The sequence below is a fragment of the uncultured Psychroserpens sp. genome, from assembly GCF_947500255.1.
Lineage (GTDB): Bacteria > Bacteroidota > Bacteroidia > Flavobacteriales > Flavobacteriaceae > Psychroserpens.
The window spans coordinates 230,686-288,356 of record NZ_CANMRL010000004.1 but is presented as its reverse complement, the minus strand read 5'-3'; the positions used below and the strand labels follow the sequence as shown (position 1 = coordinate 288,356).

The 57,671-nt window shown below is 33.9% G+C and carries 58 protein-coding genes and 1 tRNA gene (2 of these 59 only partly in view); 25 read left to right on the top strand and 34 right to left on the bottom strand.

Annotation, left to right across the window (positions count from 1 at the left end):
* Positions 1-635, bottom strand: partial view of a T9SS type A sorting domain-containing protein gene (locus Q0783_RS13465; RefSeq protein ID WP_298895947.1) — the start only. It extends 1,213 nt beyond the left edge of the window; 635 of the gene's 1,848 nt are visible here — the first part of the coding sequence; its start codon is at positions 633-635; its stop codon lies beyond the left edge, outside the window.
* Between the two features lie 144 nt (positions 636-779).
* Entirely contained in the window at positions 780-2,405 is a 1,626-nt protein-coding gene (gene pruA, locus Q0783_RS13460) for an L-glutamate gamma-semialdehyde dehydrogenase (RefSeq protein ID WP_298895945.1), read from the bottom strand.
* Positions 2,406-2,544: 139 nt separating this feature from the next.
* On the opposite strand from pruA, the gene Q0783_RS13455 reads away from it, so the two are divergent.
* Positions 2,545-3,549: a DUF6695 family protein gene (locus Q0783_RS13455; protein ID WP_298895943.1), complete on the top strand. Its 1,005-nt coding sequence runs from the start codon at positions 2,545-2,547 to the stop codon at positions 3,547-3,549.
* Here the strand turns inward: Q0783_RS13455 and apaG are convergent.
* Positions 3,546-3,932 carry a Co2+/Mg2+ efflux protein ApaG gene (gene apaG, locus Q0783_RS13450; protein ID WP_230936663.1) on the bottom strand — a complete coding sequence of 129 codons (387 nt, stop codon included), beginning with the start codon at positions 3,930-3,932 and terminating at the stop codon, positions 3,546-3,548. The two genes, Q0783_RS13455 and apaG, sit on opposite strands and share 4 nt — an antisense overlap.
* 113 nt (positions 3,933-4,045) lie before the next feature.
* A complete protein-coding gene (locus Q0783_RS13445; RefSeq protein WP_298895941.1) occupies positions 4,046-5,407 on the bottom strand; it encodes an aminotransferase class V-fold PLP-dependent enzyme in 1,362 nt (453 codons plus the stop codon).
* A 92-nt stretch (positions 5,408-5,499) separates the two neighbouring features.
* Between Q0783_RS13445 and Q0783_RS13440 the strand changes: the two genes are divergently transcribed.
* Positions 5,500-6,027, top strand: coding sequence for a cysteine dioxygenase family protein (locus Q0783_RS13440; RefSeq protein ID WP_298895940.1), 528 nt, complete (start codon positions 5,500-5,502; stop codon positions 6,025-6,027).
* Here Q0783_RS13440 and Q0783_RS13435 read toward each other — a convergent pair.
* On the bottom strand, positions 6,024-7,280 hold the full coding sequence (locus Q0783_RS13435) for a type IX secretion system plug protein domain-containing protein (RefSeq protein WP_298895938.1): 1,257 nt from the start codon (positions 7,278-7,280) through the stop codon (positions 6,024-6,026). The genes Q0783_RS13440 and Q0783_RS13435 overlap by 4 nt on opposite strands.
* Positions 7,281-7,446: 166 nt before the next feature.
* Here Q0783_RS13435 and Q0783_RS13430 point away from each other — a divergent pair, with 166 nt between their 5' ends.
* Genes Q0783_RS13430 through nqrF form a run of 6 tightly spaced genes read left to right on the top strand, consistent with a single transcriptional unit; the run spans position 7,447 to position 13,519 of the window.
* Entirely contained in the window at positions 7,447-8,796 is a 1,350-nt protein-coding gene (locus Q0783_RS13430) for a Na(+)-translocating NADH-quinone reductase subunit A (RefSeq protein ID WP_298895936.1), read from the top strand.
* Positions 8,796-10,046 (top strand): NADH:ubiquinone reductase (Na(+)-transporting) subunit B, encoded by a 1,251-nt coding sequence (locus Q0783_RS13425; protein WP_298895934.1) that lies wholly within the window; start codon positions 8,796-8,798, stop codon positions 10,044-10,046. The genes Q0783_RS13430 and Q0783_RS13425 overlap by 1 nt, the downstream gene beginning before the upstream one ends.
* A gap of 2 nt (positions 10,047-10,048) precedes the next feature.
* Positions 10,049-10,798 carry a Na(+)-translocating NADH-quinone reductase subunit C gene (locus Q0783_RS13420; RefSeq protein WP_298895932.1) on the top strand — a complete coding sequence of 250 codons (750 nt, stop codon included), beginning with the start codon at positions 10,049-10,051 and terminating at the stop codon, positions 10,796-10,798.
* A gap of 4 nt (positions 10,799-10,802) precedes the next feature.
* Complete coding sequence (locus Q0783_RS13415) at positions 10,803-11,447, top strand: NADH:ubiquinone reductase (Na(+)-transporting) subunit D (RefSeq protein WP_230936656.1); 645 nt, start codon at positions 10,803-10,805, stop codon at positions 11,445-11,447.
* A gap of 43 nt (positions 11,448-11,490) precedes the next feature.
* Positions 11,491-12,207: an NADH:ubiquinone reductase (Na(+)-transporting) subunit E gene (gene nqrE, locus Q0783_RS13410; RefSeq protein WP_230936655.1), complete on the top strand. Its 717-nt coding sequence runs from the start codon at positions 11,491-11,493 to the stop codon at positions 12,205-12,207.
* 1 nt (position 12,208) lies between these two features.
* Positions 12,209-13,519 (top strand): NADH:ubiquinone reductase (Na(+)-transporting) subunit F, encoded by a 1,311-nt coding sequence (gene nqrF / locus Q0783_RS13405; protein ID WP_298895930.1) that lies wholly within the window; start codon positions 12,209-12,211, stop codon positions 13,517-13,519.
* Positions 13,520-13,609: 90 nt separating this feature from the next.
* Here the strand turns inward: nqrF and Q0783_RS13400 are convergent, their stop codons facing one another.
* The 5 genes from Q0783_RS13400 to Q0783_RS13380 form a co-directional block, all read right to left on the bottom strand.
* Positions 13,610-13,738, bottom strand: a complete 129-nt coding sequence (locus Q0783_RS13400; protein ID WP_298895928.1) for a hypothetical protein — start codon at positions 13,736-13,738, stop codon at positions 13,610-13,612.
* A gap of 3 nt (positions 13,739-13,741) precedes the next feature.
* A complete protein-coding gene (locus Q0783_RS13395) occupies positions 13,742-14,140 on the bottom strand; it encodes a cupin domain-containing protein (protein ID WP_298895926.1) in 399 nt (132 codons plus the stop codon).
* Positions 14,141-14,143: 3 nt separating this feature from the next.
* Positions 14,144-17,299: a S41 family peptidase gene (locus Q0783_RS13390; RefSeq protein ID WP_298895924.1), complete on the bottom strand. Its 3,156-nt coding sequence runs from the start codon at positions 17,297-17,299 to the stop codon at positions 14,144-14,146.
* A 117-nt stretch (positions 17,300-17,416) separates the two neighbouring features.
* A complete protein-coding gene (locus Q0783_RS13385) occupies positions 17,417-19,711 on the bottom strand; it encodes an FdhF/YdeP family oxidoreductase (protein ID WP_298895922.1) in 2,295 nt (764 codons plus the stop codon).
* 90 nt (positions 19,712-19,801) lie between these two features.
* Entirely contained in the window at positions 19,802-21,286 is a 1,485-nt protein-coding gene (locus Q0783_RS13380; RefSeq protein WP_298895920.1) for a M28 family peptidase, read from the bottom strand.
* Between the two features lie 187 nt (positions 21,287-21,473).
* Here Q0783_RS13380 and Q0783_RS13375 point away from each other — a divergent pair, with 187 nt between their 5' ends.
* The 3 genes from Q0783_RS13375 to Q0783_RS13365 are packed head-to-tail and all read left to right on the top strand — an operon-like array spanning position 21,474 to position 23,776.
* Positions 21,474-22,343: a DUF4846 domain-containing protein gene (locus tag Q0783_RS13375; protein WP_298895918.1), complete on the top strand. Its 870-nt coding sequence runs from the start codon at positions 21,474-21,476 to the stop codon at positions 22,341-22,343.
* 20 nt (positions 22,344-22,363) lie between these two features.
* Positions 22,364-22,741, top strand: a complete 378-nt coding sequence (locus Q0783_RS13370) for a Na(+)-translocating NADH-quinone reductase subunit F (protein WP_298760856.1) — start codon at positions 22,364-22,366, stop codon at positions 22,739-22,741.
* Positions 22,742-23,776 (top strand): FAD:protein FMN transferase, encoded by a 1,035-nt coding sequence (locus Q0783_RS13365; protein ID WP_298895916.1) that lies wholly within the window; start codon positions 22,742-22,744, stop codon positions 23,774-23,776.
* Here the strand turns inward: Q0783_RS13365 and Q0783_RS13360 are convergent.
* From Q0783_RS13360 to map, 3 genes are read right to left on the bottom strand one after another with little or no spacing between them, the layout of a single operon-like run.
* On the bottom strand, positions 23,773-24,540 hold the full coding sequence (locus tag Q0783_RS13360) for a class I SAM-dependent methyltransferase (protein WP_298895914.1): 768 nt from the start codon (positions 24,538-24,540) through the stop codon (positions 23,773-23,775). The genes Q0783_RS13365 and Q0783_RS13360 overlap by 4 nt on opposite strands.
* Positions 24,540-24,857, bottom strand: a complete 318-nt coding sequence (locus tag Q0783_RS13355) for a cupin domain-containing protein (RefSeq protein WP_298895913.1) — start codon at positions 24,855-24,857, stop codon at positions 24,540-24,542. The genes Q0783_RS13360 and Q0783_RS13355 overlap by 1 nt, the downstream gene beginning before the upstream one ends.
* On the bottom strand, positions 24,857-25,675 hold the full coding sequence (map, locus tag Q0783_RS13350) for a type I methionyl aminopeptidase (RefSeq protein ID WP_230936645.1): 819 nt from the start codon (positions 25,673-25,675) through the stop codon (positions 24,857-24,859). The genes Q0783_RS13355 and map overlap by 1 nt, the downstream gene beginning before the upstream one ends.
* A 127-nt stretch (positions 25,676-25,802) precedes the next feature.
* On the opposite strand from map, the gene Q0783_RS13345 reads away from it, so the two are divergent.
* On the top strand, positions 25,803-27,092 hold the full coding sequence (locus tag Q0783_RS13345; RefSeq protein ID WP_298895910.1) for an acetyl-CoA hydrolase/transferase C-terminal domain-containing protein: 1,290 nt from the start codon (positions 25,803-25,805) through the stop codon (positions 27,090-27,092).
* On the opposite strand, the gene Q0783_RS13340 is transcribed toward Q0783_RS13345, so the two are convergent.
* A complete protein-coding gene (locus tag Q0783_RS13340) occupies positions 27,081-27,494 on the bottom strand; it encodes a BT0820 family HAD-type phosphatase (RefSeq protein ID WP_298760842.1) in 414 nt (137 codons plus the stop codon). The two genes, Q0783_RS13345 and Q0783_RS13340, sit on opposite strands and share 12 nt — an antisense overlap.
* Before the next feature lie 46 nt (positions 27,495-27,540).
* A complete protein-coding gene (gene gpmI / locus Q0783_RS13335) occupies positions 27,541-29,058 on the bottom strand; it encodes a 2,3-bisphosphoglycerate-independent phosphoglycerate mutase (protein WP_298895908.1) in 1,518 nt (505 codons plus the stop codon).
* 266 nt (positions 29,059-29,324) lie between these two features.
* On the opposite strand from gpmI, the gene Q0783_RS13330 reads away from it, so the two are divergent.
* Positions 29,325-29,711, top strand: coding sequence for an ankyrin repeat domain-containing protein (locus Q0783_RS13330; RefSeq protein WP_230936641.1), 387 nt, complete (start codon positions 29,325-29,327; stop codon positions 29,709-29,711).
* Positions 29,712-29,778: 67 nt separating this feature from the next.
* On the opposite strand, the gene Q0783_RS13325 is transcribed toward Q0783_RS13330, so the two are convergent.
* Both Q0783_RS13325 and Q0783_RS13320 read right to left on the bottom strand, forming a co-directional pair.
* The gene (locus Q0783_RS13325; RefSeq protein WP_298895903.1) at positions 29,779-30,549 is read right to left on the bottom strand and encodes a M48 family metalloprotease; all 771 of its coding nucleotides are present in this window, start codon (positions 30,547-30,549) and stop codon (positions 29,779-29,781) included.
* 26 nt (positions 30,550-30,575) lie between these two features.
* A complete protein-coding gene (locus Q0783_RS13320) occupies positions 30,576-31,310 on the bottom strand; it encodes a M15 family metallopeptidase (RefSeq protein ID WP_298895901.1) in 735 nt (244 codons plus the stop codon).
* A gap of 163 nt (positions 31,311-31,473) precedes the next feature.
* Here Q0783_RS13320 and Q0783_RS13315 point away from each other — a divergent pair, with 163 nt between their 5' ends.
* Both Q0783_RS13315 and Q0783_RS13310 read left to right on the top strand, forming a co-directional pair.
* Positions 31,474-31,899, top strand: coding sequence for a GNAT family N-acetyltransferase (locus Q0783_RS13315; RefSeq protein WP_298895897.1), 426 nt, complete (start codon positions 31,474-31,476; stop codon positions 31,897-31,899).
* Between the two features lie 48 nt (positions 31,900-31,947).
* Positions 31,948-32,023 (top strand) — tRNA-Gly (locus Q0783_RS13310).
* 27 nt (positions 32,024-32,050) lie between these two features.
* Here the strand turns inward: Q0783_RS13310 and pepE are convergent.
* Positions 32,051-32,758: a dipeptidase PepE gene (pepE, locus tag Q0783_RS13305; RefSeq protein WP_298895895.1), complete on the bottom strand. Its 708-nt coding sequence runs from the start codon at positions 32,756-32,758 to the stop codon at positions 32,051-32,053.
* Positions 32,759-32,872: 114 nt separating this feature from the next.
* Here pepE and Q0783_RS13300 point away from each other — a divergent pair, with 114 nt between their 5' ends.
* The 7 genes from Q0783_RS13300 (at position 32,873) to Q0783_RS13270 (ending at position 40,156) form a co-directional block, all read left to right on the top strand.
* Complete coding sequence (locus tag Q0783_RS13300) at positions 32,873-33,685, top strand: hypothetical protein (protein WP_298895893.1); 813 nt, start codon at positions 32,873-32,875, stop codon at positions 33,683-33,685.
* Positions 33,672-34,439, top strand: a complete 768-nt coding sequence (locus tag Q0783_RS13295; RefSeq protein ID WP_298895891.1) for a carboxypeptidase-like regulatory domain-containing protein — start codon at positions 33,672-33,674, stop codon at positions 34,437-34,439. Before Q0783_RS13300 ends, Q0783_RS13295 begins: the two co-directional genes overlap by 14 nt.
* Positions 34,440-34,518: 79 nt before the next feature.
* The gene (locus Q0783_RS13290; RefSeq protein WP_366915445.1) at positions 34,519-35,226 is read left to right on the top strand and encodes a hypothetical protein; all 708 of its coding nucleotides are present in this window, start codon (positions 34,519-34,521) and stop codon (positions 35,224-35,226) included.
* An 86-nt stretch (positions 35,227-35,312) separates the two neighbouring features.
* Positions 35,313-35,813, top strand: a complete 501-nt coding sequence (locus Q0783_RS13285) for a DUF6702 family protein (RefSeq protein WP_298895889.1) — start codon at positions 35,313-35,315, stop codon at positions 35,811-35,813.
* A 23-nt stretch (positions 35,814-35,836) separates the two neighbouring features.
* The gene (locus Q0783_RS13280) at positions 35,837-38,134 is read left to right on the top strand and encodes a M1 family metallopeptidase (protein WP_298895887.1); all 2,298 of its coding nucleotides are present in this window, start codon (positions 35,837-35,839) and stop codon (positions 38,132-38,134) included.
* A gap of 110 nt (positions 38,135-38,244) precedes the next feature.
* Positions 38,245-38,532, top strand: coding sequence for a twin-arginine translocase TatA/TatE family subunit (locus Q0783_RS13275; RefSeq protein WP_298895885.1), 288 nt, complete (start codon positions 38,245-38,247; stop codon positions 38,530-38,532).
* Positions 38,533-38,647: 115 nt separating this feature from the next.
* On the top strand, positions 38,648-40,156 hold the full coding sequence (locus Q0783_RS13270) for a S8/S53 family peptidase (RefSeq protein WP_298895882.1): 1,509 nt from the start codon (positions 38,648-38,650) through the stop codon (positions 40,154-40,156).
* Positions 40,157-40,211: 55 nt separating this feature from the next.
* On the opposite strand, the gene Q0783_RS13265 is transcribed toward Q0783_RS13270, so the two are convergent.
* On the bottom strand, positions 40,212-40,583 hold the full coding sequence (locus tag Q0783_RS13265) for a nuclear transport factor 2 family protein (RefSeq protein ID WP_298895880.1): 372 nt from the start codon (positions 40,581-40,583) through the stop codon (positions 40,212-40,214).
* A gap of 3 nt (positions 40,584-40,586) precedes the next feature.
* On the bottom strand, positions 40,587-41,363 hold the full coding sequence (locus Q0783_RS13260) for a nucleotidyltransferase domain-containing protein (RefSeq protein WP_298895878.1): 777 nt from the start codon (positions 41,361-41,363) through the stop codon (positions 40,587-40,589).
* Positions 41,364-41,570: 207 nt separating this feature from the next.
* On the opposite strand from Q0783_RS13260, the gene Q0783_RS13255 reads away from it, so the two are divergent.
* Positions 41,571-43,856 (top strand): ATP-binding protein, encoded by a 2,286-nt coding sequence (locus Q0783_RS13255; protein WP_298895876.1) that lies wholly within the window; start codon positions 41,571-41,573, stop codon positions 43,854-43,856.
* A 2-nt stretch (positions 43,857-43,858) separates the two neighbouring features.
* On the opposite strand, the gene Q0783_RS13250 is transcribed toward Q0783_RS13255, so the two are convergent.
* From Q0783_RS13250 to kynU, 12 genes are all read right to left on the bottom strand, one after another.
* On the bottom strand, positions 43,859-44,500 hold the full coding sequence (locus tag Q0783_RS13250; RefSeq protein WP_298895874.1) for an O-methyltransferase: 642 nt from the start codon (positions 44,498-44,500) through the stop codon (positions 43,859-43,861).
* Complete coding sequence (locus Q0783_RS13245; RefSeq protein ID WP_298895872.1) at positions 44,500-45,582, bottom strand: amidohydrolase family protein; 1,083 nt, start codon at positions 45,580-45,582, stop codon at positions 44,500-44,502. The genes Q0783_RS13250 and Q0783_RS13245 overlap by 1 nt, the downstream gene beginning before the upstream one ends.
* On the bottom strand, positions 45,583-45,948 hold the full coding sequence (locus Q0783_RS13240; protein ID WP_298895870.1) for a PaaI family thioesterase: 366 nt from the start codon (positions 45,946-45,948) through the stop codon (positions 45,583-45,585).
* A gap of 48 nt (positions 45,949-45,996) precedes the next feature.
* Complete coding sequence (locus Q0783_RS13235; RefSeq protein ID WP_230936625.1) at positions 45,997-46,530, bottom strand: 3-hydroxyanthranilate 3,4-dioxygenase; 534 nt, start codon at positions 46,528-46,530, stop codon at positions 45,997-45,999.
* A 164-nt stretch (positions 46,531-46,694) separates the two neighbouring features.
* Positions 46,695-47,477 (bottom strand): SDR family oxidoreductase, encoded by a 783-nt coding sequence (locus tag Q0783_RS13230; protein ID WP_298895868.1) that lies wholly within the window; start codon positions 47,475-47,477, stop codon positions 46,695-46,697.
* Positions 47,478-47,975, bottom strand: a complete 498-nt coding sequence (locus Q0783_RS13225) for a PsbP-related protein (RefSeq protein ID WP_298895867.1) — start codon at positions 47,973-47,975, stop codon at positions 47,478-47,480.
* 52 nt (positions 47,976-48,027) lie between these two features.
* Positions 48,028-48,864 (bottom strand): hypothetical protein, encoded by an 837-nt coding sequence (locus Q0783_RS13220; protein ID WP_298895864.1) that lies wholly within the window; start codon positions 48,862-48,864, stop codon positions 48,028-48,030.
* A gap of 33 nt (positions 48,865-48,897) precedes the next feature.
* Positions 48,898-50,337, bottom strand: a complete 1,440-nt coding sequence (locus Q0783_RS13215) for an aldehyde dehydrogenase (RefSeq protein WP_298895863.1) — start codon at positions 50,335-50,337, stop codon at positions 48,898-48,900.
* Positions 50,338-50,390: 53 nt separating this feature from the next.
* Entirely contained in the window at positions 50,391-51,119 is a 729-nt protein-coding gene (locus Q0783_RS13210) for a DUF6090 family protein (protein ID WP_298895861.1), read from the bottom strand.
* Positions 51,120-51,122: 3 nt separating this feature from the next.
* A complete protein-coding gene (locus tag Q0783_RS13205; RefSeq protein ID WP_298895859.1) occupies positions 51,123-51,527 on the bottom strand; it encodes a RidA family protein in 405 nt (134 codons plus the stop codon).
* A gap of 9 nt (positions 51,528-51,536) precedes the next feature.
* Positions 51,537-52,937, bottom strand: a complete 1,401-nt coding sequence (locus Q0783_RS13200; RefSeq protein ID WP_298895857.1) for an NAD(P)/FAD-dependent oxidoreductase — start codon at positions 52,935-52,937, stop codon at positions 51,537-51,539.
* 1 nt (position 52,938) lies between these two features.
* Complete coding sequence (gene kynU / locus Q0783_RS13195; protein WP_298895856.1) at positions 52,939-54,207, bottom strand: kynureninase; 1,269 nt, start codon at positions 54,205-54,207, stop codon at positions 52,939-52,941.
* A 125-nt stretch (positions 54,208-54,332) separates the two neighbouring features.
* On the opposite strand from kynU, the gene Q0783_RS13190 reads away from it, so the two are divergent.
* A complete protein-coding gene (locus Q0783_RS13190) occupies positions 54,333-54,752 on the top strand; it encodes a (4Fe-4S)-binding protein (RefSeq protein WP_298895855.1) in 420 nt (139 codons plus the stop codon).
* Positions 54,753-54,911: 159 nt separating this feature from the next.
* On the opposite strand, the gene Q0783_RS13185 is transcribed toward Q0783_RS13190, so the two are convergent.
* Complete coding sequence (locus Q0783_RS13185) at positions 54,912-55,604, bottom strand: hypothetical protein (RefSeq protein ID WP_298895853.1); 693 nt, start codon at positions 55,602-55,604, stop codon at positions 54,912-54,914.
* A gap of 74 nt (positions 55,605-55,678) precedes the next feature.
* Between Q0783_RS13185 and Q0783_RS13180 the strand changes: the two genes are divergently transcribed.
* Positions 55,679-56,473, top strand: coding sequence for a methyltransferase domain-containing protein (locus Q0783_RS13180; RefSeq protein WP_298895851.1), 795 nt, complete (start codon positions 55,679-55,681; stop codon positions 56,471-56,473).
* On the opposite strand, the gene Q0783_RS13175 is transcribed toward Q0783_RS13180, so the two are convergent.
* On the bottom strand, positions 56,470-57,671 hold the 3' portion of the coding sequence (locus Q0783_RS13175; RefSeq protein ID WP_298895848.1) for a T9SS type A sorting domain-containing protein. Its footprint extends 379 nt past the window's final position; the window shows 1,202 of its 1,581 coding nt (coding positions 380-1,581); the start codon falls outside the window, past its right edge — the gene reads right to left on this strand; its stop codon occupies positions 56,470-56,472. The two genes, Q0783_RS13180 and Q0783_RS13175, sit on opposite strands and share 4 nt — an antisense overlap.

Here is a 57,671-nt window from a genome sequence, read left to right as displayed (position 1 = left end):
TGATCTTGAGCGTCCTCTTCCATGAAGTTCAATGCATAACGAGAGATTAATCCACCCATGCTTGGACCAATGATAACTAATTCTTCATCGCCTACTTTACCTCCTTGAGCTTCTGGTCCATTAAGCGTATTTATTAAATCTACTAATAACATTGCGTTACGTTCAATGAAATCTGCTCCACCATTAACTAGTGTACTTCCAGGGTAATCGAGCTCGTCAATGACCATATCGGCATTATTGTCTGTAGCATTATCAATATTTAAAAGTGAATTATCATCCAGTCTAAAGTAAGACGGGAAATTTAAAATAATAACATCATACCCTTGGGCTCTAACTAAATCGGCTAAATTTTCAGGGCCTGAAGACCCAGTAAAATCTAATAAGCTGTAAAGACCAGCAATTGTTCTGGTATCACCTGGATCGAATCCATCTACCAAAATAATTGGTTTATCCAAAACACCAGTATCGGTATCTAGAAATACTTCGTATTCTCCTAAACCAGCAAAATTAGCAACTTCACTATTGATTGCGGTATATGCACTTAAATCTGCAGTAAGTGTCGATTCAAACTCAACTGTTTGAGCTTGAATACAGAAAGGGAATAACAATAAAATTAGAACGTAATTTTTTATCATAATTGATTAATTAATAGTTGCGACTAACAAGATACAAAGTTTCGTTTAGTTAATTATGTGTTATCAAGTGATTTAAGACCAAAAGCAAAAAAAAATCCTCAAACTGTAATATTTGAGGATTGTAATATAAAATTGTGTAAGATTTTATCCTAAAAATGGATAGCGATAATCTGTTGGTGTCACAAAAGTCTCCTTTATCATTCTTGGCGATACCCAGCGCAATAAATTAAGTGCACTACCAGCTTTGTCATTTGTACCAGAAGCTCTAGCACCTCCAAAAGGTTGCTGTCCTACAACAGCTCCAGTTGGTTTGTCGTTGATATAAAAATTTCCAGCACAGTTTTGTAATGCTTTAGTTGCTTCTTGAATGGCGTATCTATCTGTTGCTAGTATAGCTCCAGTTAATGCATATTCGCTAGTGTCATCAACCAGTTTTAAAGTTTCAGAATACTTGTCTTCGTCATATACGTAAATAGTGATTACAGGACCAAATAATTCTGTACACATGGTTGTGTATTTTGGGTTGCTAGTCACGATAACGGTTGGTTCTATAAAATAACCTTTGCTTTTATCGTAATTTCCACCAACGATGATTTCAGCATCCGAATCATTTTTAGCGCCATCAATGTATGATGCTAACTTATCAAAAGAACCTTCATGAATAACAGCAGTGATGAAATTATTCAAATCTTCAGGGGATCCCATTTTAAATGACTTAACATCAGCAATAACACGTTCTTTTACTGTATTCCATAGGTTGGAAGGAATATACGCTCGCGAAGCTGCACTACATTTTTGTCCTTGGAATTCAAAAGCACCTCTAGTGATAGCTGTTGCTACTTGAATTGGATTTGCTGTTTTGTGAGCGATAATAAAGTCTTTTCCACCAGTTTCTCCTACGATTCTAGGATAGGTTTTATAATTATGAATATTGTTCCCAATTTTCTTCCAAAGTTCTTTGAAAATGAACGTAGAACCTGTAAAATGTAATCCAGAAAAATCAGGGCTGTCCATAACGGTATCAGTTATCATCACAGGGTCTCCAAATACCACATTAATAACACCATCAGGAACACCAGCTTCTCTAAAAACATCCATAATGATTTTGGCTGAAAATATTTGACTGTCACTAGGCTTCCAAACTACAACATTTCCCATCATAGCCATACATGCTGGAAGGTTTCCTGCAATAGCTGTAAAGTTAAAAGGTGTTACTGCATAGGTAAATCCTTCTAGTGGCCGATATTCTAATCTGTTCCAAGCGCCACTAGTGCTTTCTGGTTGTTCATGATAAATATCTGTCATGAACTGTACATTAAATCGTAAGAAATCAATTAATTCACAAGCTGCATCTATCTCAGCTTGGTGAACTGTTTTAGATTGCGCAATCATAGTTGCTGCATTAATTTTTGCTCTGTAAGGTCCAGCGATTAATTCGGCTGCTTTTAAGAAAATTCCAGCGCGTTGTTCCCAAGGCAATTGAGACCAAGTTTTTCGGGCTTCTAATGCCGTTGCAATAGCTTCCTCTATATGAGATTTTTCTGCTAAATGATATGTTCCAACAACGTGTTGATGATCATGAGGTGCCGACATGGTTTTTGTGTTTCCTGTTGTCACATCTTTTCCGTTGATATACAATGGTACATCAATTTTAGTGTTCCACATGTCTTTGTAAGCAGCTAAAACTGCTTCACGCTCAGGAGATCCTGGAGCATAAGATTTTACGGGCTCATTTATAGCTACTGGTACGTTGAAAAATCCTTTTCCCATCTTAAAATTAGGTTTAAAAATTGCTTATTATTTTGAAGGTGCAAAGTTACGATTTTTTGACGACTAATGACTAAATGACTATTAAAACAAGCTTAAAATACTGCATAAATTTTTGTAAGTTGCCACCAATTCTATTCATATGAACGACGGAATCATTCTCACACTTGCCTATCCAGAAACTATTGTCTCTCATGCCAAAGAATGGTACTCTCCATTTTTACGGTTTTTATTTGTTGGTAGTAGAAATCATGTGAGAGCTGGTCATGCAGCATTAGTACTTATAGATAAATCTACAGGAGTATTAGAATATCATGATTTTGGCCGCTACATCACAACATCTCCGTACGGACGAGTAAGGGGGAAAGAAACAGATTTTGAGCTAAATTTTCCCATGCAGGCAACTATAGAAAAGGGTGAAATACAAAACCTAAATGAGATTTTAAAATTTTTGGCAACACAGCCAAAACTCACTCATGGTGAAGGAAACATGTATGCTTCGATTTGTAAGACAATAGATTATAAAAAGGCAAGAGCGTATATAACTAATGAGCAAAACAAGGGGTTTATAAGGTATGCTGCCTTTATAAAACAGGCCTGTAATTGTGCGCGTTTTGTAACAGATGTTCTAATTGCCAGTGTTACTAATAAGAAGATCAAATCTTTGCTTATTAAATCAAAAGGATTTACGCCAAGTACAATTGGCAATGTGGTTATTGCCGATACCGAAGATTTTATATATAAGGTGTCTGAAGTTGGAGATATTTCAGAGTTTGATTCTACTGTTAGAAAAGAAAATCGTCGTTTATTTTTAGATGTACTTAAAGGACATCGTCCAAGTGTAATAGGAACTTTAGAACCCAAACATAATGATATAAAAAGCGATCATGCACAATGGTTAAGTGGAATAGGTACAGGTGCTTGGTTTGAGTTACATCATATTGGGAGTCATGAGGAATTTCGTTTTAGACGTATTTCCCCTTATGGAAATATTGATTGTGATGGCATTTATAAAGTGTCTTCAGAAGGTTTTAACTTTGAAAAAACATATCAATTTAGCCATTATTCAAATTGCCAATTCTTACATATCTATCAAGGAGATGATATATTTAGGTTTGAATACTTAAAAAATTATAGCGAATTTTAGTTGAGTGCAAAAGGAGCACTTAATTTAAATGAAGGAATAATCACTTTAAACTTATTGGTGTTTGTGAAATTAACCATGTTATAGTGACCTTGCATTGCCCCAAAAGGAGACGTTAATAAACAACCTGAATTGTAGGTGTGAGATTCTCCTGGTTTTAAAACTGGCTTTTTACCAATAACACCTTCACCTTCTACAATATCTACATTATTGAGTGCGTCGAGTATTCTCCAGTATCTTGAATTGAGTTGTACAGAATCTTTACTTTGATTTTCAATAGTTACTTTATAGCCAAAAGCAAAGTGCACTTTATAATTTTTATAAAATGTACCTTCAAATGATGTTTCTACGGAGATCTTAATCCCACTTGTAACTTGTTGAACCATGAAGTGTTGAAAATAATAGCTTACAAAAATAAATAATTTCCAACTAAATTGGAGACTTTTTTAAAATTAAGCAAAATTTTAACAACTTTACGATATTCAACCGATTAACGGGTTTAAATATCAGTTGAAACTGCAAAATCTTCAATGGTTTTAAAAAAGTTGATAATATCTTTTTCTTTTAATACGCTATTAATGGTTACCATTCTTACAAAATCTTGATCATTAAAATTTCCGAAACCAACCATGAGCTTGGCGTTTTCGTATAGCACAGTACATAATTTTTTCGCAGGAATATCCTTGTAATTAAAACATACTGAAATTGAATCTTCAAAACTGTATAATCTATAATCTGGGTGGTTATTGATATAGTTTCTAGCAACTTCAGCAAGTTTGAACTGGTGATTAATTATAGTTTTTAATCCGTTATTACCAACAGACTTCCATAAGGTCCAAAGCTTTAATGCGTCATTTCTTCTACCACATTGTAGTGATGTTTTTCCGAGATTAAAATCGTCATCGTTGGTTTGATAAAGATATTCTGCTTCATTAGAAAACGATTCATATAAATATTTCTTGTCTCGAGTTACTATAATAGAACAACTTAAAGGCGTGCCTAACATTTTATGAGCATTAAAACTAAACGAATCTGTATGCGCAATGCCATTGACTAAATGTTTGTAATCGTCACTAAAAATCACACCACCACAATAGGCGCCATCTAAATGTAACCATACGTCATACTTTTTACAGACTTTACTTATGTTATCAATAGAATCAAAAGCTCCTAGGACTGTAGTTCCTGCCGTAGCATTTACAAAAAACGGCTGAAAGCCTTGTCTGATATCATTTGAAATTTTAGCATCTAAATCTTCACTTAGCATTTCGCCTCTATCATTAGTTTTGATTGTACGTACTTGCTGTCTTCCAACACCAATAAAAGCAGCGTTTTTTGCAATAGAATAATGAGAAGCTTCAGATGTATAGAGTGTCATTGTATTGTTTATCCCTTCGTTTCTTGCCGAAGGATTATACTTGTCTCTAGCCATCAAAACTGCCATGTAGTTGCTCATAGATCCTCCTGGAGCAAAAGTGCCATCTGCAACGTCTGGGTATTCAATGATATCACAAATTTTTCTAAGTAGTGTTTTTTCAATCCCAACTTGAGGTCCAGCAACTTTATAGGTATACATACTATTGTTGAGCATAACAGCTAATAAATCTCCAAGTGTTGCTCTAGGGATTCTTCCACCAAATAATTGATTAAAAAATGAGGTTGATGCTGTTTTAGGTGTATGCTTTATAATATCTTTTAATATAGATTTAAACTCATCGTCTATTATTGGTTCATCATTAAGTTGAAGATCTAAAGTTTTATAAAGTGCTTTAGTATCGACAGGAGCAGCCACAGGCCGATTTGTTTCTTCGGAAATTAAAAGCTCTGCAAGTTCGGTGAACAATGATAAATCGTTATGCATTTGTAGTGATGGGTCTTAAATTTTGGCTTGTGTAAATTTATTCCTATTTTTCGGAATAATATGAAAATCCCCTAAAAGATCAAATTCATTACTTGAAATCCCAAGAAAACATTCAGCAACTAATAGCGCTTTTGTCGCAATCTTCAATTGAAGATTACAATGCTATACTCAATAATTTCAATTTTAATTCAATAGATTTTAAGCCTTTTGAAAGTTGGTCTCAACAAAAGTATACACGTAATTGTTTGTATAGAGATGTCAATTTTGAAGTTATTCTTTTATGCTGGGAAAAGGATCAAGAAACAGCAATTCATGGTCACGATGGTGAAGATTGTTGGGTATTCCTCTTAGAAGGAGAAATGGAAGAGGTGTTTTTTAATGTGGAGAATCAGCATTTAAAAAAAGTTGGATCACAAAAGGTTTTACCACATCAGCTCACCTTTATGAATGACAACATAGGGTTTCATAAATTAAAGAATAGTTATGAAGGAAAGTCAATTAGTTTGCATGTCTATGCAAAGCCAATAGAACATTGTGTGTCTTATAATGAAACCTCTCAGCAATTTATTGAAAGACAATTAACTTACGATACTTATAAGCAACTCATTGTTAAGGATTAATTGGTAATATTAACCGAATTCGCTTCGCCAAAACCAATAAGTTGATCAAAGCGAGCACCTAAGTCTCTGTAATACACTAGAACTTTATAGTTGTTTTCAGTTTGCCAAAAATCACCACTAATTTTTCCCTCATCGAGATTTCCATCTTTATCTACTACAACATATTTGTAGTTATAGAATCCTTGTTTGAGTTTTATAATAGCCTCATAGCGGCCAGAGCTACTATCAAATGATAGTTTGTTTAAATCTTCCTCTAAAGCATAGTTATTAAAGTTGCCATAGACATACATGCTTTCACCATCTTCAAGTTTTGGGTGAAGGATTGAAAAATGAACATTAGTATAATCGGCTTCAATATCTACGTCGTCAGTGTCTAAAGCAGTAATCAAAAAATTACCATTAATGTCTGGGTTGTAAGTGTAAGGTTGGCTATATCTTGGTCCGTCAAGAAACAAATAACTATGATAAATATCTTTTAGATCAATAAATTGAACACCAACGTTAGCACCTCTAACATCTTTGGTTTCAAAGAAACGAAATTCATTACTTGCCCAAAATGCAGTTTCGGTAGTGTATTTATATATAAGCTCTTTTCCAATAGTATACTGAGGTTTAATATCTGTAATCGCTGTGCGTAAATTATTATTTTGAATAATTAAGGTCTTAACAGTTTCTTTTGGATTGTTTAAATTCAATCCGCCAGAATTTATGATGATATCAACACTTTGTTTACTTTCAATATACTTCACGTCTCTAGATCTTTTAATATCTAACCCAACACCAACTTGTTCTTTGTAGATCATAAATTTTCTAGAGAAGACTAATTCTTCATCTTCATTAAAAATTGAAATGATATAGTTACCAGATTTTGTCAAGCCACGTGTTTGCTTATTAGGAATTTGCAAATCATAATGAGAATACAACTGATAAGCATTAAATGAGTTTTGGTAATTAACAATTCTGAAATTGTCAAAACCAGTCATATATTCCATTTTCACCAGATTGGATCTTGTCCAGTCATAATTATAATGCTCAATCGTGTAGTAAAAGTCGGGTTCATCAGTAGTAAGAACATCAAATTCTAAATGAAATGCTTCGCCTAATCTAATGATAGGCAACTGACCTTGAGAAGAGGTTCGACTTTTAAAAGTGATGGTCTTTATATACTCTGGAGGATTGACTTCTTCTACTTGAGAAAACCCTTGTCCTGTAAAAAGTAAGGCTAATAGAAAATAATAGATGTTCTTAATCATTAATAATAGTTTGATATGTAAAGATAAACAAAATCTGTGCCTTAATATTGCACATGTTATTTAGAATCTTTAAAAATAACAAACTTAGAAAGTCATACTATTTTATTACGTGGTAAATTCGTAAATTTGCACCGATTTTTAGACAACTAATTTCAATATAAAGCGTATGTCAAAAGACATTAAAATTAAAAAAGGTCTGGATATAAAACTTGTTGGTGAAGCTGAAAAAACAGTTGAACAAGCCATTATAAGTAATTTCTGCACTATCAGACCTGAAGATTTTCACAGCGTTATTCCGAAACTTGTAGCCAAAGAAGGAGCTACTTTAAAAGCAGGAGATGTTATCTTTTATGATAAGTCTAATGAAGACATAAAGTTCGTGTCTCCGGTTTCAGGAACTGTGGTAGAAGTACAAAGAGGTCCTAAGCGTCGTATCGATGCTATTAAAATTCAAGCAGATAAGGAGCAATCTTTTAAAGATTTCGGAGCCTTTAATATGGATTCTGATGCTGCAGCTGTAAAAGCTCATTTGCTAACTTCGGGTTGTTGGCCTTTTATAAAGCAAAGACCTTATGATGTTATTGCAAATCCAGAAAAATCGCCAAAAGCGATTTTCATCTCTGGTTATGCATCAGCACCTTTAGCAGCAGATTTAGATTTTGTTTTATCAGGAAAGGAAGCAGAGTTACAAGCTGCTGTTTCTGCCTTATCTAAATTAACTGAAGGTCAAGTTCATATTGGCGTTGGGTCTAACGACTCACCATTAGCAGGTATGAATGATGCTACAATACACAAAGTATCTGGCCCTCACCCAGCTGGAAATGTAGGTACTCATATCAACAAAATAGATCCAGTAAATAAAGGTGAAACAGTTTGGACAATCAATGCTCAAGATTTAGTTGTGATTGGTGAATTGTTACTTACTGGGAAATTCAATCCAGAACGCGTTGTTGCTTTGGCAGGTTCTTCAGTAAAGAAACCAAGATATTTCAAAACTAGAATTGGAAGCGAGGTTGCAACAATGGTTTACGATAATGGTGTTGAGAAAGATGGGAATGATCGTATTATTTCTGGTAATGTATTATCTGGAAAGCAATTGAAACCAGATGGGAGTTTAGGTTTTTACGATAATGTAATTACAGTCATACCTGAAGGTGATGATTATGAATTCTTTGGTTGGAACAAGCCAATTTTTAATAAGATATCGACGTCTAGAGCACTTACTTTTTCTTGGTTAAACCCAAAAAAGAAATACGATTTAAACACTAACACCAATGGTGAACATCGTGCTTTTGTTGTCACAGGTTCTTACGAGCAAGTATTTCCGTTAGATATTTATCCAATGCAAATTTTAAAAGCTTGTATGTATCAAGATTTAGATGAAATGGAAGCTTTAGGAATGTATGAAGTGGCTCCTGAAGATTTTGCTTTAACAGAATTTATATGTGTGTCTAAACAGCCACATCAAGATATAATAAGAAAAGGATTAGACTTAATGCTTAAAGAGATAGGATAATGGGTTTAAAAAGTAGTTTACATAATTTTAGAGAAAAGAATAAGGACAAAAAATGGTTGCCAGCATTTTCTGCAATACATACGTTTTTATTCTTACCTAATGAGACCACGCATAATGGGACTCATATAAAAGCGGCCGATGATTTAAAGCGTACCATGAACATTGTTATTATGGCAATGATACCTTGTTTGCTTTTTGGGATGGTTAACGCTGGTTACCAACATCACTTAGCATTTGGAGAAATTCAACAAGCAACAGGAGGTTTCTTGAGTTCAGATTTTTGGACTTTAGATAATTTTACGGTTGGTTTTTGGAAAGTAATTCCATTAGTAGTTGTGTCTTATGGTGTTGGTTTGGCTATTGAGATTTTGTTTGCAATGAAAAACAAGCATGAGGTAGAGGAAGGCTATTTGGTAACAGGGATGTTAGTGCCTTTAATTGTACCAATAGACACGCCACTTTGGATGCTTGCAGTTGCTGTTGCTTTTGGAGTTGTTATAGGTAAAGAAGTATTTGGTGGAACAGGGATGAATATTTTGAATCCAGCCTTAACTATTAGAGCCTTTTTATTCTTCGCATATCCTACGTGGATGTCTGGTGATAAAGTATGGGTTTATGGAGCAAAAGCAAGAGATGAAGCTATAGCTGTTGCAAAAGAAGCTGGGACTTCTTTAGAAGGTTTAGATGCTATTTCTGGCGAAACCATTTTAGGTAGTTTAGCACAAAATAAAGGTGTTTTAGGTCATGATGTTATGGATATGTTCTATGGAATTATCCCTGGATCTGTTGGTGAGACATCAACATTATTAATTCTATTAGCTGGATTATTCTTAATATTTACTAAAATTGGAAGTTGGAGAATTATGCTATCCTCGGTTATTGGAGCTTTAGCTATGGGATTAATCTTTAATGCTGTTGTTAGTTCTGGATTGATTAGTGAATCAAGTAAGTTTTATGGCTTAATGAATACCGAATTCTGGCATCACTTACTTATTGGAGGGTTTGCATTTGGTACCGTATTTATGGCTACCGATCCTGTAACGGCTTCCCAAACTAACAAAGGAAAATGGATTTATGGATTTTTGGTTGGGTTTATTTCAATCATGATTCGTGTATTTAATCCAGCGTATCCAGAGGGTGTAATGTTAGCCATTCTATTGATGAATGTATTTGCACCAACTATAGACCATTACGTTGTTCAAGGAAATGTAAAGAAAAGAATGAAACGTCTAAAAGTTAAAACTGCTTAACGATGGAAAAAAGAACAGATAAAAATTCATATACCATAATATTTGCAATAGCAATGGTATTGGTTGTAGGGGCTTTATTGGCATATTTAGCGTCATCATTGAAACCTACAATTACAGAAAACGAGCGTTTAGAGAAACAGCAAAATATTCTCTACGCTATGGGAATTAATGAAAACGAAGGTACAAGTGCAAACTTTGTATCTACTGATGATGCGCCTGAATTATTTGATAAATATATCAAGCAGCAATTAGTTGTAGACTATAATGGTCAGGCAACAGAGAATGACCAAGCCTATTTAATTGATGTGAAGAAAGAGCAAGCCAAAGCTAAGGATGGTGGTGTTAGACAATTGCCTTTATTTGTTGGAGAAGACGAGAAAGGTAAGAAGTACTATATCGCTCCAATTAGAGGAAAAGGGCTTTGGGATGCAATTTGGGCTTATGTTGCTATGGATGAGAATATGATTGTTCAAGGTGCTTATTTTGATCATAAAGGTGAAACACCAGGTTTAGGAGCTAACATTAAGCAACGTTTTTTTATGGATGATTTTATAGGTGAACACTTAATGTCTAATGGAACTTTTAAAGGCATTAATGTGGCTAAAGGTAATGCAGATCCTAAGAATAATGATAAAACAGATAATGAGGTAGATGCTATTGCAGGAGCAACCATTACAGGTGATGGTGTGTCTGCAATGATCCGAAAAGATTTAAAGCTTTATGTACCTTATTTTAAAAATTTAAAACAATAATCATATGGGCTTACTTTCAAAAAAAGACGCAGCTTTAATTAAAGATCCTTTAGCAGATAATAACCCAATTACAATACAAGTACTTGGTATTTGTTCAGCTTTAGCGATTACTGCAGAATTAGAGGCATCAATTGTAATGTCTATATCAGTATTGTTTGTATTAGGTGTAGGTAACGTGGTGATCTCTTTAATGCGAAACATCATTCCTTCAAAAATTAGAATTATAGTACAGCTAATTGTAGTTGCTACTTTGGTAATTATAGTGGATTTGGTACTAAAAGCTTTCGCTTACGAACTGAGTAAAACGCTTTCCGTTTTTGTTGGATTAATTATTACGAATTGTATCATTATGGGACGTTTCGAAGCCTTTGCTTTAGGTAATGGACCATGGAAGTCCTTCTTAGATGGTATTGGTAACTCATTAGGATATGCTGTGATATTAATTATTGTTGGATTCTTTAGAGAACTTTTAGGTTCTGGAACTTTATTAGGGATACCAGTATTAGGGGATCCTATCGAAAAAACAGGATTGTATGCCTTAGGGTATGAGAATAATGGATTTATGTTATTATCGCCAATGGCATTAATTGTTGTAGGTATTATCATTTGGATACAGCGTACAAGAAATAAAGATTTAGTAGAAGATTAATATAAGTGTCATCCTGTAGTTTCAGGATTTCAAACTCAAGAATATGGAACATATAGAATTATTTTTCAAATCAATATTTATAGACAACATGGTATTTGCTACATTCCTTGGGATGTGTTCTTACCTTGCTGTATCTAAAAAAGTATCTACAGCTGTTGGACTTGGAGCTGCAGTAATTTTTGTATTAGCAATTACAGTTCCTTTAAACTGGTTGTTAGATCAATATATTTTACAGCCAGGTGCATTATCATGGATGGGACCAGAGTATGCAGATTACGATTTAAGTTTCTTATCATTTATCATGTTTATCGCAACCATTGCAACCATGGTACAATTGGTAGAGATTGTGGTAGAGAAATTCTCACCTTCATTATATAACTCACTCGGTATCTTTTTACCATTAATTGCAGTAAACTGTGCCATTTTAGGTGGATCATTATTTATGCAATCTAGAGAAATAGCGACACTTGGTTTAGCCTTAAATTATGGTGTTGGATCAGGTATTGGATGGTTTTTAGCAATTTTAGCAATTGCCGCAATTCGTGAAAAAATTAGATACTCAAGTGTTCCACCAGCATTGAGAGGTTTAGGAATTACATTTATCATCACAGGACTTATGGCTATTGGCTTTATGAGCTTTGGAGGAATGTTGACAGGAGGTGATGAAGAAACAGAAGAAAATAAAACAGTTGAGACTAAAGTGACTCCAACTGAAGATGACAATACAGAATTAGCTAACAACACTAAAATAGTAGAATAGTATGATTTTAGCAGCAGGCACATTAGGAACAGTAATAGCTACAGTAGCAGCTTTTTTATTAGTAACATTGATATTAGTTGCGTTATTATTGTTTGTTAAACAAAAACTATCACCTTCTGGTCCAGTAACGATCAAGATTAATGGTGAAAAAGAAATACAAGTAGCTTCAGGTGGTACTTTGTTATCAACTTTAGGAGGTGAAAAAATATTCTTACCATCTGCTTGTGGTGGAGGTGGAACATGTATTCAATGTGAATGCCACGTTCTTTCTGGTGGAGGTGAAGCATTGCCTACAGAAACGCCACATTTCAGTAGAAAAGAATTGAAACATGGTGCTCGTTTATCTTGCCAAGTGAAAGTAAAACAGGACATGGAAATTACTATTCCTGAAGAAGTTTTCGGAATTAAAAAATGGGAAGCTGTTGTTGTACGTAATTATAATGTAGCCTCATTTATTAAAGAATTTGTAGTTGAAATTCCTGAGGATATGGGTTACAAAGCTGGTGGATATATTCAGATTGAAATTCCTGAATGTGAAATTAAATATTCTGATATGGATATTACTGCACATCCTGAAGAGCATGAGACACCTGATAAATTTCAAGCAGAATGGGACAAATTTGGTCTTTGGCCATTAGTAATGAAAAATGATGAGATAGTAGAAAGAGCTTATTCTATGGCTTCTTATCCTGCTGAAGGACGTGAGATTATGTTAAACGTTCGTATTGCGACACCACCATGGGATCGCGCTAAAAATGGATGGATGGATGTAAATCCTGGTGTAGCATCATCTTATATTTTTGCTCAAAAACCAGGTGATAAAGTAGTGATTTCAGGACCTTATGGTGAATTCTTTATCAACGAATCTGAAAGTGAAATGTTATATGTAGGAGGTGGAGCTGGTATGGCACCAATGCGCTCTCACTTATATCATTTATTTAGAACTATTAAAACTGGACGTAAAGTAACGTATTGGTATGGTGGACGTTCTAAACGTGAGTTGTTTTATATCGAACACTTTAGAAAATTAGAAAAAGACTTCCCTAACTTTAAATTCTATATGGCTTTATCTGAGCCTTTGGAAGAAGATAATTGGAAAGTAAAGACCGATATTAATGATGAAGCTGGTGATGGTTTTGTTGGGTTTATCCATAACTGTGTTATTGATAACTACCTTAATCATCATGAAGCACCTGAAGATATCGAATTGTACTTCTGTGGTCCTCCATTAATGAACCAAGCCGTTCAAAAAATGGGTGAAGACTTTGGTATTCCAGATGAACACATCAGATTTGATGACTTTGGAGGCTAGGTCGTAAAGCGAGATATTATCATTTCGCAATTATTGCGAATATCATATAACAAAAAACCAACTCTACAGAGTTGGTTTTTTGTTATGTCTTTAAACGTCATCCTTAAGAGAATCTTCTTTATTGTCTTGTTTCATTTTAATGTAACCCGCTACCAATCGTATCCCTAGTCTGGCGCATAGAATAATAGCAATCACCACAACAATATCAAATCCGTTCATATCTTATTTATATTCTATAATCAAAAAAACTGCTGTACTATCGCCAATATTTAATACTTCATGTACAGAGATCTCATTTTTACTAAAGCTATAGCCAGTAGGAACATTTACCTCTTTGGTACCAGTGGTATCTTTAATTCTAAACCTGCTTCCTGCGATTGTATACCCAAAATGCGGATTGTGATAATGCTTTTCATGACCAACTCCAGGAGCGAATGTACATTTCAATATTCGAGTCTTTACATTATCTTCAAGAACTTCACAAACCGCCTTATTGTTCCAACCAGCCTCTAAAGGATCTGGTAAGCTATTTTGATTTTTGCAATTACCTATAAGTAGTAAAACACATAGATACGTTACAGATCGAATACGTTTTGTTGAACATACATCACCTTTAATCATTTATTAGTTTTTTAAATCCTTCATAATATCTTCTATGGCCTTATCTAACTGAGGTTGATTTCCAGATAAGCGATCTTTAAAATCTTCTTTAACATAAATGTCAGGTGTTACTCCTGTAAACTCTAGATTGTCGCCACTCAAGGTGTAACAACCCCAAGATGGTAATCTATAAAAAGAACCATCTACCAAGCCAGCACCTGAAGTGAAAATAATCCAACGGTATGTTTCAGTACCAATAACTTTACCTAATCCTAATTCTTTAAAACCAGCAGATGTGACTTCGGCGTCACTAAGTGTTTGTTCGTTTACTAAAATAATAATAGGCTTTGCTGCTGGACCAAAATTGGGCTGAGATGCAAGTTTTCCTTCACGATATTTCCATTGTGCATATGGTTTTTGAGATAAGAACTGCAACACATCATCATGAACATTTCCTCCAGTATTATTCCTTAAATCTAATATCAGAGCCTCCTTATTATAAGCTTCTGAAACCATTTCTCGTTTAAAGTTATTTAATTCACCACCTCCCATATTTTTCATATGAACGTAAGCAATTTTGTTTTTACTCATACGATCGACATAAGATTGATTGTTGGCAACCCATTCGTCATACAATAGACCTCTTAAATTACCTGATGAGATGGGATGAATATTTACTGTTACAGATTGATTATTTCTGCTAAATGTTAATCGAATCTCGCTATCCCTAGATGGCTTACTAAAATAGCGTTCCCTATTCATTTTAGTGTCTACAGCTCTGCCGTTTACATGAGTAAGTATATCACCAGGCTTGATGTCTTTTCCAGTAACATCTGCAGGACTTTTAGAAACAACACGTTCAACCATATAAGGATTATTTTTTGAAAACTGAATACCTGTTTCTAGTGTTCGACTACCATAATAGGTGTTATCTTCTTGTCCAAAAGATCTAAATCCAAAATGAGACGTGTTTAATTCACCTAGCATATCATTAAATAATAAACTCAATTGAGAGCGTTTTGTAATGTATGGTAAAAATGACGCATACTTATCTCTTAATTTTTGCCAGTTTTCACCATGGAAATTCTCATCGTAAAAATTAGATTCGAAACCAGCCCATGCTTCATAAAACATTTGGTTAAATTCATTGATTAGATTTTTCTGAAATGTTGCATCCATTTTAATTTTAGTCAGCTTATTGGCACTAAGATTTACTGTATGAATGGCACCATTAATCAACATATATTGACTTTTCTTTACAACTTTAGTTTGAAAGCCTCTAATGCGTTGTGTTCCTACTTTTTCGGTTTTATTATTTTCAAAAGGCTTAATAGTTGTTCGCCATAGATTAAAAGTACCCTTATCGTGATTGGAAAAATAATAGACATATGTCGTATTGTCTTTACTTATAATATCTGTACCGCCTTGTTGTCCAAAATTAGGACCTATGCGCTCCAATCGATCCATTAAGCCTACTTCATTAATAACAACAGGAGTAACTGTTTGGTCTTCTTTTTTGTCCTTGTCTTTTTTGTCTTTAGGCTCTTCTTCTTTTTTTTCTTCTTCTTTAAAGAGTTCGTCAAATTTATCTAGTTTATAAGGTGTGTCATATTTGTCTAACGCCATTCTATAGATATGAACGATATTGTTTCCTCTTGGGAAACCTGGTTCGGTTAAATTAGATTCGAAGAATATATATTTACCATCTGAAGACCAAACAGGGTTTGATTCGCTTACACCTGTATTGGTTAAGTTGATTACTTTTTTTGATGGAATATGATAGGTGAAAATATCCAATTCAAAATTGCGATAAGCATTGTAAAGTAGATAAGAATCATCTGGAGAAAAATACGCAGCACCTGCATATAAAGCCCAAAACTCATCCTTTACTACTGTAGTGCTTTTAAAGGTTTTTAAACTCATAAGTTTGAGTTCATCCCTACCACTTATATAACAGGCATTTTCTAATTTGTGATCTAAAACAATATTAATATTATTTCTCGCTTCATTGGTCAAACGTTTTTCAGTGCCATCTCTATCTGCAGATATCGTATAAAGATTACTATATCCATTGGACGTTTGATTGTAAATAAGTGTCCTACTATCTTTTAACCATTTCACTTCAAGAACGCGTTCGTCTGGAGTTGTATTTAGTTTTTTTATGAATTTTCCTTTTATATCTGAAACAAAAAGTTCTCCACGAGATATAAATGCCATTTTTTTATTGTCGGGCGACACGTCAAAATAACTAATATTATCTTTTACTTTAAAATCTTGTGATTTTGAAAGAGTATTATTTTTATTAATACTAATAGCAACTTTTTGTGTTTTATTATTTGCAACATCATATAGATGTATTTGATAATCTTTGGTGAATACAACTTTTTGTCCGTTAGCACTTACCTGAGGCCTGCCAATAGAGCTTTTGAACTTTGTTAGTGCTGTTTTAGTAGTATTAGAGAAAGTGTATAAGTTATATTCGTCATTGGCTTCATCTGATGCAAAGAAAATAGTTCCATTTTCATCTATGGTCGCCCACATATCCTTACCTCTATAGCTAGTATATTCTTTATAAGTTCCTGTTTTTGGGTTGTATGATTTGATGTCTGGATTGTAATCACCTTTATATCGTTTACGATGTGTGAAATTTTTACTTTCCCAACTTTCATTAAAAAATACTTCTCCTGTAGATGGATGGACAACGATATTATGAACATTATTGAAGTAATGTTCAAACAATCGTTTGGGCGTACTTCCACCTACTGTAACACTATAACCTGCAAATCGGTTGTAACGTGACGATGTAAAATGTATTTGTTTAGAATCCCATGACCAACTATCAACATCATCTGCAGCATCATGAAAGGTTAGTTGTTTGATCTCACCACCATTTATAGGCATGATATAAACATCCTTATTTCCATATTGCGTTGCACTAAAGGCAATCCATTTACCATCAGGTGAAATACGTGGTGATGTTTCTTCGCCTTTCATGGCAGTAATACGCAAGGCTTCACCGCCTGAAGAAGGAATTTTCCATAGATCACCATCATAACTAAAAACTATGGTTCTGCCATCAGGGGATAAGGTTGGATCGATTTGGAAATAAGCGTCTTGAGCATAGATATTTCCGCTAAAAAACAAAGACACGAAAATGAGAAGTAATTGATGTGCTTTCATAATGTTGATTGTTATTTTGATATTGTGTTTTATATACTTTGTCATTGACAAGTGTAATTTAGTCATCAAAATTTATTTAAAATAGCTTTCTGTCCATTTTAACTATTCACTATACTTTTAGATTTTTTCTATGGTGACAATAACACTTTTAGATGATGGCGTTTTTGCTGTATGTGCATAACTATCTATTGGTACCAATACATTAGCTTCTGGAAAATAAGTGGCACAACAGTTTTTGGGAATTTTATATGGAATAACTTTAAAATTATGGGCAGTTCGAATAACATCGTTAAACTTGGATTTAATACTAACTATATCTTTTGATTTCAATCCTTTATGTTCCATGTCTTCTGGATTCATAAAAATAATTCGACGTTCATTAAATACACCTCTGTAACGATCATTTAAACCATAAATAGTGGTGTTGAATTGATCATGACTTCTTATGGTAGTCATTATAAATTCACCGCTTTTTAATTTCCAATCAGGTAATTTATTAATAGAAAAATGAGCCTTTCCCGTTTCGGTTTTAAAATGCCCTTGTCGTGCGCCATTTGGCAAGTAGAATCCTTCAGGGCGTTGCAATTTATTATTGTAATCCTCAAATCCAGCAACTACCTCTTCAATATCATCTCTTATGAGTGCATAATTATCTATGTAACGAAGCCAGTCTATTGTTGACTTTTTCTTTAAAGTTTCATGAGCGATATTACAAACAATAGCAACTTCGCTTTGAAGCTCGGTTGAACAAGGTTTGAGTATTCCTTTGGTAGATGAGACAATTCCCATTGAGTTTTCGACACTTTGTAATTGTTCTTTGCCGTTTTGAATATCCTTTTCAGAGCGCGCTAAACATGGGAGAATGAGTGCTTCTTTTCCGGTAACTAAATGTGATCGATTTAATTTAGTACTCACATGAACTGTTAAATTACAGTGTTCTAATGCTTGAGCAGTAAATACTGTATCTGGAGCCGCAGAGATAAAATTTCCACCCAAGCCAAAAAAGACTTTTGCTTTTTTCTCATGCATTGCCTTAATAGCATCAACAACAGGATAACCATGCTTTACTGGTGGTTTGAAATTGAATTTAGCTTCGATTTTATCTAAAAATGCTTGAGGAGCGGCTTCCCATATGCCAACAGTACGATCGCCTTGAACATTAGAATGTCCTCTTACAGGACATGTTCCTGCGCCTTCTTTTCCAATACTTCCTTTTAAAAGAAGGATATTTACAAACTCTCTAATATTGTCCACGGCATTTTTATGCTGCGTTAATCCCATAGCCCAACATATAATTATTTTATCTCGATTGATAATTAAATCGACAATCTCTAAAATAATAGCTTCTGAAACACCAGAAAGTTTAACACACTCGTCAAAATCATATGTATTTAGATCTGAAATAAAATCAGAATAAAAACTTGTGTTTTTTTGAATGAATTCATGATCAAAAACTGTACTACTATTTTCTTCAGCTTCTACCAATTTTAATAAAATAGCTTTAACTAGAGCAACATCTCCGTTAATCATGACTTGTGCAAATACATCGGCAATTTTGGTGCCTCCTGTGATGATTTTTTGTGGGCTTTGCGGATTTACAAACTTTATCAAACCTGCTTCAGGTAATGGGTTGATAGCTACAATCTTTCCGCCATTCTTTTTGCATTTTTCAAGAGCAGTTAGCATTCTTGGATGGTTAGTTGCAGGATTTTGCCCTACGACTAAAATCAACTCTGCTTTGTAAATATCATCAAGCTTTACTGAGCCTTTTCCAATACCTAGTGTTTCGGTCAAGGCTTTACCACTTGCTTCATGACACATATTTGAGCAATCAGGAAGGTTAGAAGTGCCATAGGCTCTAACAAACAACTGATATAAGAAAGCAGCTTCATTACTTGTTCGACCAGAGGTGTAGAAAATGGCCTCGTCTGGCGAATTCAATGTATTGAGATGTTCTGCTACTTTTTTATAGGCATCAGACCATTTAATTGGTTTGTAATGTGTAGCGTCTTTTGCAAGATACATAGGCTGAGCCAGTCGGCCAGATTTTCCAATTTCGAAATCGGACAACTTCGCGAGATCATCTATACTGTTTTTGCTAAAAAAAGCCTCGTCAATTGTTTTATTTTGAGCTTCTTCAGCCATGGCTTTGAGACCATTTTCACAATATTCACCTAATGAGGAACGCTCATCGTCTGGATCTGGCCAAGCACACCCAGGGCAATCGAATCCACCTTTTTGATTTATCTTTTTTGATATTTCAAAAGCTGTTTTAGCATCCATGTATTTTAATGCATGTTGTATAGCCGAAGCAACTGCTGGTAAACCAACACTATTTGTAGCTGGTTTTTTAAGTTTTAAGTCGGTGAATTTTTCTGATGTTAATGCCTTTTCAGAAGATGATGAACTCATATGTCTTTCTTATAGGATAAAGATACTAAGTTTTTACTCTAGATAAGTATAGATTTAAACTTAGGATTCAATCATATATGTTAAGTTGTTTTAGTTTTTATACAGTTCTTTTGATGCATTTTCATATTTATCACCTGCTGTCCATGTTGGAGTTTTTGGATCATTTCCAATATGACGTCCAGATAAAACATAGGCTCTAAAAAACTTAAGTAGGTAATCGTAGTCTAGACTATCGGCTTCATCACCTGGTCTGTGATAGTACTTGGTAACATCACCATTAAAAGCCTTAAACCCTAATGAAAATGTTGGTGCAGGAATTCCTTTTTTTGCAAACTGCACATTGTCACTTCGGTCAAATAATCCTTGTTCGGGAGCTGGATCATCAACAGCAGTCAAACCAAAAGCAGTAGCAGCATCTTTAATATGTTGTGAAGCTGTGGTTCTTGGTAATCCTATAATTGTAGCTAAAGACGTGTCATTGTAACCTGCATTGTCACTATTAAAGCAATAGACCATTTGATTAAGAGGGAGCACTGGATTTTCAACATAGAACTTACTGCCTAAGAGCCCTTTTTCTTCTCCAGTAAATAATATAAATAGTGCCGAACGCTTTGTAGGATATTTAGCTAAATTCTCAGCAACACTTAATACTGTAGTTGTACCAACAGCATTATCTCTTGCTCCATTGTAGATAGTATCGCCAGTTTGGTCTGGTGTACCAATTCCAACATGATCATAATGCGCAGAATAAATAATAAATTCATTTTTAAGTTTGGGATCTGAACCCTCAACCATTCCTATAACATTTTGAGACATAACAATCTCTTCTTGTTTTTCACCAATAGATACAGATGTATAAATGTCTTTTAAAGTACTCAACTCATTAGCCATGTTGTAATCTTTATCCAATATCCAAACATGTGAGATTTGATCGTCATTTTGGTTATCATCTCCAGCAATCATTAATTTTGAGGTATTAAAATTATGATCAATAAATCCCCACATATTGTCACTTGCATTTAAAAGTTCTAAGATGGCAACAACACCATATTCATCTGCTAATTTTTGCTTTTCTCTTCTCAATTCGAAGGCAGCTCTTGTGTCTTTTTTTCCTTCACTTCCAGCTTTAATAATAATTACTTTTCCGGTTAGATTTTTTCCTTCATAATCCTCAGCCATACCATAGTTTAAGTAAACAGCATCATCAATTTCTGTAAAAATTGGAGACGGAAATACAAGTGCATAATCTTTTATCTCTTTAGTGTTGATCTTTATGCTAACTTCTGAAGGAGGAGACACACGTTTTAACTTTATATCTTGATAATAGGTTCCAGTTTTAGGATTAGGTTGAACACCATAACTTCGCATCGTATTGGCTAAGTATGAGGCAGCTATTTTATTTTCGGGAGTTCCTGTTTCTCTACCTTTAAGTAAATCATCTGCTAAAAAATAGATATGCCCTTTTATGGTTTCTTTACTTGTAGTTTCGATAACTTTTGCTTTTTCGGTCTGCGCAAAAATCGAATTGGTAAACGAAAATGTCAGAGCAATTAAAATAAATAGTTTTGATCTCATCATGTCTTAATTTAATAATTATGTAAGTTGTTAGTGAACTTAATCAAGTATTAAGTTTTAAAAGTATATTTTAGTTTGATTAATACTATGTGCTATTTCATTTTTGAAGTCACCATAGTCAATGCTTAAATTTACACTTTTTTATTCGTTGAATAACAAAGCTATAGGTGTTAACGTTAATGATATTATGAGAAAATTTTTACTTACCATTTGCATTCTAGCATCTCTTGTTGCTTTAGCATTTCAGTTAAAACCTGTAAAGAGAGTGGCTCATACATTCAAAGCAAGTTTAGAGACACCAAGTTTGATTAACAAAGACAGCCTAACAATACGATCACGAGTTAATGTTCCTGAAGGTTATAAACGTGTAACATACACTAAAGGAAGCTTTGAAGACTATCTCAGAAATTATGAACTAAAGCCCTTTGGGAGTAAGATTATAAATTATGATAATACCGAGTATTTTTGGCAAAGAGGTCACGTTGGAATTTTAGAGGTGCCAGTGCCTAAAAACGGATTACAACAATGTGCAGATGCGCTTATTAGAATTAGAAGTGAGTATCTGTGGAAAAACAACAGAAAGGATGAGATAGGCTTTAATTTTACGTCGGGTCATTATTGTTCATGGAAAAAGTACGCTGAAGGTTATCGGCCTAAGGTTAATGGAAGTAAAGTCACATTTAACAAAACAGCACGTGTTGATCACTCCAAAGCCAACTTTTACAAGTATTTAAATTTGATTTATATGTATTCTGGAACATTGTCACTTTATAATGAGCTTTCAGAAATTAAAGATGTTAGTAAATTGAAAATTGGCGATATGCTCATTAAAGGAGGAACGCCTGGACATATTGTTATGATCTGTGATGAGGTTATTAATGATCAAGGAGAAAAACGTTTTTTATTGTTTCAAGGTAACACACCAGCACAGAGCGTTCACTTGGTTAAAAATCTTGAAGATTCTAATATTTCCCCTTGGTATCAACTTAAAAAGGATGCGGTAATACCAGTGTCTAATTATACATTTGATAGTTCAAAATTTGTACGGTTTAAATAGCAAGTTCGTATCTTTGCACTATGAGTAAACCCTTAACAGAGCAAGAGCTTCATAATCTGGCAATGAATCATGTTGGAAAGGATCTTGAACAACGTGGATTCGAATTTGTTGCAATTAACAGTAAGTTAAAACGGCATCCGCAGTTTGTATGTATTGATAAAAACAGCCAATACTTTTTTGTGATTGTTAGAGCTGTCAAACTTCCTGAAAACCCAAATAACTATGATGTTGTTTGGATGGAAACATTTAAAAAACACGCTTACGATAAAGATGCCAAAGTGTTATATGCTGGTGTAGGACTAGGGAACCCAAATGGTGAAGATCTACCTGTGTATTTAAACGAAGATTATCTTATAGAATACAATGGCATTCAAGTATTAGAACCCAACTTAAATTAAATGAAACAATTATCGTTACTACTGCTGTTTTTTGTCATCTTTTCTTGTAAAGAAAATTCTAAAGAGGTTATTCAAGACGACCTGATATTAGAGGTTCAAACACCTCAAAACACGAAATTATCTGGACCTGTTTTTGGCACAACATATAATGTGATTTATGATTCTGAAATCGACTATACCAAACAATTTGATAGTTTGTTTGCAGTAGTGAATCAATCTATGTCTACGTATATTCCTGATTCTGAAATTTCAAAATTTAACCGAAATGAGTCTTATAAAGTTGATACACATTTTGAAACTGTTTTTCTAGCTTCCAAAGATGTATATAAACACACTTATGGCGCTTTTGATCCAACAATTGGAAATGTTGTTAATGCTTGGAGTTTTGGTGCTGATAAAAATAAATTTTTAACAGATAGTACGACGATTGATAATTTGATGCGTTCAGTAGGTTTAGATCAGGTAGAGCTAGTTCATAATAGAGCAGGAATTACTAGGATTTTAAAACCTAAAGACACGTATTTAGAATTTAACGCTATTGCCAAAGGTTACGGTGTTGATGTGATTGGAGAATTTCTAGAGCGTAAAAACGTTAAAAACTATTTAGTTGAAATAGGAGGCGAGATTCGTGTTAGAGGTAAAAACATGGAAAAAGATACACCATGGAGAGTCGGTTTAGACGAACCGCGTTTTGATGGTAAACAATCGGTTTATAAAGCTTTAAGTTTGAAAGACGAAGCAATGGCAACTTCTGGGACTTACCGAAAATTTAAAGTAGATGAAAAAGGGAACCGTTTTACGCACATCATTAATACAAAAACAGGATATCCAAGTAAGACTAATATTTTGAGTGTTTCAGTTATTACTAAAGATTGTATGACTGCAGATGCCTATGCTACTGCATTTCAGGCTATGGGAATTGAAAAAGTGACTAACTTTTTAAAAACACGTCCTGAATTTAAAGTGTTTATCATTTTTGAAAATGAAGACAAGGAATTAGAGGTCTTAAATCTGAATAATTTCCCCGAGAATTAAGCCTTATAAACTACAGGAATAACTTCCCCTTTTGCTAAGCAATATTTTTCAATATCCTCTTCAGAAAGTTGAGCGGTATAATCTACGTCTTCAACTTTAAATCCTATACGACGTAATTTGTCAAAATAATCACGACCATAAACTCGAACATGATCGTACTGACCGAAGATTTTTGCGCGTTCCTTTTTATCAGTAATTGTATTATCTTCAAAAGTATGTGCTCGTGAAAGGTCTTGCGGAATTTGGAATACACCATAACCTCCAGGCTTTAAAACACGAAATAATTCTTGCATCGCTTTCGTATCATCTGGTATGTGTTCTAAAACATGATTACACAAAATTATGTCATAACTATTGTCTTCAAAAGGGAGGTTGCAAATATCGGCTTTGATATCGGCAATAGGAGATTCTAGATCTGTGGTAGTATACTCCAAATTTTTGAGCTTTTTAAAACGTTTTAAAAAACATTGTTCAGGTGCGAAATGCAGCACTTTTTTTTCCGCAGAAAAAAAGCTTGTCTCATTTTTTAAGTATAGCCATAATAGTCTGTGACGCTCTAAACTAAGTGTTGAAGGCGATAGTACATTGTTACGTTGATTCCCATAACCATACGGTAAAAAACTTCGAAATCCTTTGCCATCGATGGGATCTATAAATTTATGTCCTCTTAACAAAAAAGCTAATACAGGGCGTGCCACATAACTTAGTCTTATTAATAAAGGTCTAGGTATGGTATTTAAAATTATTTTGAAGAGTTTTTTCATTACTTATAATCTTCTCTTACAGGAGAAAATACATCTGTAATTTTACATGCGGTTAATGCCTTTCCTGAATGTTCAATATTTGAAGGTATAATGACTAACATTCCTGGAGTGAAAACTTTAGTTACATTATCGATGGTCATTTGAAATTGACCTTCGGTTACCATAGAAATTTGCTCGTGAATGTGAGAGTGTAATGGTAATTCTGCTCCTGCTTCTACCTCCCAAAAAGCAGTTGTTGTATGTGCACTATGAACAAAACGTGCTTTAAAACCTGTAATGATTTCTTTTTGCGGGATATTTGAAATTTCAATAGTCATTATAATACCAAAGCTTCTTTTCTAAACCTATCTTCTTCATCACTTTCAATTCCTAATGCTTCATGCACATAAGCGAACGTTGATAATATTTCTGGTTTTCCATCAATAATTGCAATATCATGCTCAAAATGAACACTTGGCTTACCATCTTGAGTGACAATGGTCCAACCATCTTTTAATTGTTTTACTTTATGTGTTCCACCATTAATCATAGGTTCTATTGCTACAACCATACCTTCAATAAATTTCTTACCACGACCTCTACGACCATAGTTAGGCATTTCAGGATCTTCATGCATCTTACGACCTATACCGTGACCAACCAATTCTCTAACAACACCATAACCATGTGCTTCACAATATTGTTGAATAGCATAACCAACATCTCCAACGCGATTACCTATTTTAAATTGCTCAATACCAACATAGAGAGATTCTTTAGTCACTTGAATTAGTTTTTTTGTTTCAGGTGCAACATCTCCAATTTCAAAAGTATACGCATGATCACCGTAAAAACCATTCATTAACGCTCCACAATCTATTGAGACAATATCACCATCTTTAAGAGGAATGTTAGTTGGCAGGCCATGAACTACAGCTTCATTTACACTACATAATAAAGTCGACGGACAATCATACAAACCTAAAAAACCAGGTACAGCACCTTGTTCTCTGATAAAATCCTCAGCAAGTTTATCTAATTGCATTGTCGTAACACCTGCTTTTACTTCTTTTGCAAGCATTCCTAAGGTTTTTGAAACTACTAATGCGCTTTGACGCATTAACTCAATTTCTTCTCTTGTTTTAACTATAATCATGTCTAAAAAATATGCGCAAAGATACTTAAAATTAAAATGTAATTCTTTTTTACTGAAATATGATATTTGACAGTTTTTAAGTTTATATTCTACTGTAATTTTGTATTGTAGAAAAAGACGGGAAATCATGTATAAATCGGTAACAGCAGAAGAAGCAGTAAAAGTTATAAAATCTAATAGTCGTGTGTACATTCAGGCAGCAGCTGCAGCTCCTCAAACACTTATAAAAGCTATGACAGCAAGGTATGAAGAGCTTGAAAATGTTGAGATTTGTCAATTGCATACCGAAGGAGAAGCACCATATGCAGATCCAGAGCTTAGTAAAAGTTTTCATGTAAATTCATTTTTCATTGGAAAGAACGTGAGACATACATTAAAAGCAGGAAACGGATCGTACACGCCTGTGTTTTTAAGTGAATTACCATTATTATTTAAAAGAAATATTATCGATTTAGATGTAGCATTAATTCATGTGTCTGTTCCAGATAGACATGGCTATTGCTCTTTAGGTGTATCGGTAGAGGCAACTTTGGCTGCGATTGATAATGCAACATATGTGATCGCTCAAATCAATACACAAATGCCTAGAACTCATGGAGCAGGAATTATTCATGTATCTGAAGTAGATTATTTTGTAGAATCTGATGAACCATTACCTATACATCATATGTCCGAACCATCAGAAATTGAAAACAGAATTGGCAGCTATGTTGCTAACTTAATAGAAGATAGAAGTACATTACAAATGGGAATAGGTAGTATCCCAAATGCTGTATTATCACGCTTAACAGATCATAAAGACCTAGGACTACATACAGAAATGTTCTCTGATGGTGTTATTGATTTAATTTTAAATGACGTTATCAATGGAAATTATAAAGAAATCAACAGAGGAAGAGCGTTAACTACTTTTTTAATGGGTTCTAAGCGTTTGTATGATTATGTAGACGATAATCCGTTTGTAGAAATGAGGGCTTCTAATTATACCAACGATGTTTCGATAATAAAACAAAATCCTAAAATGGTAGCTATTAACTCGGCTATAGAAGTGGATGTCACTGGTCAAGTATGTGCAGACTCTATAGGTCCGAATATCTATTCAGGAGTAGGAGGTCAAATGGATTTTATTAGAGGCGCTTCATTAAGTGAAGGTGGAAAAGCCATCATCGCCTTACCATCTGTTACAAAATCGGGTATTAGTAGGATTGTTCCATCATTAAAACCAGGCGCAGGTGTTGTCACTACCCGATCTCATGTACATTATGTCGTTACCGAATATGGCGTCGCTAATTTATACGGAAAAACGATAAAAGAGCGTGTAAAAGCACTAGTAGATATAGCTCATCCAGATCATAGAGAGTATATTGATAAAACGTATTTTGAATTAATTAGTGGTGGTAAGCGATTAGCGCTTTAAAAAGGAAAAGAAGCCTTTCTTTTGTTTGGTAGCTTTTATATTTGGTTCTTCATTGGTGATGAGATGATAGACTTCTCCCCAACCTAAAATACCACCTATGTTTCTGTCGTCTATATAGATATCTGCATAGATTTTTCTACTAACTGAATTGTCATATTTTTCTTCTGGAAAACTCTGATTTACTGCATAGAATGTAATGCCATTATCTTTACAAAAAGCAACGGCTTCATCTAATTTTGAACCACTTCTGTAAGTCCATAGGATAAGCCTGTGACCGTCGGCTTGCAAACGCTTCATAGTTTCAAATGCGAAAATACGAGCTTTACCAACTTTTGGGTAGGCATCTTCAACAATAGTACCATCAAAATCTATGGCTATAACTAGTTTGTCTTGAAAATTCATTTACTGATCTTTGTAATGTTTCAAAAGTACAATTTTCAAAATTAATTTAAACCAAAGGTTCTTGGGTCATAGACTCTGGCTGTTCAATCCCCATAAGTTTCAGGATTGTAGGTGCTATATCACCTAAAATGCCATCTTTAATAGTAAGCTTTTCATTATCTATTAAAATAACAGGAACAGGGTTAGTTGTATGCGCTGTATGAGGTGAACCATCTGGATTGATCATCGTCTCACAATTCCCGTGATCTGCAATTAAAATGGTAGAGTAATCGTTATCAAGAGCAACCTTTATAACTTCTTTAACGCATTGATCTACCGCTTCACAAGCTTTAATTGCAGCTTCCATAACTCCAGTATGTCCTACCATATCTCCATTTGCAAAGTTAAGACACACAAAATCCACGTTGCCTTTTTTAAGTTCGGGAATAAGTGCATCTTTTAATTCAAAAGCACTCATTTCTGGTTTTAGATCGTAAGTAGCAACTTTAGGAGAATTTCTAAGTATTCTTGTTTCGCCTTTAAAAGGAGCTTCTTGTCCGCCAGAAAAGAAAAATGTCACATGCGGATACTTTTCAGTTTCAGCGATTCTAATTTGGGTCTTATGGTGTTTTTCAAGAACTTCACCAAGTGTTTCGGTGAGATTATCTTTGTTGAAAACGACGTTAACTCCATGATAGGAATCATCGTAATTTGTTAGAGTTACATAATGTAAATCTAACTTATGCATATTTTGCTCATGAAAATCGGCTTGCGATAATGCTTCGGTCAATTCACGACCTCTATCAGTTCTAAAATTGAAAAAGATCACAACATCACCATCTTTTATTTGAGCGATAGGTTGATTTTCTTGATTAACCATAACTATTGGTTCAATGAATTCATCGGTGACATTTTTATGATAACTATTTTCAATAGATTCTGTAGCAGAATGCGATCGTTCTCCCAAACCATTAACTAGTGCATCATAAGCAAGTTTAATACGTTCCCAGCGTTTATCTCTGTCCATGGCATAATACCTCCCAGTAACTGTGGCTAGTTTTGTATTTGTGTTTTTGATATGTGTTTCTAAAGATGTAATAAAACCAAATCCGGATTTTGGATCAACGTCTCTACCATCTGTAAACGCATGAACGTAAGAGTTCTGTATTCCAAAATCATGGGCAGCATCAATTAAACCAAATAGATGGTTAATATGAGAGTGCACACCTCCGTCACTCACTAATCCTAAAAAATGAACAGGTTTATTGTGGTCTTTAGCATATTGAAAAGCATCAATAAGAACAGATTCATTTCTTAAAGTATTGTTTTTTACGGCTAAGTTTATTTTAACTAAATCTTGATATACAATTCTTCCTGCTCCAAGATTCATATGACCAACTTCACTGTTGCCCATTTGCCCTTCGGGCAAACCAACATGTAAACCATCTGTTCTTAATGTGGCATGAGGGTAATTGTGATACAACGAGTCAATATATGGGGTTTTTGCATGATCAATTGCTGAAACTTTTGGATCTGGAGACATACCCCATCCATCCAAAATCATTAAAATAACTTTTTTATTCATTGTTAAGGAATATTATAAAATCAAAGATAAAAGTTTAATGCTTTTTATCTGTATATGGGATTACAAAATATAATTAATTATCAGTCAATTAATTAATGTTTTAATTTGAGTTAGCCTGAAGATAGACAATGTTAATATCTTAACAGATTTGTTTACAAACAGTTAAATAAATGTTATTAAAGATTTTTTTGTGTAACACTTTAAATTTTATGTCGTCTCTTTATTATAATCAAAAAACTAAAATCAATTAATTAAAATCTTTCATCATGAAAAAATCAGCAGTAATTATCGCAATCGCATTAGGATTTTCTTTTACATCTTTAAATGCAACAAACGACATTGTAACACCTTCTACTTACGAAACTACAGTAACTAAAAGAGTTGTAGATCCATTTTGTGTTTCTATTATCAAAGGAGATTTAGAAACCGTAAAAAAATTAATAGAGTTAGGTCAAGATGTAAACAAGAAATCAAATGGTTTGACTCCTGCAATGTATGCAGCTAAGTATAATAGATTAGATATTTTAAAACTTCTTGTAAAAGAAGGCGCGAAATTAAATTTAAAATCATCTAAAGGAATGACAGCAAAAAAATATGCTGAACTTTCTAATGCTAAAGATGCTCTAGCTTACATTAAAGGATTAGAGTCTTAAACGAGAAGTTTCTAAAAATTAGAAACAATTATTTGAGTTAGTTAGTTTGAAAATGCACTTTAATCAATTAAAGTGCATTTTTATATTTTTCAATAGATTCTCTAATTTTTTCTTTCCTATTTTCGGGGTCTGGATGGGTACTCATACGTTCAGGAACGCGATTAGGTCCTGCAGCCGCTTTAAGTATTTCCATAACACCAATCATTTCTTCAGGATCGAAACCAGCTTTGATCATGAATTTAACACCTAGATCATCACTTTCCAATTCATCATCTCTACCATTAGTTAGTAATGTGTTTTGACCTATACCGCTTACTAGACCTCCAATATCACCACCAACAGATCCAGCTGTTGCTAAGCCTTGCCAATATTCACTTTCTGCAATACGCTCGGCGCTATGACGACCTAAAACATGACCAATTTCATGACCTAGAACACCTGCGAGTTGCGATTCGTTTTCAAGTTTTGAAAATAAGGCAAACGTGATATAAATTTGCCCTCCTGGTAATGCAAAAGCATTAATTGTATTGGGATCTGCTAATAAATGAAACTCATAATTATATGGTGTTTCTTTGGCTATACTACTTTTAACAAGTCTATTTCCAATATCATCAACAAGTGCTTGGTATTGATTATTTGGATGCATACCTCCATGTTGGGCCTCCATTTGAGGAGCACTAGCTAAGCCAATTTGTATTTCTTTATCGGCCGTCATTGAAATCGTTTGCATGCGACCAGTATATGGATTTTCTTCTCTCTGACTGCAACGTTTTATAACGAAAAAGAGAGCTATGGCAACGCCAATAAGCAATCTCACTTTTAAATTTCTTCCTCTCATGATTGTAATAATTAGTGATTATAAATTTACAAAAGTTCTGGGTTTATATCCAAAATATTTTGGTTCAGGTAATTAGCTATAAACTCTTCAGAAAAATAATCAGCTCCCATCAATTGTTCTGAAGTAATAATATCCTTAATATTTAATTTTCGATAGGCGTCTAAATATGGTTTTGAAAGTGGTTTATAGCTGTAGTGCCAAGGTTCATATTTAAATCCTCGACGTTCTTTCTTATCAGTGTATACAAGATAAAAACCAAAATCATTGGCATGCTCATCCATCCACTCTTTAAATTTAGAAAACACTCCATCACCTTCAAAATGATTAGGGTTTAATACACGACGTGGTTGTTTGACATTGCTATCAATAAGATCGAGATCGGTTCCCCAATGATGACGAGATGTACCTGGAATTGTAGAGTATTCTATAATTTTCTTAATGTTTTCTGTGGGACTTAACCCATTATTGGAATTTTGTTTATACTTCCTTTCCCAAATTCTATTTTGGTGATTAAAGCCTCTATAACTAGACACAACTTGTATACGAATGTCACTTTTTAAAGCAGCTGCAGATAGTTTTAAAAAAGCATCATTGGCTTCTTTTCTTAAATTAAATCCACTACCATATAATTGTGGTTTACCTTTTCCAATGAGTTCCTTATACGATATTAATGTTGTTGCATCCTGAAATACCAATTGTTGGAAAATCGATATACCAATTCCAGTTAGAGATGTTATTTTAAAAAAATGTCGTCTATTCATAATGTTTTAAATAGTACATAATATGTGCCACTTTTTAATTTGAAAGCTGTTTAACTCTAATCTTTTAATAAGACGTTATTCTTATTACTTCCTACTTAAGTTTGAAACCCTTTGTATATCAAACTTAAGCAAAAATATTTATCTTCACTTAAAATATATATCTATGTCATTTCAGTTTAAAATACTTAAAAAATCACAAATAAATGATGTTGTTCCTTTAGTTCAAAAACTTAATGAGTTTAAACTTTCCGAAGCGTTATTGAAAGAACGTTTTGCTGAAATGGTTACACAAAATTATGAATGTGCCGTTATTTATGATAATGAAAAACTCGTCGGTGTTTCTGGATTATGGTTTTGTACTAGGCATTATGTTGGAAAAACAGTAGAGATTGATCATGTTTATATTGAAGATGACTACCGAGGTAAAGGTTTGGGGAAACAGTTTTTAAATTGGATTTATGCATATGTTAAAACAAAAGGGTGTACTACAGTAGAATTAAATACTTATGTTCAAAATTATCCTTCTCATAAGTTTTATTATAATGAAGGTTTTGAAATTTTAGGATATCATTTCTTGAAAAAGTTCTAATAATCTTTTCCTGAAAGAAAAAAGATAGTTTATATTTGCGCCCAGAATGCGAGAGTAGCTCAGTTGGTAGAGCGTCAGCCTTCCAAGCTGAATGTCGCCGGTTCGAACCCGGTCTCTCGCTCCAAAAGCTTCATAATGTTTGAGGCTTTTTTTATTTTAAATGATTGAGCTGTGTACCTGATTTTACTTCGTAAGGCACTTTGCTGTATTCAAAAATTCTAGCGTCCAATGGTCCTTTTAAAACTATTGAATCTCCTTTAACTTCTAGCCAGCTGCCTTCTCTAATCCCAACAACAGGTTGTGTATTAAATTTATGAAACTCCTTTATTCTGGTCTCTCTTGTTTCACCCATGTGTTTGCTTGTTGGGTCAGGATCTAAATAATGCGGATTGATATTAAAAGGTACAAATCCAAAGGTTTTAAAACTTGGAGGGTAAACAATAGGCATGTCATTGGTAGTACTTACTGTAAGACCACATATATTGCTTCCTGCACTTGTGCCTAAATAAGGCGTTCCATTTTTAACTGTAGTTTTAATGGTGTTTATAAGATCATTTTTATAAAGTTGATTTACCAATACAAAGGTGTTTCCGCCACCTGTAAATATACCTTTAGCATTTTTAATGGCTTCTTTTGGATCGTCAAATTCGTGAATACCAATCACTTTTTTGTCAATTTTTTTGAATGCTGTATTTACTTTTAAAGTATACTCATCATGTGTGATCCCTCCTGGTCTAGCATATGGGATGAATATGATTTCAGAAGTATGCTTAAAAAAATCACCTAACTCTTCCAGTAAATACTCTAAGGGTTCTCCACCATGAATAGTTGAAGTACTTGCGATGATAATATTTTTCATTGACTGTAATTTGTTGTAAATTTAGGTAAAGGATTAATTTAACAAAAGTTTAGTGAGTCTTTATTAATAAATTAAGTTTTCAAATCATTTCTTTACTTAACTAAAATATCAACTATGAAAAAACTACTACTCTTGTGTATAGCACTAACATCTTTTTTAGCAATATCTCAAGACATTAAGCGTGTAAAAGTTGATGGTAAAATTATTGTCGAGGGAGACGATGTAGAAGGAATAACTGTATTTAACACATCGTCAAATAAAGGTGTGATTACTAATGAAAATGGTGAGTTTACTGTTGAAGTAGCATTGAACGATTTTATTGAGTTTAGAGCTTTACAGTATCAAAATTTTGATCTTCAAGTTAGTGAGGCTATTATAAAATCAAAACGAATGCGTGTGTTTTTAATAGAAGAAATTAATAAGCTTGATGAAGTTTTGGTTTTAACCAAAGGGCTTTCAGGTGATTTAAATACAGATATATCTACAGTTAAAACATTTAATCCAAAACTGGATGCACTTTACTTTGGCATAAAAAAAAGTGATGAATATGATTTCTCTGATGATGAGCGCTCCCAAATAAAAAATGAGGCTATCCATTCACAATCTAAAACGATGGTCAATGGTCTTAATGTAGTGAATGTAGTTGACCAATTATTATTGCCGCTGTTTAGGAGTAAGATTAAAGATAAGAAAGATAAAGGTGTTCCAGATGTACCAGTAAGTTCTATTAAATACTATTTTGGTTCAGAATTCATAATAGATAATTTTAATATACCAGAGCATCGCGTAGAAGAGTTTATACAATTTGTTGAAGACGATAAAGCCTTTGATGTGAACTTATTAAATTATGGCAAAGAGCTAGAGTTTTTAGAAGTTCTAAATAAAAAAAGTAAAGAATTTTTAAAGAAAGATAGTGATAAGGAATAAACTTTTTTTCTTTTTACTGGCCGTATTGTTTTCTTCCAGATTAGTTGCTCAAACTAAAGATATTTCGGGCCAAATTTTAGCAAGTGGAGATCTCGTTGGTATTCATATCATAAACAAAACAGCCAGTAAATTTACTATTACTAACGATAAGGGAGGGTTTGAGATTCCTGCAAAACTAAATGATACAATTACGGTGTCTGGTGTTCAGTATAAACCAAAAGAAGTTATTGTTACAGACATTATCATGCAAACCCAATCGATGATTGTAAATCTTGAGGACAATGTGAATTTGTTAGATGAAGTAGTTGTCGGAAAAGTGCTTACTGGCGATTTGATGTCTGATATTGAAAACACAGAAGTCAAACGGGATATTAATTTTTATGATGTAGGCATACCAGGATATACTGGACCCAGAAAAACACAAAGCGAACGACGATTATATGAAGCAAAAAGTGGTGGAGGAATTGTGCCTTTAAATCCATTGATTAATTGGATTTCTGGTCGAACAAAACGATTAAAGGAACAGATTAAGCGTGAAGAACTGAATAAAGCGGTAGATCAAGTTGAGGCTAAATTTTCTGAAATGCTTTTCGATACAGATACTTTAGATGCTACTAAACGAAAAGAATTTTTTTATTTTAGTGGAGATGATCCAAAATTTTTACCACTTAGTAAAACAAAGGATGAAATAAAAATGCTAGAGTTTTTAAAGGAAAAGCTCAAAAAATTTAAACGAAGACTTGAAAAAGATTGAATATATATTTTTTTTAATTTTTGCAGTGTTCTGTTGCAATTACAATAGCGCTCAATCAATACAATTAAAAGGAAAGGTTGTGGCAAGCTCAGATTTGGAAAGCATCCATGTACTTAATATAACAGCTCAAAAGTTTACTATTACTAACGATAAAGGAGCGTTTGAAATTCCGGTAAAACTCAATGATACGCTTTTAATTTCTAGTGTTCAGTATATACCTCAAAGCTTTGTAGTTACCAAAACAACCTTAGAGATGAAATCTGTAGTCATCACGCTTACTGATAGAGTTAATGAATTAGATGAGGTCGTCGTAGGTAAAGTTTTAACAGGTAATTTGTCATCAGATATCGAAAATAGTGATGCGAAACGCGATATCAATTTTTATGATGTTGGGATACCAGGCTATGTTGGAAAACAAAAAACTCAAAAAGAACGTAAATTATATGAAGCCGATGCTGGTAAATCAATAATTATAGCACCACTGTTTGTTGGGATTAATATTCATAAAATCCTAAATAAAATTTCTGGTCGAACAAAAAAACTCAAACGCGCTGTTTTACTTGAAGCACAGGACAAGTGCTTAAAAAAGATGATGGCTGAGTTTTCAGATTTGTTGTTCGAAAACTATGAGATAGATGCACAATTAAAAACAGAGTTCTTTTATTATATTTCTGATGATCCAAAATTTACAGAGCTATGTAAAGGCAACAATAGCTTAAAAACCTATGAATTCTTACTGCATAAACTTTACACATTTAAAGATGTTGATGAAAAGACTAAAGACTAATACTTCAAAAATTTAAAGATATTATTAACATTTTTTAAGGTAAAATAATTTGGTAAAATGGCTATTTTTACCACTTATTGATTGTTATGAACTTTTTAAAGGTCACATTACTGGCTATTATTTTTCCTTTTGCAGTAACGAATGCACATAAATATTATGTGAGTGTGACTCAGGTGAGCTACGTAAAAGAAAAAAAAGCGGTTCAAATCATTTCTAGAATCGATATTGCCGATTTAGAGTTGACACTTCAGGAACGCTATGATGAAAGCATTAAAATGACTTCTGTAGACGAGAAACCAATCGTTGATGAATATGTCAAAAAATATTTAAATCAAAAAATTGAGATTAAAATCAATACTCAGGAAGTCTCATTCAACTATATCGGGAAAGAATACGATAATGATATAGTGGTTTGTTATTTGGAAATTGAAAACATTGACAATATAACCACTATAGAAATGAGTAACACTGTGCTTTTTGATGGATTTCCAAAGCAAAAAAATGTCGTAAAAACGAAAATAAATTCTAAAGTCAATAATTTGATATTTACTAAAGACGATACGAATCAATACTTAAATTTTAAATAAATCAACCTTTTTTAATAACAGCTATGAAATTAGTAAAATACCTTTGTTTGTCTATTGCATTTATATCATTTAATGCAATAGCGCAAGATCAAGAACCCGAGCCGCAAACTGGTCATACAAACCAGAATAAGTTTAAGCAGCTTTATGACGAATTTTCCACTCCAAACATGTACAGAACAGGTTCTGGAGCTCCTGGTCCAGCGTATTATCAGCAACAGGCCGATTATAAGATGGACATTGAGATTAACGATGAAACAGCTGTATTGAGTGGTAATGAAACTATTACCTACACAAATAATTCTCCAGATGAGTTGAGTTACTTGTGGGTACAGTTAGATCAAAATGTACGTCAGAAAGATTCACCTTCAAGAGATATTAATTCAAGTAGAATTACGCCAGCAATGTCGCCTTCAAGATTTACATCATCTTATATGTCTGAGCGATTTGACGGCGGATTCAATGTGGAGAGTGTAAAGGGAACAGATGGTAAAGCATTGCCTCACATGATCAATCAAACCATGATGCGAGTAGAATTGCCGAAGCCAATGAAAACGGGAGATAAATTTTCTTTTAGCATTAAATGGTGGTATCAAATCAACAATCATGTGACTGATGGCGGACGTTCTGGTTATGAATTATTTCCTGACGGAAATAGAAACTATGTAATCGCTCAGTTCTACCCAAGAATGGCAGTTTATAACGATGTTGAAGGTTGGCAAAACTCACAGTTTTGGGGACGTGATGAATTTGCATTACCATTTGGAAATTTTGAAGTGAATATTACCGTTCCAGCCGATCATTTGTTAGATGGTACTGGTAAGTTGACCAATAGAAAAGAAGTGTTTTCAAGTGATATGATGAAACGTTATGAGAAGGCCAAAAAGTCATATAAAGAACCTGTTGTTATTTCTACTCAAGATGAAGCCGAAGCCAGAGAAAAAGGACGTTCAAATAAAAAGAAAACTTGGAAACTCTACGCTGAAAATGTAAGAGACTTTGGATTTGCTACATCTAGAAAATACATATGGGATATGATGGCTGTCAAAATAGGTAATAAAGATGTGATGGCAGTATCTCTATATTCTAAGGAAGGAAATCCACTTTGGGAACAATGGTCAACTAAAGCTGTAGCGAGTACATTAAAATCATATTCGCGTATGACATTTGATTACCCCTATCACAAAGCAATTTCAGTTCACGCAAGACGTCAAGGAATGGAGTACCCAATGATTTGCTGGAACTATGGAAGACCTGATAAAGATGGCAATTATGACGATCGTACCAAATATGGGATGATGAGTGTTATTATTCACGAAGTAGGTCATAACTTTTTCCCAATGATTGTTAATAGTGATGAACGTCAATGGACTTGGATGGATGAAGGTTTAAATACTTTTATGCAGTATGTAGCCGAACAAGATTTTGGCGAATGGTATCCAGCAGCTTTATCGCCAGGAGATGATAAGTACCCATCACGTCGTGGACCTGCTAAGAATATCACAAGATATATGGGAGGAAATCAGGACTATATTGCTCCAATCATGACAAAAGGTTTAAATACATATCAATTTGGGAATAATGCCTATGGGAAACCAGCTACCGCATTAAATATCTTGAGAGAAACAGTAATGGGTCGTGAACTATTTGATTATGCATTCAAGGAATATGCTAACCGATGGATGTTCAAACACCCAACACCTGAAGATTTTTTCCGTACCATGGAAGATGCTTCTGCATTTGATTTGGATTGGTATTGGAGAGGTTGGTTTTATACCACAGATTGGGTAGATGTTGGTCTTAAAGAAGTTAAAAAGTACTATGTGACTTCAGAACCAAATCAATATGCCAAAAACTACGCTTCGAGTAGAAATATCAATTTAGATGAGGTAGAATTGGTATACTTAGTTGAAGAGGGAAGTGAGGAGTTTGATGAAAAATTACGTAAGGGAACATCAGCAGATAATTCGCCAACTTTAAAAGAGTATATGATGGATAACTTTACTGCCGAAGAACGTAAAAGCATCAAGCAACCTAAGTATTTCTATAATATTACGTTTGAGAAACCAGGCGGATTAGTAATGCCAATTATTGTTGAATTTACTTATGCTGATGGCACTTCAAAAACAGAAACATATCCTGCTCAAATTTGGAGATTTAATGATAATGAAGTAAGCAAAGCTATTGCTTCTGAAAAAGAAATTGTATCTATAAAAGTAGATCCAAACCTTGAGACTGCAGATATTGACACATCAAATAATTCGTGGCCAAGAGAGGTCAAAGAAAGTGATTTTGACAAATTCAAAAACAAAGTAAAAGGTTAATCAAATCCTTGAATACATATAAAAGCCGATATTGTAATATCGGCTTTTTTTAACTCTATAATTTATGTAAATAGTATATGTAATAACAAACAACTCATTATATTTGCATCGTGATACAACAAGCTACATTATTGTTTATTGGAACTACAGAGGTTCTTTTTATCCTCGTTATAGTAGTGATGGTATTTGGTGCCGATAAAATACCCGAAATTGCTCGTGGCCTAGGTAAAGGTATGCGTATGCTAAAAGATGCATCGAGTGATATAAAATCTGAAATCACTAAAAGTGCCGAAAAACAAGGTATTGATTCGAGTGTTACAAAAGATATCACTCAAGAGATTAATAAAGTAAAGGATGATCTTGAAGACTTTACAGGTTCTGTACGCCGAAATCCTTAATTGTTGAATTCATAATTTGTGTTGATTTTTTTAATGAAAATCGCAATTTTTTATGTGAATACATTTTGATTATTTAATATATTTAGAGAATCATTAACCATCTAAATCATATTAAATGAAAAAAATGTACTTAAAGGTGTTGCTACTTATAGCAATCACCATGGTATCCTGTTCTAAAGAAGATACTACTATTGAAATCGAATCTCAAGATGTTCAATTCCCCAAAGACCCACTTACCGTTGATCAAATCAATAGCCGTATTAGCCAAACCATTCGTGAAACAGGAGACTTTGATTGGAGTAAAGAAGATGCGCACTTTTTGTGGAGTGCAGTTGTTCATGGACAAAACGTATTAACCATTGGTTATGGAAATGAAGGCCAAAGTTTTAGTGAAACAAGAGACTCTGAATTGGAAGCCAAAAAGAATGGCTTAATAGATATTGTAGCCGATAATGAGAAAATAGATAAAACAGACCTTATACTTGTAGAGCAAGATATTTTAACAGTTATCGATGTTGGTGTTGAACATATTGAAACGATCATTGCACTTAAAAAACATAAAGATGTTCGTTATTTAGAACCTAATGGTTATAATCTATTTAGTTTCAATGAAAATGCTGAGCGTTCAAGTTCAGGTTGTGATAAAAATGGCGATTATATTAATCCTGCTCATTATTCAACAATTAGCCCTAATAATGCACAAGTATCTTGGCATTTTGATGAGCATAATATTCAACAGGCATGGAACCTATCAACAGGGTCTGGTGTCACTATTGGTCTTATAGATACAGGAGTATCTCAATCCCAGTCCTTATTAAATTCTTCAGGGATAAATGATGGCTATTCCAATGGTCGTTTTGTTCAAAAATATGGAACCTTCATAGATTCATTTTGGTGGTGGTCTAATAATTATGATGGTCCGCACGACAAATGTGGTCATGGTACAGCCATGGGGTCAACTATGGCTTCGCCTCGTAATGATAATGGGATGCCAGTTGGTGTTGCTTATAATGCCAATTTAGTAGCTTATCGTGCAACAGAAGATGTATTGTTAAATGATTATCACGAACGTAAAGGCGTGTCTAAAGCCTTAACGCAATTAGGAAATAGAAGTGATGTGAAAATTATCTCAATGTCTATAGGATATGTATGGTCTATTGGAAATATTAAAGATGCTGTAAAATATGCCTATAGTAAAGGGAAGTTGATATTTGCAGCAGGAGGAACATCGACAAGCTTTACAAATGGGTTTGGAGTGATTTTTCCAGCGACTATGAGTGAAACTGTAGCTGTAACTGGCGTTGATGATGGTAGTAATTATGAGCGTTGCGACACTTGTCATAGCGGAAGTAAGATTGATTTTACCATCATAATGGAAGGCGATAATAATACAAGTAAAGCGCCTCCAGTATTAGGATTTTATAATGGTGATCGTCGTTATACAGGTGGTTCGTCTGTAGCAACTGCAACTACAGCAGGAATAGCTGCTTTAGTATGGTCCAGATATCCTAGTTGGAGTAGAACGCAAGTGCTCAATAGATTGAAACAATCGGCCGATTTTTATCCATACAAAAATGGAAGCTTTGGCTATGGAAATATTGATGCTTTACAAGCCGTTCAATAAAACGTTTGATCTTTAATTAATAAAAAAAACCTCTTCATGTTTTTGGAGAGGTTTTTTACTTTTTAGGTTGCATTTGAATAGGATCGTAATAAAATTTTTCTTTTGAAATTCTATTGCCTTCCCACTGTTGAACAGCGATTTCTTCAATCTCAGTTATTGAGTTATCTTTCCAGACAAAACGAAAATTCCATTTAATCACTACCTCATTTTTACTAATAAAAAATGGTCTTATACATTTTGAGCTAACTGATTTAGCACGAGATAATACTTTTCGTTCATTTTCGATTAAGTTCGTACGTCCAACTCTAGGTGTTGATTCATTCTCTTGAATTGAGGCATTTTCTGTATAAAACTCTTCAATTGCTTTATCATGTTCATTGGTCTCAACTCTCGCAATAAATTCTTCTATTCTTTCAGGTGTAGGCATTTATCAGTTATTTTCAATTTGATTAAAATATGTCATTACTTTTTCTTCTACTTGATAATGTAATTTCACAGTATTATCAAAAAGAGTTGTTCTTAATTCTTTATAGAGATAAACAGCATTTTTTAAACTGTTTAGTAATGACTGTTTTTCGTATTTTGGAAGTGTTAGTTTTAATTGTTCCAAATCATTTTTAGATAATTCAGTTTCAACTTTTCGTACAGCTCTTGGTAGATTCCCGTTTTTAATATGTAATAAAGGTCCTAATACAGACATTCTTAAAAAACTAAAAAAATCGTATGCTTCAAAATATTCTCCTCTTCCTATTTTTAATAGTGTGTAATGAATCCAAGTCCAAAATCGATCTTCGATCCACTGGTAATCTGGAAAAGGAAAATGATGTGTTGTTTGATCTAATAATTTTTCAATTTGACCATTTCTATCAAACAATAATGAAGGTGTTTCAACACGATTATTTAATTCTTCCAGCGTTAAAAATTTGATGTCTACATGCAATAAGGGTTTATCATATAGACAAATTAAAACCCTAGGTTCGCCAACATGTTCTCCTGTAAAACCTGATAAAAAATGATCTAGACGATTAGCATATTCAAGCATTTTATCAATGTTATTTGATACTTTTTGTTTAGTGATTAAAATCAAATCTAAATCTGAATACTCATCGATTTCATTAGTTAACCAAGAGCCTCCCACTGCTAATCCAATAACGTTTGGATCTTCTTTTAGAATACGTGTTGCTTTAATGGCAAAATCGTGTTGCATGAGTATCATATGGGTTAGTTGTAACGAAGTTCGATAAATAATTTGTGAAAGACAATTTAAATTCATTGATAATGAGTATACATTTCGTCGATTTTGGTTTTTGTTTTTTGAAGTTTATCCGATAAAAAAGTGTATTCAACGATTATTTTGTTTTAACTAGCCTATAATGAGATACTTTGTCTATCCCAAATTAACCTAAATCAATATATGAAAGCAAACCTACTATGCTGTTTTCTGTTATGTTCTCTCCTGTGCTTCAGCCAAACAGAACGAGATATTATCAAAAAAATTGATAGTATCAACGATCGTGCATTATATCATTATAACAATAATGACCTTGCAAAATCTTTCAATTTATTTAATCAGGCCATAAGACTATCAGATTCTATAAATGATAGCTATGGAACGGCATTGGCTAATTTTACCATTGGTAAGATTTATAAATTTATGCATGAAGATGAAAAAGCTAAAGCCAGCTTTAATACGGTTATCGAAGCGTCAAAAAAAGAAGGCGATAATTTTTTATTAGCGAGTTCGTATTTGAAATTAGGCCAAATGTATATGCATAAAATACCTCCAACCGATGCAATACCATATTTTGAAAAGGCTATTTATTACGGTAATAAATACAATGTAAGAGATCAATATAATACCGATAAAAGAGATGAAGTCTTATTTGATATAAGATTGAATCTATCTAAGTTATATATTAAAACTGATAATCTATCTAAGGCATTAGTTCATTTATCAAGAGCAGAAAACAATTTAGCATATATTGAAGATCAAGGGTTTTCTAAAGCGCGATGGTATTTTATTCAAGGCGAATACTTTATAGCTAAAGAGCTATATAATAGTGCCAACTTATCATTATTGACTGCAGCAGATCTTTTGGAGCATCATAATTCGATTGACATTGAAAATAAAAATGAATTACTAAGTAATATCTATAAGAAAGTATCAACAACATATGCGTGGTTAGAAAGCGACAAGCAAGCTTATGATGCATTGTTGAAGCATAACACTTATAGAGACGAATACATTAATGAAGAAAAGATCAGGCAAGGTATTATTGCAGAGTCAAGATTTTCTATTGAAAATTACAAAAATGTAGCTCAGTTAGCTAATAATGAGAGGATAGAGCAATTAGTGAAGAGTAATAAAATCAAAAATGTAAATGTTATTATAACCATTACTGTATTTTTATTATTTATCTCCTTATTGACAATGTGTAGAAGTTATGTGTCTAAGCGAAAGTTAAGTGATATTTTAGAAGCTAGAAACAAGCAATTAGAGGTTGCTAAAAATCAAGCCGAAAAATCTTCGGAACTAAAAAGTAATTTTATTTCCAATGTGACGCATGAATTAAGAACACCACTATATGGCGTTGTAGGATTAACGTCCTTACTTCTTAAAAATAATGACCTTAGCGCTAAAGACACTAAGTTTCTAAAATCATTAAAGTATTCTGGGGATTATTTACTTAACTTAGTTAATGATATTTTGCAGATAGGAAAAATCGAATCTCAAAAAATAGAGCTAAAAAATGTCACTGTTAATATTAGATTGTTGATAGAAAATCTAGTGAACTCTTTTGATTATAGATTAGAGGAAACCAATAATCAAATACAGATTTCAATAGATAAAAACATTCCTGATTTTATCAAATGTGATAATGTTCGCTTGTCTCAGGTCTTAATAAACTTAATAGGAAATAGTATTAAGTTTACTGAAAATGGAAAAATAGACATTAGAGTAAAGCTTTTAAATACTAGTGCAGATAAAGTCTCATTAGGCTTTGAAATAGAAGATGATGGTCCAGGAATTCCGAAGGAGAAACAGCGATTGATATTTGAAAATTTTTCTCAGCTAGATAAAAATAGCAATACTAATTATCAAGGGACTGGATTAGGGTTACCAATTACCAAAAATATCATAGAGCTGTTTGGAAGCACCTTAGAAGTCGATAGTGAAATAGATATGGGTACCACATTTAGTTTCGAATTGACTTTTGAAATAGATAAGAATGCTAAGGTTGAAAAAACAAAAGCTAAAAAAGCTAAAGGGAAAGCAATATCTCTAACTAAAAAGTATAAAATATTGGTTGCCGAAGATAATAAGATCAATCAAATCGTTACTCAAAATTTGCTGCAACGCGAAAATTATGAATGTGTTGTTGCCAAAAACGGATTAGAAGCTTTAGAAGCTCATCAAGAAACCGGTTTTGACTTAATTTTAATGGATATCAATATGCCAGTTATGAATGGAAATGAATCCACTAAAGCTATCCGTGAATTTGACGATGAAACGCCAATTATTGCCTTAACCGCAGCAGATATCGAACAGGTAAAAGAAGATTACAAAGGAATTGGTTTTGACGGAATTATCACAAAGCCGTTTGATAACTATGAATTTTTCCAAACCATTTCCGAGCACATTCAGAGAAGAAAACCTTCTAATGAGGAACCAGAATTTAAACTTGAGAAGGTGTCGTAAGATTACTTTTTTCTACTTATAGTCAAGCCATCTCGTATTGGAAGCAATACAGTTTCAATGCGTGCATCATTCTTTAATAAAGTATTGTAGGCTAAAACTGATTTGGTCGAATGATCTTTGGTATTAACAGGCTCAATAACTTTTCCATGCCATAATACATTGTCTGAAATAATAACACCTCCAGCGTTTAGCTTATCAATTATTAAATGGAAATAATTAACATAATTAGGTTTGTCTGCATCAATAAATACAAGGTCAAAGGTCATGTCCAATGTTGGGATAATATCAAGCGCACTTCCTAAATGCTGATGTATCTGTTCACCAAAAGGTGATTTGTCAAAATATTTGCGCTGAAAATCTACGAGTTCTTCATTGATGTCTATAGTATGTATGTCGCCATTACTTTGCAGTCCTTCAGCTAAACATAAGGTCGCATAACCCGTAAATGTTCCTAATTCTAAAATGGTTTGTGGTCGTATAAGCTTAGAAATCATACTCAGTACACGACCTTGATAAGGTCCACTAAGCATGATAGGTTGTAATATTTTCTGATAGGTTTCTCTGGTGAGTTGTTGTAGTAATTCTGGTTCGTCTTGAGAATGTGATACCACATAGTCATCTAATTTTTCTGGAAGAAAATGCATTATCCTAATATTCTATTTACCAATTTATCTTTAGCATTTTGATCATCACCACACAGCCATTGAATGACATTGTCTTCCCAAATAGCATCGCGTTCTGTTTCAGTTATAATATCGCGTTCTATTGCTAGATCTAGAATTTTTCCAGGATAAGATGATTGCTTTTCGCTTTCCATTTCACCTAAAGGGTATGGGTCATCTAATCCCATTAAGACCTGTTTAGACGTTTGGTTTTTAATTAATAACTGTAAACCACCAGTATCATGAACTAATGTGTCAAAAAAGATATTAGGATGTCCTACGGCCTTTCTTGGATGACTCTTACCTTCAAATAGATCTGGTCGTCCATCAAAACCTTGAATACGACGCCCTAAATTAATTTGAGCTAACTGTCCACCATGAGCAAAGCATGTACGCATATTTGGATACTTATCTTGATAGCCATTTAGGGTTAAAAAGTGATAGGCATCGGCACATTGTGCTAACATCCAAATTAAATGAAAACGCCAAGACGTGTTTTCTAGTTTGATAAATTTTTCACCATCATAAGGGTGTATTTCTACCGCAAGATTATATTTATTAGCTAATTCAAAAATGGGCTCATTTTCTTCATCAAAAATACAACGCCAAGTTCCTATAGTATCCATATAATGTGTAGGGAGACACAATAATTGCATTCCTAATTCTTCAACACAACGCTCAATTTCCCAACAAGCACCTCTAACAAATCCAGGATGAACTACAAAACCACAGGTGAATTTACTCGGATTTTGATGTTGAATTTTGGCATTAAAATCGTTTTGAAAGCGTAAGGCTTGTTTCATTTCTTCTACGCGTAATCCATTTCCGTAGAGCTGAGATAAGTTTAAAACAACAGCATGGTCAATATTAAAGCGTTCCATCCATGCGAGTTTTTCATTTAAAAAGAAACTTGAATCTGTAATTGGACGATTCCAGTCTTTCTGAAGCATGAATTTTCGATCTTTGTCTACCCAAAAAATTCCTTTGTCTTTCATAAACTGAGGAATCTCCTCAGGATAAGGAAGCAGATGAGAGTGGCCATTTATGCGAAGTTTTCTTTTCATTTATAGTTTAGGTTTTAGACATATCATTGTGGCTTGCATTGTTGCATAGATTATGTCTTGATTTTCATTGGTAACAACACCTTCGCAAAACGTAAGTGTGTTACCAGATTTAATTACTGTACCCTTAGCTATGATTTTATCGGTTTCAGCAGCTCTAATAAAGTTAGTTTTAAACTCTACAGTGAGTACATCAGATCCGTCAGGCATAGTGCTTAAGGCAGCATATCCACAAGCTACATCTGCAATACTTGTCATCACGCCTGCATGAAAATAACCATGCTGTTGTGTTAAAGTATCATTTAAAGTACATGAAATTTGTACATTTCCTTTTGTGATAGAAATCAGTTCAGCTCCAAGGGTTTTCATAAAACCCTGTTTGTAAAAACTTTGTTTAGCGACTTCTATCATAAGGTATTAATCTAATTGAACTTTTTTTGGAGGCTGCATCACTTCTCCACAATTAGGGCATGAGCGTTTATCTGTATCGCCATAATATTTATCAAATATTTTTGGCATATCTGTTTCAATATTGTCTAATGTAAAATCCTCCTCATATAATTTTGTTGTACAGTTTTCACAAAACCACAATAAGGCATCCTGAACACCTTCTTCTCTTGGATATTCAATCACAAGTCCAACAGTATTGGCACCTCGTTGCGGAGAATGCGGAACTTTTGGAGGTAATAAGAACATCTCTCCTTCTTTTATATGTATGTCTTTTGGTGTGCCTTTATCAATAACTTTAAGGGTGATATCACCTTCTACTTGATAAAAGAATTCTGGAGTTTCATTATAGTGATAGTCTTTTCTGCTGTTGGGTCCACCAACAACCATAACAATAAAATCACCATCTTTCCAAACTACTTTATTCCCTACAGGTGGTTTGAGTAAGTGACGATTGTCTTCAATCCATTCTTTAAAATTTATTGGCGAAACTAGTTTACTCATGGTATTATTTTTTTTAGCGTTCCCTTGTCAGGTCAGGCTTTCCGCTATATCTTTTTTACGTGTTCTCGCGATGCTTAAACTACGATAAAAAAGGATGTCACTTCAATCCTTAACGCGAATTCATCAATTCAATAAAATTAATAATAAAAAACGGAATTATTGGCTTACAAAGATTTTGTTCGCCCTCCATCTACCGGAAGATTAATTCCGTTAATATAAGCAGCGCGTTCACTAGCTAAAAATGTAATAGCATCTGCCAATTCTTCGGGTTTGGCAAAACGTTTAGCTGGCACAGCATTTTTCATGGCATTGGCAGCTTGTTCTTCGGTATGTCCTGTTTTGGCCGATTTGTTTTTTATGATTTCTGTGAGACGCTCTGTTCCTGTGGCTCCGGGAAGTACGTTGTTTATCGTAATTCCAAATTGACCAAGTTCATTAGCCAATGTTTTACTCCAATTGGCTACTGCACCACGAATGGTATTGCTTACACCTAAACCATCCAAAGGTTGCTTTACAGACGTAGAGATCACATTAATAATACGACCATAGCCTTCATCTTTCATAAAAGGAACAACAGCTTGTGCTAAGACATGATTGCATTTTAAATGTTGTGTAAAAGCGTTTTCAAATTCCTCAACTTCAGCAGAAAAAACAGGACCGCCTTTTGGACCACCTGTATTGTTAACTAATACATGAAATCCATGATGCTTATTGATATAAGCTTCCACACGTTCTTTTAGTGCGCTCGGATTAGAAAAATCGGCAACAATATAATCGTGATGTCTATGTTGAGGTAGTTGCTCAAGCGTAGCCTTGAGTTTATCTTCATTTCTTGCAATTAGTGTCACTTGAACGCCTTCTTCGGCTAAAGCTATAGCAGTTGCCTTACCAATTCCTGCTGTGCTACCACAGACTAATGCATATTTATTATTTAATTCTAAATTCATTTATTTTACTTTAAAACTAGTTATGATTTTATCGCTCGTTTTAAGATAGTCATCATAGCTTGAACTAAGAGCAGAAAACGTTAGTATGTACATGACTTCTTCTTTGTAAATAAGTACTTGTTTAAATTTTAGTTTATTTCCAGATACATCACCGCTTAATACAATGGTATGTTGTTTATTATCACCTGTGCTTTCAATAACTTTTCCATTTTCAATCATTGCTTTTGTTTGGTTTATTGAAGACTCTACATATTGGTCCATCGAAACATTTTCTCCCTTTAGGTTTTGTATGATCAAATTAATGTTTTCTTTAAATTTATCACCTTCAGTCAATGGAGAGTAAATAAAAAATGTCGTCTGCATTTGACCAGAATCATCAAATATCCAGTTATCAGGATACTCTACACTGTAAGTCTCGTTTTCAAAACTGGTCCAGTCTTCTTGGCAAAATGAGATATTAATAGTTAATAAAAAGAGTAGTAAAATTAGTTTTTTCATGGGTTGTTTATTTTTAGTCAAAGTACATAAATTATTCAATGATGTATGTGTGTTACGTATTATTTTTTGAATGCCTCATTCTGTAGGTTCTTAATATGACTTCAAGTCTTGCAGGTTTTATCTTTAAGTCTTCAAGATTTATTTTAAAAAATCTATCGTCAGCGTCATAAAATGTGAGGTGAGCTGTTGATGATTTTCCTATGCCTTCATAAGTTATAGCATCCTCGTAGATCTCAAACCAACTAATTTTAGGTTCAGAAACCAACTGTATACCACTCTTGTCTATCGTGATTTGAACGGTGTTGTTAAACGTTTTTTTAATAGACATGATTACACAATAACCACCAGTAGCTAACAAAAAACTTCCTATAATATAACTTTTAAGACTATCATCTAATAATAGTGCAAAGCTTATTATCACAGTGAAGATTCCAAATAAAAGAATAAATATGCTATGTTTTTTTGAGTAGTAAATTTTAGTCACCAAGGGAACCGACGGATCTTCTTCATAAATATCGTCTTCTTGAAATTTTAAATCAAGCTCCTCTAATTTCTGTTGATCTTTTTTGGATCTAATTTCTGTTTTTTCAAACACATGGCCATCGCGCCAAATGAGTTTTGTCTCAATAGCTCTTTTTTTAAGTTCATGAACGTTTCTTACATGTTCAAATGCCCAAATTCGCCATTTGGTGATTACGATACTCCAAATAAGCCATCCTAGTGCTATGCCTAAAACAATCGCAACACCTAATCCCCAATCAGGAATAAGGTCTTTATTAGATAAGTAAATCCCTATTACTGGACAACCAATCAAACATATCATTACAGGGACATTAATGATTAATTGTCCTTTTTTTATGGCTTCATCAACTGACACTTCCCGTTTCACTATATATAGCAGGATTTCTTTTTATATCAAGAGTTAATATTTGATGCATACATTTTTAGCTTCGGTAAAAAAGCGTAAGGCTTCAAAGCCACCTTCACGACCTACTCCAGAAGCTTTTACACCTCCAAACGGTGTCCGTAAATCACGCATCATCCAAGTATTTACCCAAACAATTCCAGCCTGAAGTTGATTGCTCATGCGCATTGTACGTTTTAAATCATTGGTCCAAAGTGTTGCTGATAAACCATATTTAACCTTGTTAGCCATTTGTAAGACGTCATCTTCACTGTGAAACGGCATAATAGTAACCACAGGTCCAAATATTTCTTCCTGGTTGACTCTACATTCGTCATTTGGTACTTCAATAACCGTAGGTTCTAAATAATATCCATTTTCAAATCCATCAACGACAACGTCATTGCCACCACACAAAATAGTTCCGTTTTCATCTTTAGCAATTTGAATGTAGTCTTTTACTTTTTCTAAGTGAGGTTTTGATACTAGAGCACCTATGTTTGTGTCAGGTTGAGATGGATGACCAACTTTAAGTTGCTTCACTTTAGCCACAAAATCGGTTTTGAATTTATCATAGATAGAAGCTTCTACAAAAATCCGACTTCCACAAAGGCAGATCTGCCCTTGATTAGCAAATGACGAACGAACTGTAGTGTTGAGCATGTCATCATAATCGCAATCGGCAAAAATGATATTTGGATTTTTCCCGCCTAATTCTAAAGACAACTTTTTAAACATTGGAGCAGCAACTTTAGCGATATGAGCGCCTGTTGCAGTTCCTCCTGTAAAAGAGATGGCTTTGATGTCTGGGTGTTCTATAATAGCTTGACCTGTAGAACCTCCAAGACCATGAACAATATTGAGAACACCTTTAGGTAATCCCGCTTCATTACAAATTTCGCCAAGCAGATAGGCAGTCATTGGAGTCACTTCACTAGGTTTTGCAACAACACAATTTCCAGTAGCCAATGCTGGTGCGATTTTCCAAGTAAAAAGATATAACGGAAGATTCCAAGGAGAAATGCAACCTACAACACCAATGGGTTGACGTAAAGTGTAATTGATAGCTTGTTGACCAACACTTTCATGGCTTTCACTGGCGAATTGAGTAATGGCATTTCCGAAGAACCTAAAATTACTTGCCGCTCTTGGAATGTCTACTGTTTTAGCTAAACTAATAGGTTTCCCGTTGTCCTTGCTTTCAGCTTCCGCAAAACGTTGCAAATTGGCCTCGAGTAATTCTGAAATTTTAATGAGAATGCGACTGCGTTCCTCTAAAGTGGTTTGCGACCAACTAGGAAAGGCAGATTTTGCTGCTATATATGCATTTTCAACATCGTCTTTATCAGAGTTTGGAATTTGTCCGTAGATTGTCCCATTGGAGGGGTTATAATTATCTATCCAATTATCTTGAATTGGATTATGAAAATTGCCGTTGATATAGTTTTGGATGTTCATTACAGCTCAATTAGATCATTAATTTGCTAATTCGATGACTAAAATTAAGTCTTTTATTTTGTTTGTAATGAATCAATCTCATCTTTATTTAAACGGGAACTAATTAAGGAGTCTACTTTTTTGATTTGGTTGATCGTATTATTAAACTGATATGAAATTTCACTTTCAATACTTTGTATGATTACAATATTATTTCTAAACCCTAAAGACTTTAAAGTCTCAAATGATTCTATGTTTAATGTATTAAAGTCGACGTCATCTTTCAAGGCTTCAAAGAAATTATTAATTTTTATATCAATCCCTTTTTCAGAAATAGTTTGAAGATCATATTCCATGATTTTTAGCTCAGACAGCTCCTTATTAAGTTCAGAAAAGTTATCGTCATGTAAATTGATATAGTTGATGAGATTAGTTTGTGTGAATGTATAGGATGTAGATCTAAAAATATCGGCGAGATAATTTTTTAGCTTAGATTGTTGGTTTTCTATAGAATCGCTGGCTAAGAATATATTAAAATTCTCTAAAGTTTTATCAAGATTTTCACGATACTCATAATCTGAATTTAGATCATCTAGATTTAATCGATTCTCTTCCTGTAGTTTTTGTAAGAGTACTTTTTCATTCTTCTGTGCTTTTAAATTTTCATTCCAGTTATTGATTCCTAATGCAATTAAAATACCAATAACTACAAGTAGAATTTCACCAATAGCATATTTGAGATACTTGGTTGTTTTACCTTCCGAGAGAAGTGATCTACGAATATGTCTAAAGAATTTTATCATTAATTATGACGTCTTATATGCCATCACTTTAATCTCAACGACCAAATCTGGATGTGGTAATTGATGTACTGCAACGGTTGTACGCGTTGGTCCCGTGGCTTTGTCAAAAAACTCAGCATAGGCTTTATTATAACCTGCAAAGTCATTCATATTTACTAAAAAAGAAGTGACATCTACTACATCTTTAAGTGATGCACCAACTTTAGCTAAATTCTTTTCTATGTTTTTCAATACTTCGCGTGTCTGGGTTTCAATATTGAGGCGTTTGGTGCCCATCTCATCAATAATATCTACGCCAGCAATAGTATTATCTGGTCTACGTGAACTCGTGCCTGAGACAAAAATAAAATCGCCAACTTGCTTTATATGTGGATAAGCGCCTCTTGGTGTTACTGTGTTTTCGCTCATAATATAGTTTTAATGATGAAGTGTTTTTGCTATTTTGTCTTCATCTAATATGTTTTCGGTTTCTTTTTTTACTTTTTCTAAAAGGTCTTTTAAATCATCAGAAGGTGAAATCACACCATCATCCAACATATTTAAAATGGCTTTGTCTTGTGCTCTTCCTCTAAGCATAGCCTCTCTATAACCAATATGTTCATTAAAAGTGACTAAACTATATTTTGATGAGTAGTCGTTTGGAAATTCTTTTTCCAGAGCCATTTCAATTTTACGCTTCTCTTGAAAAATGGGATTAGCCACATGATCTTTCATTTCATGAAAGTTATCAATGGCTAAATCTGCAATGGCATCTGTATCTTTTTTTCTTGTTTTTTCATAAGCTGTAAAAACAGTTTCCCAGTTACCTTCATGCTTGTCTAAAACGGTATCAAATTCCACAACATCTTCAAAAGAAGCGTTCATTCCTTGTCCGTAGAAAGGAACAATCGCATGAGCAGAATCCCCCATAAGCAAGGTGTTACCTTTATAATGCCAAGGTGCACATTTCACAGTTCCTAAAGGGGCTGTAGGATTCTCAAAGAAATCTTCAACAAGATTTGGCATGAGTTCTAGAGCATCTGGAAATTCTTTTTGGAAAAATTCGGTAACCATTTCTGCTGTCGTCAAATTATTGAAATTGTACTCGCCTTCATCATAACTTAAAAAGAGTGTCACCGTAAAGCTACCATCTAAATTAGGTAAAGCTATGACCATAAAATCACCTCTAGGCCAGATATGTAATGCATTTTTGTATGTTTTGTAATCACCAGTTTCTGTAGGCAGAATAGTGAGTTCTTTATAACCATGTGTTAAGTAATTTTGAGAAAAACTAAATAAAAACTTTCGCTCTAAATAGTAACTTCTTCGCAGTGTCGAACCAGCACCATCTGTTGCGATGATGGCATCAGCATCTTCAATAAATTCATCTTTGGTGTCATAATCTTGAAAAAGAGCTGTTGTGTTTTCAAAATCAACAGATAAACACTTTTTATTAAAATGAATGGTAACATTATCGTGTTTTTCGGCCTCGTCTAGCAATAATGCATTTAAGCCACCTCTTGAAATGGAGTTGATGTATTCGTGGTCTCGTCCGCTATAATTTGATAAAAAGGTATTGCCATCTTTGTCATGAAGCATTCGACCGTTCATTGGGATACAAAGTGCTTCTACTTTATCTTCGATACCAACCAATTTCATAGCTTTATTGCCACGATCAGAAAATGCTAAGTTGATTGAGCGTCCAGCAGAGATATCGGTTTTACGTAAATCGGGACGCATTTCATAAACAGTGACATTGTAGCCACGCTGTCCCATGCGTAAAGCGAGTAAGCTTCCGCAGAGTCCTGCACCAATAATAAGTATGTTTTGTTGTTTCATTTTAATTCAAAATCGTTTTCAAGCGTTCTACAAATAGATAAACATCTGTATAAGAATTATAAAGCGGGACAGGAGCACATCTAATAACATCAGGCTCTCTCCAATCGGTTATGATTCCGGCTTCCGTAAGCTTATTATGTAAACGTTTATCGGCATTTTTTACTTGTATTGAGAGTTGGCATCCACGTTCATCAGGATTGCTAGGGGTGATGATTTTAATATCTGAATTATTGAGTTCATTTAGCAAGAATTCGAAATAGCCTGTTAACTGTTTTGATTTTTTACAAAGTGCATCAAATCCAGCATCGGCAAACACATCTAGTGATGCTCTAATAGCAGCCATTGAAAGAATTGGCGGATTACTTAGTTGCCAACCTTCGGCACCTGGTAATTGGTCAAATTCATCACGCATTCTAAAGCGTGTTTGTTTATTATGAGACCACCAACCTGTGAAGCGGTTGAGTTCTTTATTATAGGCATGACGCTCATGAACAAACGCGCCAGATAAACTGCCTGGCCCAGAGTTTAGATATTTATAACTGCACCAAACGGCAAAATCTGCTCCAGAATTGTGAAGGTCAAGTTTTACATTTCCTGCACCATGAGCACAATCAAAACCAACAACACAACCATGTTGATGACCTAATTGAGTAATTCGTTTTAAATCAAAAAATTGTCCCGTGTAATAGTTGACACCTCCAATCATGATAAGTGCAATCTCATCACCTTGTTCTTTCAGTATGGTCTCTAGATCATCATAATTAGCTAACTCTTCGCCTTCACGCGCTTTCCAAAGAATTAAACCTTCCTTATCATCATAACCATGATGACGCAATTGTGATTCTACAGCATATTTATCGCTTGGGAAGGCATCGGCCTCTATTAATATTTTGTAGCGTTTAGGAGTTGGTTGGTAAAAACTCACCATCATAAAATGAAGATTTGCAGTTAATGAGTTCATCACTACAACTTCCAAAGGTTTGGCACCAACGATGTTCGCCATAGTTTCTGTTAGAAATTCATGATAGTGTAACCAAGGATTTTTACCTTCAGTATGACCTTCTACACCTAGGGTTGCCCAATCATCCAATTCTTGATTGATATAATTTTTTGTGATTTTAGGTTGTAATCCCAACGAATTTCCCGTCATGTAAATGAGTTCATTGCCATTGCTGTCCTTTGGCATGTGAAACTTAGTTCTATAAGATGAGAGTTGGTCATTCTGGTCTTGATGCTCAGCAAATTCAGGACCTAATTGATAATTAGACAAGGTTTTTAGTTTTATGTTGTCTAACAAAAATAAGGATTATATATCAGGAAATGAAGTGATGAAAGCGCCATTTTTAGTGAGAAAAGGAAATACTTTTTTAGTATCTTTAAAGAAATCATAATGATATGGGAAAGACAAAAGAATATAGTAATGGCGAAGTCACAATAGTTTGGAAACCAGAAGCGTGTATTCATTCAGGCATTTGTGTAAAAGGCCTAGGAGCGGTATTTCAACCTAAAGAACGACCATGGATTAAAGTTGATGCAGCATCTACCGAAGTTTTGGTGAACCAAGTGAAAGCTTGTCCTTCTGGAGCATTGAGTTATTATATGAATGACGAACAGAATAAAGAAGCCGAAACTTTAGAAACTAAAGTAGAAGTACTTGAAGATGGACCACTTTTGGTTTATGGGACATTAAAAGTAACTCATAAAGATGGAAGTAAGGAGACAAAAAACAGAACGACTGCATTTTGCAGATGTGGTGCATCACGAAACAAACCTTATTGTGATGGTACACATACCAACGAAGGTTTTAAAGGTTAATTAAAAGTAAAAAGCGCTTCAACTAAATTTAGTTGAAGCGCTTTGAATATATATGGACGCTAACGCGGAATATTATACTTTATATACGTCCATTAGTCGTGAGTTGGATGTTGTCATTACGACAATTAATCAACTTTAATATTTTTTTAAGACTTTCTGTTACTTAATCTTAATGTTTGAAAAGTAGAGATTGAAGTTTCCATCAGCCATTTTATGATCTTTTGCTATTTTGATACCGTTAAAATCTTCATAGTTTTCAAAGCTAGTCGTCATTGATGGTTCTTCTTTATTTCCTTCTCTAAACACCCATTCTCTAATGATATAGTTATTATCATAAAAAATATCATAGGCATCACCAGGTGTATAACCACCTTCGTTTCCATAAGTGAGTACAATTTTATTGAGTTCGGTTTTTGAGATTGGAGCGACTTCCTTCACTGGATCTGATATGGTTGTGCCTTCGTCCCAAACCAATTGAAACGGAACCAATAACCAGTACTTGTCATTGATAAAACTTTTATCAACTTTTACAAAATTAGGGTCTAAGATAGAATCTCTTATAAACATTGTAATCGAATCCTTATTTACAGTAGAAACAACATAATTATGTTTTGGTTGCCAGGACCACCTCCTTTCAAAATGATTTTCGCCTCTATCGACATTAAACGTAAATTCAATTTGGTTAACTTTTTCCCAATTTTCAAAGCCATGAGCTTGAGCAATTTTCTCAGCTACTGTTAATTCCTTTTTTTCTTCGGAAATGGTCTCAGGAGTTGTGTTTTGGTCTTTGGTTTCAGTTTTGCATGATGCTAGTAACATACATATGCATAAGATGGTAAGTAGTCGTGTCATTTGTTTTTTTGTAAAGGTATGACAATCTTTACATTTCCGAAGTTATTATATTTTAGAGTTTCAAACCAAAGCATATGAGTAAAGATCATTTTGAAGTCAACAGAAATACTTGGAATGAAAAAGTAAAAGTTCATTCTGAAAGTGAAATGTATGATTTAGAGGCGTTCAAAAACGGTAAATCTTCATTAATGACCTATGAATTAGAAGCACTTGGAGATGTTAAAGGGAAATCATTATTGCATTTGCAATGCCATTTTGGTCAAGATACGTTGAGTTGGAGTAGGTTAGGTGCAAAGTGCGTTGGTATAGACCTAAGTGATGAAGGCATAGCGCTTGCCAAATCCTTGAATGATGAGCTAAATTTAGATGCAAAATTCACACGCTGTAATGTTTTGGATACGTCTGAGTATATCAAAGAAAAGTTTGATATTGTATTTACCTCTTATGGTGTGATAGGTTGGTTGCCCGATTTAAAGCCTTGGGGGCAAATGATAGCAGATCGATTACATAAAGGAGGTACATTTTACATAGTCGAATTTCACCCAATCGTTTGGATGTTTGACTACTTAGATGGAAAGTCAATTATGAAGTATGGTTACATGCAGGATGATGCTATTTATGAAGAATACGAAGGGACCTATGCCGATGAGGGTTCTAAAATGGTGAGTAAAGAATATGGTTGGAACCATGGATTGAGTGAAGTAATAAATGCGCTTATTGAAGCTGGATTAAAAATTGACTATTTGAATGAATACGATGAAAGCCCATATAATGTATTGCCAGACCTAGTAAAAACTAAATCTGGCAACTATGTAACAAAGGATAAACTATACCCTCTTCTTTTTGAAATTAAAGCAACTAAACTCTAGTTTTTTACAATCAATTTTGAGCCTAAAGATTGCTCATCGGTATAAAAAGTAACTAAGTAAGAGCCAGTTCTTAAGCCAGATAAGTCTATTGACGATTGTTCATTATTGATAGTGATTGTTTTTACACGTTGTCCAAGAATACTATGAACTTTTACTTCTGAAAGTTGAATAGTAGATTCGAAGTTTAAAAGTCCAGTAGTTGGATTTGGATACAATTTTACAGTAATAAATTCTTCCTCAGATACACTTAAAGCATCATTTGTTATTTCGATGTTTCTTGAGGTATTGTAGAATCTATTAGGAGAGCTCATTGCCGATGTTGGACCTACAGAATAAGTGACTGTATAGTTACCAACAGCAGAGGCAGACGTATCTATAATTCCTGTATCTTGGTCTATTACTAATCCAACAGGTGTGCTAAAGTAAATTCCGCCTGTTATACCATTTGTTAAAGAAGGAGTTGGATCAACATCAGTAATGTCATAACTAGCAGCATCATAATCAAATTCTGAAAAATTATCGTAGTGAATACTCAAGTACTCTAAAATTACATTAGCATAATCGATAGCAAAAGGGTCTAAGGTGTTAGGCATGGCATCATAAGGACTTCCTAAATCTCTAAGACGACTATTCACTTGGATCGAAATACCATCAATATTACCGCCTCCTCCAATACTTAAAGAACCTCCTGCTCCATCTCCAGAACCGTGTCTTCTGTTATTGTAATCATCTCCGTCATCATATGAATGGGCTAATGGCATAGTGTCGTCACAAGCATTGCTACCATAATTTGAATTACTTGGTACAGCTCTATAGCCAGAACTTACACCACATTCAGGATAACTTGTTTCTGGACCAGATGGATCAATACTATTATAATAGGTGCCTGGAGCATTTTGAAACAACTGTCCCAAACTATTATTTCCTCTAACTAACTCTTCGTAAGACAAGCCATTTATGTTGTTGTTAATTAAGTTATTAATTGTTGATTTGTCAATAATTGAAGTACTATTTAAATCGCTAGTGTTGAGTTCTGATGCAGTAATGTTATATCCAATTTCAATTCTAGGAACTGAGTGGTCATGACCATGCAAATCAATATAGAGGCCTTTGCCCCAATTTGCTTCGACACTAGCGCTAGCATCATTAATGAAATAGTGAAAATCACTCCAGTAAGAAGCTGCATGGCTATTTCCAC

Coding starts and splice junctions, on each gene's coding strand:
- Q0783_RS13235 (WP_230936625.1), bottom strand. CDS start 46,530: ATGAGTAAACTAGTTTCGCCAATAAATTTTAAAGAATGGATTGAAGAC.
- Q0783_RS13255 (WP_298895876.1), top strand. CDS start 41,571: ATGAAAGCAAACCTACTATGCTGTTTTCTGTTATGTTCTCTCCTGTGC.
- Q0783_RS13385 (WP_298895922.1), bottom strand. CDS start 19,711: ATGAGTTCATCATCTTCTGAAAAGGCATTAACATCAGAAAAATTCACC.
- Q0783_RS13320 (WP_298895901.1), bottom strand. CDS start 31,310: ATGAATAGACGACATTTTTTTAAAATAACATCTCTAACTGGAATTGGT.
- Q0783_RS13395 (WP_298895926.1), bottom strand. CDS start 14,140: ATGATTAAAGGTGATGTATGTTCAACAAAACGTATTCGATCTGTAACG.
- map (WP_230936645.1), bottom strand. CDS start 25,675: ATGATTATAGTTAAAACAAGAGAAGAAATTGAGTTAATGCGTCAAAGC.
- Q0783_RS13180 (WP_298895851.1), top strand. CDS start 55,679: ATGAGTAAAGATCATTTTGAAGTCAACAGAAATACTTGGAATGAAAAA.
- nqrE (WP_230936655.1), top strand. CDS start 11,491: ATGGAACATATAGAATTATTTTTCAAATCAATATTTATAGACAACATG.
- Q0783_RS13390 (WP_298895924.1), bottom strand. CDS start 17,299: ATGAAAGCACATCAATTACTTCTCATTTTCGTGTCTTTGTTTTTTAGC.
- Q0783_RS13240 (WP_298895870.1), bottom strand. CDS start 45,948: ATGAAAACCCTTGGAGCTGAACTGATTTCTATCACAAAAGGAAATGTA.
- Q0783_RS13370 (WP_298760856.1), top strand. CDS start 22,364: ATGAGTAAACCCTTAACAGAGCAAGAGCTTCATAATCTGGCAATGAAT.
- nqrF (WP_298895930.1), top strand. CDS start 12,209: ATGATTTTAGCAGCAGGCACATTAGGAACAGTAATAGCTACAGTAGCA.
- Q0783_RS13280 (WP_298895887.1), top strand. CDS start 35,837: ATGAAATTAGTAAAATACCTTTGTTTGTCTATTGCATTTATATCATTT.
- Q0783_RS13420 (WP_298895932.1), top strand. CDS start 10,049: ATGGAAAAAAGAACAGATAAAAATTCATATACCATAATATTTGCAATA.
- Q0783_RS13225 (WP_298895867.1), bottom strand. CDS start 47,975: ATGAAAAAACTAATTTTACTACTCTTTTTATTAACTATTAATATCTCA.
- apaG (WP_230936663.1), bottom strand. CDS start 3,932: ATGGTTCAACAAGTTACAAGTGGGATTAAGATCTCCGTAGAAACATCA.
- Q0783_RS13245 (WP_298895872.1), bottom strand. CDS start 45,582: ATGAAAAGAAAACTTCGCATAAATGGCCACTCTCATCTGCTTCCTTAT.
- Q0783_RS13430 (WP_298895936.1), top strand. CDS start 7,447: ATGTCAAAAGACATTAAAATTAAAAAAGGTCTGGATATAAAACTTGTT.
- Q0783_RS13360 (WP_298895914.1), bottom strand. CDS start 24,540: ATGAAAAAACTCTTCAAAATAATTTTAAATACCATACCTAGACCTTTA.
- Q0783_RS13355 (WP_298895913.1), bottom strand. CDS start 24,857: ATGACTATTGAAATTTCAAATATCCCGCAAAAAGAAATCATTACAGGT.
- gpmI (WP_298895908.1), bottom strand. CDS start 29,058: ATGAATAAAAAAGTTATTTTAATGATTTTGGATGGATGGGGTATGTCT.
- pruA (WP_298895945.1), bottom strand. CDS start 2,405: ATGGGAAAAGGATTTTTCAACGTACCAGTAGCTATAAATGAGCCCGTA.
- Q0783_RS13270 (WP_298895882.1), top strand. CDS start 38,648: ATGAAAAAAATGTACTTAAAGGTGTTGCTACTTATAGCAATCACCATG.
- pepE (WP_298895895.1), bottom strand. CDS start 32,758: ATGAAAAATATTATCATCGCAAGTACTTCAACTATTCATGGTGGAGAA.
- Q0783_RS13340 (WP_298760842.1), bottom strand. CDS start 27,494: ATGAATTTTCAAGACAAACTAGTTATAGCCATAGATTTTGATGGTACT.
- Q0783_RS13215 (WP_298895863.1), bottom strand. CDS start 50,337: ATGAACATCCAAAACTATATCAACGGCAATTTTCATAATCCAATTCAA.
- Q0783_RS13210 (WP_298895861.1), bottom strand. CDS start 51,119: ATGATAAAATTCTTTAGACATATTCGTAGATCACTTCTCTCGGAAGGT.
- Q0783_RS13425 (WP_298895934.1), top strand. CDS start 8,796: ATGGGTTTAAAAAGTAGTTTACATAATTTTAGAGAAAAGAATAAGGAC.
- Q0783_RS13345 (WP_298895910.1), top strand. CDS start 25,803: ATGTATAAATCGGTAACAGCAGAAGAAGCAGTAAAAGTTATAAAATCT.
- Q0783_RS13415 (WP_230936656.1), top strand. CDS start 10,803: ATGGGCTTACTTTCAAAAAAAGACGCAGCTTTAATTAAAGATCCTTTA.
- Q0783_RS13315 (WP_298895897.1), top strand. CDS start 31,474: ATGTCATTTCAGTTTAAAATACTTAAAAAATCACAAATAAATGATGTT.
- Q0783_RS13400 (WP_298895928.1), bottom strand. CDS start 13,738: ATGAACGGATTTGATATTGTTGTGGTGATTGCTATTATTCTATGCGCC.
- Q0783_RS13185 (WP_298895853.1), bottom strand. CDS start 55,604: ATGACACGACTACTTACCATCTTATGCATATGTATGTTACTAGCATCA.
- Q0783_RS13190 (WP_298895855.1), top strand. CDS start 54,333: ATGGGAAAGACAAAAGAATATAGTAATGGCGAAGTCACAATAGTTTGG.
- Q0783_RS13260 (WP_298895878.1), bottom strand. CDS start 41,363: ATGCAACACGATTTTGCCATTAAAGCAACACGTATTCTAAAAGAAGAT.
- Q0783_RS13380 (WP_298895920.1), bottom strand. CDS start 21,286: ATGAGATCAAAACTATTTATTTTAATTGCTCTGACATTTTCGTTTACC.
- Q0783_RS13375 (WP_298895918.1), top strand. CDS start 21,474: ATGAGAAAATTTTTACTTACCATTTGCATTCTAGCATCTCTTGTTGCT.
- Q0783_RS13445 (WP_298895941.1), bottom strand. CDS start 5,407: ATGCATAACGATTTATCATTGTTCACCGAACTTGCAGAGCTTTTAATT.
- Q0783_RS13205 (WP_298895859.1), bottom strand. CDS start 51,527: ATGAGCGAAAACACAGTAACACCAAGAGGCGCTTATCCACATATAAAG.
- Q0783_RS13330 (WP_230936641.1), top strand. CDS start 29,325: ATGAAAAAATCAGCAGTAATTATCGCAATCGCATTAGGATTTTCTTTT.
- Q0783_RS13325 (WP_298895903.1), bottom strand. CDS start 30,549: ATGAGAGGAAGAAATTTAAAAGTGAGATTGCTTATTGGCGTTGCCATA.
- Q0783_RS13435 (WP_298895938.1), bottom strand. CDS start 7,280: ATGATTAAGAACATCTATTATTTTCTATTAGCCTTACTTTTTACAGGA.
- Q0783_RS13200 (WP_298895857.1), bottom strand. CDS start 52,937: ATGAAACAACAAAACATACTTATTATTGGTGCAGGACTCTGCGGAAGC.
- Q0783_RS13285 (WP_298895889.1), top strand. CDS start 35,313: ATGAACTTTTTAAAGGTCACATTACTGGCTATTATTTTTCCTTTTGCA.
- Q0783_RS13250 (WP_298895874.1), bottom strand. CDS start 44,500: ATGCATTTTCTTCCAGAAAAATTAGATGACTATGTGGTATCACATTCT.
- Q0783_RS13300 (WP_298895893.1), top strand. CDS start 32,873: ATGAAAAAACTACTACTCTTGTGTATAGCACTAACATCTTTTTTAGCA.
- Q0783_RS13365 (WP_298895916.1), top strand. CDS start 22,742: ATGAAACAATTATCGTTACTACTGCTGTTTTTTGTCATCTTTTCTTGT.
- Q0783_RS13265 (WP_298895880.1), bottom strand. CDS start 40,583: ATGCCTACACCTGAAAGAATAGAAGAATTTATTGCGAGAGTTGAGACC.
- Q0783_RS13230 (WP_298895868.1), bottom strand. CDS start 47,477: ATGAATTTAGAATTAAATAATAAATATGCATTAGTCTGTGGTAGCACA.
- Q0783_RS13455 (WP_298895943.1), top strand. CDS start 2,545: ATGAACGACGGAATCATTCTCACACTTGCCTATCCAGAAACTATTGTC.